This window comes from Leucobacter triazinivorans (genome assembly GCF_004208635.1).
GTDB lineage: Bacteria > Actinomycetota > Actinomycetes > Actinomycetales > Microbacteriaceae > Leucobacter > Leucobacter triazinivorans.
Genome location: NZ_CP035806.1, coordinates 3,374,602 through 3,431,287 on the forward strand (window position 1 = coordinate 3,374,602; position 56,686 = coordinate 3,431,287).

51 protein-coding genes, 1 tRNA gene and 1 pseudogene (1 of these 53 cut by a window edge) are annotated in these 56,686 nt (G+C 69.8%); 37 read left to right on the forward strand and 16 right to left on the reverse strand.

The features are described 5' to 3' along the window. Positions 1–190 precede the first annotated feature (190 nt). The gene (gene mobF, locus EVS81_RS15240) at positions 191–3,640 is read left to right on the forward strand and encodes a MobF family relaxase (protein WP_130111363.1); all 3,450 of its coding nucleotides are present in this window, start codon (positions 191–193) and stop codon (positions 3,638–3,640) included. Between the two features lie 46 nt (positions 3,641–3,686). Here mobF and EVS81_RS15245 read toward each other — a convergent pair whose 3' ends face one another. The 3 genes from EVS81_RS15245 to EVS81_RS15255 all read right to left on the reverse strand — a co-directional run bounded on the left by EVS81_RS15245 (position 3,687) and on the right by EVS81_RS15255 (position 5,034). After that, on the reverse strand, positions 3,687–4,475 hold the full coding sequence (locus EVS81_RS15245; protein WP_130110034.1) for a Fic/DOC family protein: 789 nt from the start codon (positions 4,473–4,475) through the stop codon (positions 3,687–3,689). 21 nt (positions 4,476–4,496) lie between these two features. Further along, positions 4,497–4,697, reverse strand: coding sequence for a hypothetical protein (locus EVS81_RS15250; protein ID WP_130110035.1), 201 nt, complete (start codon positions 4,695–4,697; stop codon positions 4,497–4,499). A gap of 112 nt (positions 4,698–4,809) precedes the next feature. Continuing rightward, positions 4,810–5,034 carry a helix-turn-helix domain-containing protein gene (locus EVS81_RS15255; RefSeq protein WP_130110036.1) on the reverse strand — a complete coding sequence of 75 codons (225 nt, stop codon included), beginning with the start codon at positions 5,032–5,034 and terminating at the stop codon, positions 4,810–4,812. A 98-nt stretch (positions 5,035–5,132) separates the two neighbouring features. On the opposite strand from EVS81_RS15255, the gene EVS81_RS15870 reads away from it, so the two are divergent. Then, complete coding sequence (locus EVS81_RS15870; protein WP_165384224.1) at positions 5,133–5,786, forward strand: helix-turn-helix domain-containing protein; 654 nt, start codon at positions 5,133–5,135, stop codon at positions 5,784–5,786. Then, positions 5,783–7,045 carry a tyrosine-type recombinase/integrase gene (locus tag EVS81_RS15260; RefSeq protein WP_165384225.1) on the forward strand — a complete coding sequence of 421 codons (1,263 nt, stop codon included), beginning with the start codon at positions 5,783–5,785 and terminating at the stop codon, positions 7,043–7,045. Before EVS81_RS15870 ends, EVS81_RS15260 begins: the two co-directional genes overlap by 4 nt. 20 nt (positions 7,046–7,065) lie before the next feature. Here the strand turns inward: EVS81_RS15260 and EVS81_RS15265 are convergent. The 4 genes and pseudogenes from EVS81_RS15265 to mgtE form a co-directional block, all read right to left on the reverse strand. Next, positions 7,066–7,748, reverse strand: a pseudogene (locus EVS81_RS15265) (alpha/beta fold hydrolase). 150 nt (positions 7,749–7,898) lie between these two features. Next, a tRNA-Leu gene (locus EVS81_RS15275) sits at positions 7,899–7,980 on the reverse strand. 40 nt (positions 7,981–8,020) lie between these two features. Beyond that, the gene (locus EVS81_RS15280) at positions 8,021–8,770 is read right to left on the reverse strand and encodes a TIGR00645 family protein (RefSeq protein ID WP_130111119.1); all 750 of its coding nucleotides are present in this window, start codon (positions 8,768–8,770) and stop codon (positions 8,021–8,023) included. Positions 8,771–8,867: 97 nt separating this feature from the next. Continuing rightward, complete coding sequence (gene mgtE, locus EVS81_RS15285; protein WP_130111120.1) at positions 8,868–10,226, reverse strand: magnesium transporter; 1,359 nt, start codon at positions 10,224–10,226, stop codon at positions 8,868–8,870. 417 nt (positions 10,227–10,643) lie between these two features. Here mgtE and EVS81_RS15290 point away from each other — a divergent pair, with 417 nt between their 5' ends. The 7 genes from EVS81_RS15290 to EVS81_RS15320 all read left to right on the forward strand — a co-directional run bounded on the left by EVS81_RS15290 (position 10,644) and on the right by EVS81_RS15320 (position 18,648). Further along, positions 10,644–11,696 (forward strand): TerC family protein, encoded by a 1,053-nt coding sequence (locus tag EVS81_RS15290; RefSeq protein ID WP_130111121.1) that lies wholly within the window; start codon positions 10,644–10,646, stop codon positions 11,694–11,696. 284 nt (positions 11,697–11,980) lie between these two features. Continuing rightward, the gene (gene leuC, locus EVS81_RS15295) at positions 11,981–13,537 is read left to right on the forward strand and encodes a 3-isopropylmalate dehydratase large subunit (protein WP_130111122.1); all 1,557 of its coding nucleotides are present in this window, start codon (positions 11,981–11,983) and stop codon (positions 13,535–13,537) included. A 3-nt stretch (positions 13,538–13,540) separates the two neighbouring features. Then, a complete protein-coding gene (leuD, locus tag EVS81_RS15300) occupies positions 13,541–14,143 on the forward strand; it encodes a 3-isopropylmalate dehydratase small subunit (RefSeq protein ID WP_130111123.1) in 603 nt (200 codons plus the stop codon). Between the two features lie 11 nt (positions 14,144–14,154). Continuing rightward, positions 14,155–15,576, forward strand: coding sequence for a UDP-N-acetylglucosamine 1-carboxyvinyltransferase (murA, locus tag EVS81_RS15305; RefSeq protein ID WP_130111574.1), 1,422 nt, complete (start codon positions 14,155–14,157; stop codon positions 15,574–15,576). Between the two features lie 68 nt (positions 15,577–15,644). Next, entirely contained in the window at positions 15,645–16,421 is a 777-nt protein-coding gene (locus tag EVS81_RS15310; protein ID WP_205879351.1) for a lysophospholipid acyltransferase family protein, read from the forward strand. Further along, positions 16,418–17,539, forward strand: a complete 1,122-nt coding sequence (locus tag EVS81_RS15315; RefSeq protein ID WP_130111124.1) for an NAD(P)H-dependent glycerol-3-phosphate dehydrogenase — start codon at positions 16,418–16,420, stop codon at positions 17,537–17,539. The genes EVS81_RS15310 and EVS81_RS15315 overlap by 4 nt, the downstream gene beginning before the upstream one ends. Next, on the forward strand, positions 17,536–18,648 hold the full coding sequence (locus EVS81_RS15320) for a D-alanine--D-alanine ligase family protein (RefSeq protein ID WP_130111125.1): 1,113 nt from the start codon (positions 17,536–17,538) through the stop codon (positions 18,646–18,648). Before EVS81_RS15315 ends, EVS81_RS15320 begins: the two co-directional genes overlap by 4 nt. Before the next feature lie 104 nt (positions 18,649–18,752). On the opposite strand, the gene EVS81_RS15325 is transcribed toward EVS81_RS15320, so the two are convergent. Then, positions 18,753–19,235 carry a DUF3515 family protein gene (locus EVS81_RS15325; protein WP_130111126.1) on the reverse strand — a complete coding sequence of 161 codons (483 nt, stop codon included), beginning with the start codon at positions 19,233–19,235 and terminating at the stop codon, positions 18,753–18,755. A gap of 46 nt (positions 19,236–19,281) precedes the next feature. Here EVS81_RS15325 and thiL point away from each other — a divergent pair, with 46 nt between their 5' ends. Then, positions 19,282–20,277: a thiamine-phosphate kinase gene (gene thiL, locus EVS81_RS15330; protein WP_130111576.1), complete on the forward strand. Its 996-nt coding sequence runs from the start codon at positions 19,282–19,284 to the stop codon at positions 20,275–20,277. A gap of 18 nt (positions 20,278–20,295) precedes the next feature. Here thiL and EVS81_RS15335 read toward each other — a convergent pair whose 3' ends face one another. Further along, positions 20,296–21,879, reverse strand: a complete 1,584-nt coding sequence (locus tag EVS81_RS15335; RefSeq protein ID WP_130111127.1) for a PucR family transcriptional regulator — start codon at positions 21,877–21,879, stop codon at positions 20,296–20,298. A gap of 175 nt (positions 21,880–22,054) precedes the next feature. Between EVS81_RS15335 and gabT the strand changes: the two genes are divergently transcribed. From gabT to EVS81_RS15350, 3 genes are all read left to right on the forward strand, one after another. Continuing rightward, positions 22,055–23,392: a 4-aminobutyrate--2-oxoglutarate transaminase gene (gene gabT / locus EVS81_RS15340; RefSeq protein ID WP_130111128.1), complete on the forward strand. Its 1,338-nt coding sequence runs from the start codon at positions 22,055–22,057 to the stop codon at positions 23,390–23,392. Positions 23,393–23,427: 35 nt separating this feature from the next. Then, positions 23,428–24,897: an NAD-dependent succinate-semialdehyde dehydrogenase gene (locus EVS81_RS15345; RefSeq protein ID WP_130111129.1), complete on the forward strand. Its 1,470-nt coding sequence runs from the start codon at positions 23,428–23,430 to the stop codon at positions 24,895–24,897. 285 nt (positions 24,898–25,182) lie between these two features. Beyond that, the gene (locus EVS81_RS15350) at positions 25,183–26,436 is read left to right on the forward strand and encodes a DUF4872 domain-containing protein (RefSeq protein WP_130111130.1); all 1,254 of its coding nucleotides are present in this window, start codon (positions 25,183–25,185) and stop codon (positions 26,434–26,436) included. 66 nt (positions 26,437–26,502) lie between these two features. On the opposite strand, the gene rsmD is transcribed toward EVS81_RS15350, so the two are convergent. Beyond that, a complete protein-coding gene (gene rsmD / locus EVS81_RS15355; RefSeq protein ID WP_130111131.1) occupies positions 26,503–27,105 on the reverse strand; it encodes a 16S rRNA (guanine(966)-N(2))-methyltransferase RsmD in 603 nt (200 codons plus the stop codon). Positions 27,106–27,222: 117 nt separating this feature from the next. On the opposite strand from rsmD, the gene EVS81_RS15360 reads away from it, so the two are divergent. The 13 genes from EVS81_RS15360 to EVS81_RS15420 all read left to right on the forward strand — a co-directional run bounded on the left by EVS81_RS15360 (position 27,223) and on the right by EVS81_RS15420 (position 38,187). Then, a complete protein-coding gene (locus tag EVS81_RS15360) occupies positions 27,223–29,418 on the forward strand; it encodes an ATP-dependent DNA helicase RecG (protein WP_130111132.1) in 2,196 nt (731 codons plus the stop codon). A 136-nt stretch (positions 29,419–29,554) separates the two neighbouring features. Beyond that, positions 29,555–30,460: an ABC transporter ATP-binding protein gene (locus EVS81_RS15365; RefSeq protein WP_130111133.1), complete on the forward strand. Its 906-nt coding sequence runs from the start codon at positions 29,555–29,557 to the stop codon at positions 30,458–30,460. A gap of 44 nt (positions 30,461–30,504) precedes the next feature. Then, complete coding sequence (locus tag EVS81_RS15370) at positions 30,505–31,446, forward strand: ABC transporter permease subunit (RefSeq protein WP_130111134.1); 942 nt, start codon at positions 30,505–30,507, stop codon at positions 31,444–31,446. Between the two features lie 28 nt (positions 31,447–31,474). Continuing rightward, on the forward strand, positions 31,475–32,863 hold the full coding sequence (locus EVS81_RS15375) for a sensor histidine kinase (protein WP_130111135.1): 1,389 nt from the start codon (positions 31,475–31,477) through the stop codon (positions 32,861–32,863). Beyond that, complete coding sequence (locus tag EVS81_RS15380) at positions 32,860–33,552, forward strand: response regulator (RefSeq protein ID WP_130111136.1); 693 nt, start codon at positions 32,860–32,862, stop codon at positions 33,550–33,552. The genes EVS81_RS15375 and EVS81_RS15380 overlap by 4 nt, the downstream gene beginning before the upstream one ends. Before the next feature lie 10 nt (positions 33,553–33,562). Next, the gene (coaD, locus tag EVS81_RS15385) at positions 33,563–34,057 is read left to right on the forward strand and encodes a pantetheine-phosphate adenylyltransferase (RefSeq protein ID WP_130111137.1); all 495 of its coding nucleotides are present in this window, start codon (positions 33,563–33,565) and stop codon (positions 34,055–34,057) included. Continuing rightward, on the forward strand, positions 34,057–34,641 hold the full coding sequence (locus tag EVS81_RS15390) for a YceD family protein (RefSeq protein ID WP_130111138.1): 585 nt from the start codon (positions 34,057–34,059) through the stop codon (positions 34,639–34,641). Before coaD ends, EVS81_RS15390 begins: the two co-directional genes overlap by 1 nt. A 13-nt stretch (positions 34,642–34,654) precedes the next feature. Then, positions 34,655–34,858: a 50S ribosomal protein L32 gene (gene rpmF / locus EVS81_RS15395; protein ID WP_017885009.1), complete on the forward strand. Its 204-nt coding sequence runs from the start codon at positions 34,655–34,657 to the stop codon at positions 34,856–34,858. A 61-nt stretch (positions 34,859–34,919) separates the two neighbouring features. Then, positions 34,920–35,582 carry a ribonuclease III gene (rnc, locus tag EVS81_RS15400; protein WP_130111577.1) on the forward strand — a complete coding sequence of 221 codons (663 nt, stop codon included), beginning with the start codon at positions 34,920–34,922 and terminating at the stop codon, positions 35,580–35,582. Positions 35,583–35,587: 5 nt separating this feature from the next. After that, entirely contained in the window at positions 35,588–36,592 is a 1,005-nt protein-coding gene (gene mutM, locus EVS81_RS15405; protein ID WP_130111139.1) for a bifunctional DNA-formamidopyrimidine glycosylase/DNA-(apurinic or apyrimidinic site) lyase, read from the forward strand. Positions 36,593–36,696: 104 nt separating this feature from the next. After that, entirely contained in the window at positions 36,697–37,149 is a 453-nt protein-coding gene (locus tag EVS81_RS15410) for a hypothetical protein (protein WP_130111140.1), read from the forward strand. A gap of 1 nt (position 37,150) precedes the next feature. Beyond that, entirely contained in the window at positions 37,151–37,516 is a 366-nt protein-coding gene (locus tag EVS81_RS15415; protein ID WP_130111141.1) for a helix-turn-helix domain-containing protein, read from the forward strand. Between the two features lie 95 nt (positions 37,517–37,611). Continuing rightward, positions 37,612–38,187, forward strand: a complete 576-nt coding sequence (locus EVS81_RS15420) for an AAA family ATPase (RefSeq protein ID WP_130111142.1) — start codon at positions 37,612–37,614, stop codon at positions 38,185–38,187. Between the two features lie 64 nt (positions 38,188–38,251). Here EVS81_RS15420 and EVS81_RS15425 read toward each other — a convergent pair whose 3' ends face one another. Both EVS81_RS15425 and EVS81_RS15430 read right to left on the reverse strand, forming a co-directional pair. Further along, positions 38,252–38,797, reverse strand: a complete 546-nt coding sequence (locus EVS81_RS15425) for a DUF1697 domain-containing protein (protein WP_205879352.1) — start codon at positions 38,795–38,797, stop codon at positions 38,252–38,254. Continuing rightward, positions 38,798–40,261: an HNH endonuclease signature motif containing protein gene (locus EVS81_RS15430; RefSeq protein WP_165384290.1), complete on the reverse strand. Its 1,464-nt coding sequence runs from the start codon at positions 40,259–40,261 to the stop codon at positions 38,798–38,800. It abuts the gene before it with no gap. Positions 40,262–40,493: 232 nt separating this feature from the next. Here EVS81_RS15430 and EVS81_RS15435 point away from each other — a divergent pair, with 232 nt between their 5' ends. From EVS81_RS15435 to EVS81_RS15450, 4 genes are all read left to right on the forward strand, one after another. Then, positions 40,494–40,892, forward strand: a complete 399-nt coding sequence (locus EVS81_RS15435) for a DUF4260 family protein (RefSeq protein ID WP_130111144.1) — start codon at positions 40,494–40,496, stop codon at positions 40,890–40,892. Positions 40,893–40,924: 32 nt separating this feature from the next. Continuing rightward, a complete protein-coding gene (locus EVS81_RS15440; RefSeq protein ID WP_130111145.1) occupies positions 40,925–41,440 on the forward strand; it encodes a TetR/AcrR family transcriptional regulator in 516 nt (171 codons plus the stop codon). 55 nt (positions 41,441–41,495) lie between these two features. Next, complete coding sequence (locus EVS81_RS15445; protein WP_130111146.1) at positions 41,496–45,320, forward strand: chromosome segregation SMC family protein; 3,825 nt, start codon at positions 41,496–41,498, stop codon at positions 45,318–45,320. A 152-nt stretch (positions 45,321–45,472) separates the two neighbouring features. Then, positions 45,473–46,762 (forward strand): ABC transporter substrate-binding protein, encoded by a 1,290-nt coding sequence (locus EVS81_RS15450; RefSeq protein ID WP_130111147.1) that lies wholly within the window; start codon positions 45,473–45,475, stop codon positions 46,760–46,762. Between the two features lie 91 nt (positions 46,763–46,853). On the opposite strand, the gene EVS81_RS15455 is transcribed toward EVS81_RS15450, so the two are convergent. From EVS81_RS15455 to EVS81_RS15470, 4 genes are read right to left on the reverse strand one after another with little or no spacing between them, the layout of a single operon-like run. After that, complete coding sequence (locus EVS81_RS15455) at positions 46,854–47,627, reverse strand: ABC transporter ATP-binding protein (protein ID WP_130111148.1); 774 nt, start codon at positions 47,625–47,627, stop codon at positions 46,854–46,856. Then, a complete protein-coding gene (locus EVS81_RS15460) occupies positions 47,624–48,592 on the reverse strand; it encodes an ABC transporter ATP-binding protein (protein ID WP_130111149.1) in 969 nt (322 codons plus the stop codon). Before EVS81_RS15460 ends, EVS81_RS15455 begins: the two co-directional genes overlap by 4 nt. Continuing rightward, a complete protein-coding gene (locus EVS81_RS15465) occupies positions 48,585–49,574 on the reverse strand; it encodes a branched-chain amino acid ABC transporter permease (RefSeq protein WP_130111150.1) in 990 nt (329 codons plus the stop codon). The genes EVS81_RS15460 and EVS81_RS15465 overlap by 8 nt, the downstream gene beginning before the upstream one ends. A 9-nt stretch (positions 49,575–49,583) precedes the next feature. Further along, positions 49,584–50,948 (reverse strand): branched-chain amino acid ABC transporter permease, encoded by a 1,365-nt coding sequence (locus tag EVS81_RS15470; protein WP_240739884.1) that lies wholly within the window; start codon positions 50,946–50,948, stop codon positions 49,584–49,586. A gap of 255 nt (positions 50,949–51,203) precedes the next feature. Between EVS81_RS15470 and ftsY the strand changes: the two genes are divergently transcribed. The 6 genes from ftsY to EVS81_RS15500 all read left to right on the forward strand — a co-directional run. After that, entirely contained in the window at positions 51,204–52,079 is an 876-nt protein-coding gene (gene ftsY / locus EVS81_RS15475; protein WP_130111152.1) for a signal recognition particle-docking protein FtsY, read from the forward strand. Between the two features lie 196 nt (positions 52,080–52,275). Further along, on the forward strand, positions 52,276–53,184 hold the full coding sequence (locus tag EVS81_RS15875) for a hypothetical protein (protein ID WP_165384291.1): 909 nt from the start codon (positions 52,276–52,278) through the stop codon (positions 53,182–53,184). A gap of 130 nt (positions 53,185–53,314) precedes the next feature. Beyond that, positions 53,315–54,232 (forward strand): LCP family protein, encoded by a 918-nt coding sequence (locus EVS81_RS15485; protein ID WP_165384292.1) that lies wholly within the window; start codon positions 53,315–53,317, stop codon positions 54,230–54,232. A gap of 12 nt (positions 54,233–54,244) precedes the next feature. Then, positions 54,245–55,807 (forward strand): signal recognition particle protein, encoded by a 1,563-nt coding sequence (gene ffh / locus EVS81_RS15490; RefSeq protein ID WP_130111154.1) that lies wholly within the window; start codon positions 54,245–54,247, stop codon positions 55,805–55,807. A 164-nt stretch (positions 55,808–55,971) separates the two neighbouring features. Continuing rightward, positions 55,972–56,391 carry a 30S ribosomal protein S16 gene (gene rpsP / locus EVS81_RS15495; RefSeq protein ID WP_130111155.1) on the forward strand — a complete coding sequence of 140 codons (420 nt, stop codon included), beginning with the start codon at positions 55,972–55,974 and terminating at the stop codon, positions 56,389–56,391. A 5-nt stretch (positions 56,392–56,396) separates the two neighbouring features. Continuing rightward, positions 56,397–56,686, forward strand: the 5' portion of a protein-coding gene (locus tag EVS81_RS15500; RefSeq protein ID WP_205879353.1) for an RNA-binding protein. 4 nt of this gene lie beyond the right edge of the window; 290 of the gene's 294 nt are visible here — the first part of the coding sequence; it begins with the start codon at positions 56,397–56,399; its stop codon lies beyond the right edge, outside the window.

Below are 56,686 nucleotides of genomic sequence, written 5' to 3' on the forward strand. Positions count from 1 at the left end.
GCCTCGATGACAGCGAGATGCCGAGAGCTTCAGGACAACCGGCGCCCACGTGACTGAGCCCGCCGCGTCCGAACCGCTGATCGACCTCGGCCTTAACCGCCGATCACCTCGTACTTCTATTCCGAATGAACGTATGCTACCGTGGTAGATACGTCAGTTTCTGTCGTAGAAACATCAGGTGGTGATCCTCATGCATGGCGGCGTGATCCTGTTCCGGGGAACCGGAGCCGACGCGCGCCGTTATGTCGAGGCCGATCGTTCCCGTGCCGATGACTATTACCTCGGCGCGGATGCGTCTGTGGCGGCGTTCACCGCGCTCGATAGCGCCGGGAACGTGACTGCTGCGCTCGGGCTTGACCCGGAGGCGTATGCGGCGTGGGTGGATTGGGTGAACCCGGTCACGGGCGAGTCGATGGGCACGCCCCGTCTACCGGGTGTCGGGAAACAGGGGTCGCCGCGGTTCGCGGAGATGGTGGTGAATGCCCCGAAGTCGCTCTCGATCGCCGCAGCGCTCCACCCGGAGGTCTCCGATGTTCTCGACCGGGCGCAGCAGGACGCGGTAGCGGAGATTCAGGCGTGGCTCGCCGAGCACTCCGTGACCCGTGTCGGGCCGCGCGGCAAGCAGGAGGTGGTGCCCGTCCAGCAGTTGCAGACGGTGGCGGTGTCGCACCGCACGTCGCGGGCGGGTGATCCGCACCGGCATATCCACTTTCAGGTCGGTACCCGCGTGTGGGCGGCTGGGAAGTGGCGGGCGCTGGATACGGCGGCGTTGTTCCGGCAGCAGAGCGCGATCCGCGCGCTCGGTACCGCCGTGATCGCCGCGCATCCTGAGCTTACGGAGGTGCTGGATCGGCACGGTTTGACCCTTGATCCGGTATCGGGCGAGGTGGTCGAGCTCGAGCGGTTCAACGGTGTGATGAGCAAGCGCGGCGAGCAGGTGCGCAAGCACTTAGAACGCTTCGAGGCGGAGTGGGAGGCGGCGCATCCGGGCGAGACTGTGGGGCCGGTCGTCTCGGCCCGGCTCGCGGCGCAAGCGTGGGCGTATGAGCGGCCTGCGAAGAAGCCCACCACCCTGCGCGAAGAACAGGCGTGGGTGACGGAGTTGCGCGAGGCCGGCTACGACCCGGCCACGTTGCGCCGGCCCGTGCGCCGTGCGCCGGCGTCGCTGGACGACCTCTCCGTGCAGACCGTTGCAAGCCGTGCGCTGGATCGGTGCACCGCAGGTAGTTCGGCGTGGACGCGGCACACGGTGCAGGAGCACGCGACGCGGATCATGACCGAGTACGGCGTGCAAGCGGCCCCTGACGAGGTGCGCGAGTTCGTGCGCATTGCAACGGCGTTGGCGATGGAGGATTGCTTCTCGCTTCTCCCGCCCGGCGCAGCGGCGCCGGAGCATGTGGCGCACCTCACGAGCCTGCGCGTGGTGCAGGCTGAGACGGAACTGCGCGACCTCCTGACCGCACGAGTACCGAAGCGGGAGCCAAAGCACCCCGACGTGCGCGACGCGGCAACAGCGCGGGGCCTGGACGCCGGGCAGGAGCGCGCCGCCGCCGCAGTCGCATCGCGCGATCCGCTCGTGATCGTGGAGGGTGCAGCGGGTGCGGGCAAGACCACGATGCTCGGTGTCGCTATCGAGGTCGCGGCGCAGCATGGCCGGGTGTCGCGGGTGGTTGCGCCGACGTTGCGCGCCGCGCAGGTCGCACGCGACGAACTCGACGTGCCCGCGAGCAGTGTTGCGGCGCTCGTGCACGCGCACGGGTGGCGCTGGAACAGTGACGGCGTATGGATGCGCCTCGCACCCGGCGACACCGACCCCGAGACGGGCCGCACCTACCGCGGCCCGTCCGAGGACGCGCGGCTGGCGCAGGGTGAGCGGGTGATCGTGGACGAGGCCGGGATGCTCGACCAGGACACCGCAATCGCCCTCCTGACCGTCACCGCCGAGGCGGGCGCGACGGTCGCACTGGTCGGGGATCGCGCCCAGCTCGCCGCGGTCGGTCGTGGCGGCGTGCTCGATGTGGCCGCGCAGTTCCGGGGTCACACGTTCGATATGGCCGAGGTGCACCGCTTCACCGACCCCGCCTACGCCGAGGTCACGCTACGGATGCGCGACGGTAGAAACCCCGGCGAAGTGTTTGACCAGCTCGCCGGGCTCGGTCTCATCCGTCTGCACGAGAGCGGAGACGAGGCGCGCGAGCATATTGCCCAGGAGCGGCAGGACGGCGAAGCGGTCACTGTCAGCACGAACGATGAGGCCCGCACCCTCAACGCCCGCATCCGCGAGGAACGAGTCTCCCACGGACTCGTCGACGCCCGAACCGTTTACGGCAGCGACGGCCTGCCTATCGGAGCGGGGGATGTGATTCAGACGCGGAAGAACAACTCCGATGTGGGCGTGGCGAATCGGCAGCAATGGGTCGTGCAGCACGTCGAGGACGACGGCGCTGTCTCTGTGCGCGAGGCGGGGAGCGGGCGGAAGCGGCAGCGCACAGTCAGACTCCCCGCAGACTATGTGGCCGAGCACGCGCACCTGTCGTATGCGGCGACCGCCTACGGGGTGCAGGGCGCGACCGTGCCCGCATCGCACACGCTCCTCACCGACGCGACCAGCGCCGCAGGCGTGTACGTCGGCATGACCCGCGGGCGAGAGTCGAACGTGCTGCACATCGTTGCCGAGAACGAGGCCGATGCCAGGGCGCAGTTCATCGAGGCGATGGAGCGCGACCGCGCCGACCGCGGACTTGCCGACGCCACCCGCCGTGCTGTCGAAGAAGTGGCCGGGCTGGTCGAGAACGGCCCCGTGCGGTTCGTGAACGACGAGATCGCGGCGCTCGACAAGCGTGCAGCAACGGCTGAGGCGCAGGCCGCACGCTGGCAACAGGTCAGCACCGCCCTTGCCGACCTCACCGACCGTGAGGCCGAGGTACGGGAGAGGGCGCGAGCGGCCGAGCAGACCGCACAGCAACGGGCCGAGCAGGTGCGCGCCGAGGTCGCCGCGCCGGTCGTCTCCGCGGCGAGAGGGGCACTCGCCGACTGGCAGCAGGCCGACGCTGCTGAACAGGAAGCCAGCGAGCAGGTGCGGGCGTCGTCGTGGTTCGGGAAGCGCCGCGCCCGCGACGAGCACGAGAACGCTCAAGCGCGCACCGCCGAAGCGCGCCAGCAGGTGACAATTGAGTGGGGCGAGCCGTCGAGGTTGAACGAACGCGCCGATGCGTGGGTGGAGCGAGTCACCCGGCCCCGAATCGAGAACGACCCGCGCGTGATCGACGCCAAGCAGGAACACCAGGCGGCACGCAACGCCCTGCTAAACCGGCCAGAGCGAGCGCAGACCGAACGACTCGTCGCGTTCGCGCGAGTGTTCGGCGCGGAGACCGTGATCCGCAATCAGCAGGCGTACCTCACCACCAACCCCGCGCAACAGGCCGCACGAGCCAGGAAGACTGCGAGGCAAGCACGGGAGGAAGCCGAGCTGCTGCGCTCGCTCACCCCGGCCGAAGCCGCAGAGAGGATCGAGCAGACCCGCGCAGAAGAAGCTGCCCGCAACGCCTGGCGAGCCGAGCGAGAGCGCGCCTTGTCGCGCGACTATGAGCAGCACCACCGAAGCGCGCTCCGGCGCGACGGCCCGGCACGCGGCCTATGACCCGGCGCGGTCGGCTGCCGCGGGCACATCGCGCCCTTGCCCCCGGCTACCGTCCGAGACTCGGGCCGCCCCGGTCGCTGCCAGGAGGGTAGTCGTGTCCGAACGCATCTACCTGGGGCAGGGTGCGGCGGTGTTCGCGTGCAGCGTCCAGCTCGCGGTCGAGCACGGCGGGGTCACGGACGGCCTTGCGTGTCGTGAAGCCTTGAGTGTGCTCGTTCAACAGCTCCATCAGTCGGTCGCGCTGCGCAGCGTCCTTGACGGCAACAAGGTTCGGACGGATCAGGGCATCGATCCCGGAATGGTCTTCCACGATGGCAAGGGTTCGGGCGTGGGCGAACACGTCGCCGGGAATCTGCGACCAGTCGATGATCCATCCGGCTTCGCGGGCGAGCTGGTTGAACATGATGTGCTGACTGCGCGTGTTCACGTCACGGAACGGGTGGATCGCGGTCGTCTCACCCCAGACCCACGCCAGCCCATCAGCGAACGCATCCGCATCCAGACCGCGCAGGTGGTCGCGGGCGGCGAGTGCGTCGAAGACGCGCTCGGCCTCGGGCACGATGAACTGGGGGCGGCAGTGCGCGATGCCGGTGCCGCCGGGGTGGGTGTCGGTGTCGCGAATGTCGCCACCCCAGACATACAGATCAGCGGTCAGGTGCCGGTGGATCGCTTGCAGGTGGGCGAGGTCGAAACGGCCGGGGATGGGGTGCTCGGTGAGTTCGACCATGCGCTGATGGATCGCGGCCGTCTCGACGGCTTTCCAGCGGTCGTAGTCGGTGATGCCGAGCTTGTTGATGAGAACAAGGCTGTTCGGGTAGCTGTAGCGGTCGGGCACTGGTGCTCCTGCCCGGACAGGTTACTTCTCAGGGAAACGGGTAAGCGCGACTGCGATCGCCTCGCGCACTGCCTCATCCCCGGACAGTTCCCCGCGCACCTGGCGGCGGGCAATCTCCCGATCCGCCTCGGACACGACCGCCCCGGCAGTCTCCTGCCCAGCCTCGACCTCCGCGAGCACGCGCCGGACATAGGCCTCGGATACAGAGGTCTTGAGAGCCATTCGGGGTGCCTCCTTGTGGTCGGCGTTCTCAGATCAGTCTACGTCTCGGCACCGACATTCACAGGGAAGCCGGGAGCGGGGGTGCCGAATCGGCACCCCCGGCCGTGGAGCGTCAGGGCTCGCTGTTGTTGGCCGGGGTGTCTGCGAAGAGGGCGAGGAACTTTTCGCGCGGGATCACGATGCGCCGTCCGAGCTTCACATGCGGGATCGTGCCCTCGTTGATGCTCGTGGTGATCGTGCGGGGATCGACCCCGAGGGCTTCGGCAGCTTCTTTGCGGGTGATGACCAGGCTGCGCCGCTTGCGGAGGTCGTCCATGTCGAGGGTGCTCTGCCGCATGGTCACACCATCCGTTCCGGTCGCGCGCGTGAATGTGATTCTTCCCACCGTAGAGAATCGCACTTGCGCTGTCAAGTATCGCACTGTAGATTTCTTACATGGAAAACGAGAGGGTGCGGGGCAACCCCGCAGGGATCACAAACACGCACGTCGCGCAGAACATCCGCGCCGCAAGGCAAGCGATCGGGATGGACTTGCGCACCATGTCCGACGGACTGCACGCGGCAGGGCGCAAAATGTCACCGTCGGGCATCAGCAAGCTAGAGGCCGGGGATCGCCGCGTGGACGTGGACGACCTGACCGTGATCGCCTACTTGCTGCGCACCACCCCCGCGGCACTCCTGACCCCACCGGACGAGCAGACAACCCTTACCGGAGTGCCGGACGGGTATGAGCCGGAAGAGATCGACAGGTGGATGCGCGGGGAACTCGTCCTCACCGACGAGGGGCTGTTCAACTACTGGCAGAAAGAATGGGTGATCTGCACCGACCGCATCCACCACCTCGAAACCACCCTCGACGGCATGACCACCCCCAGCAAGGACGATCCCGAGAAGACGAGCGCGCACCCGAAGACCATCGCCGCCTACCAGGAACGTCTAGAGACGGCGCGGGCACGCGCCCGCGTGATCCAGGAGCGCGGCGTGCAGCTCGACCCGGACGGGCGCGTGTTCAACGCCAAGGACTACATCGACAACTACGCAGACACCCACCGGCCCGGACAGATCACCGCGAGGAGCACACGGTCATGACCGGGAAGAAACCGCCCGCTGAGCAGAGCGGTGGGGGTGAGAAGCGGCAGCGGCGTTCGCGTTCCCGGCAGCCCGGCTCGATCCAGGCATACGACACTGACCAGGGGAAGCGGTGGCGGTTCCAAATCTACGTCTTGAAAGACCCCGAGTATCCCGAGATGGGGTCGCGCCGTCTCACCCGTTCCGGCTTCACCAGCACCGACGAGGCGAACGACGCCTTGCAGGAGGCGTTGAAGCAGCGCAAGCAGAACGAGAAGTTCGGGAACAAGGTACCCACGCTCGGCGCATACGCCGACGAATGGGCGGCAGGATTGAAGCTCGCGGCGTCCACGATCAAGGGCTACAAGAAGATCATCCGCAACCACATCCGACCCCAGCTCGGCAGCATTCGCCTCGACAAGCTCACCGCCACCCGGATCGCCCGCCACTACCGCGACCTCGAAGACCACGGACGCAACGACACCTACGGCAAGGGCAAACCGCTTTCCGCCAACTCGGTGCACAAGGTGCATGTCGTGCTCGGCGCGATCCTGGACGCCGCGATAGACGACGGGCACCTGACCGTGAACCCGGCGAAGAAGAAGCGCACCGTGAAACCCCCGAAATCCAGCGAGGTGCGGGCACAGAAACCAGAAATCGCCACCTGGACAGCCGAACAGTTGCAGACCTTCCTCGCCTGGAACCGCGACACCCTCGAAGACGAGCTGTTTCCGCTATGGCGGCTGATCGCCTACACCGGCATGCGCAGGAGCGAGGCACTGGCGCTCAGGTGGTCGGACATCAACACCAAGACCATGCGGATCAGCATCCGCCGCGCCGTCGATACCGACGACTGGACGAAGACCAAGACCACGAAAACCGGGCAAGCCCGCGTCATCGACGTGGACGCCGAGACCTTGAAGGTACTCGCTTCGTACAAGGTCGCCCGCGCCGAACTCTCGTTCGAGCTGGCGAAAGCCGACGCCTACGTGTTCGGAGACGACGACGGCAAGCTGCGCTCACCCGACGCGATGACGAGCCGATGGGATCGCCGCTTGAAGTGGGCGACCGCGAAGTTCAACACCCTGCACCGCGTCACGATCAAAGGGCTGCGTCACACCCACGCCACGCTGCTGCTTGAACTCGGGGAGCATCCCAAGGTCGTGCAAGAACGTCTAGGACACTCAACGATCACCACGACGATGAACATCTACTCCCACGTCACCCCGACCATGCAACGCTCTGCCGTAGACCGCTTCGCCGCCCACCTCGGCTCCTGAACCCCGCACATCCACGGCTATCAGCCGTTGTCTACCTCCTGTGCGCTCACGCGGGTCAGGAACTCTCCCAACAGCGTCGCGAAGGCCTCGGGTGCCTGCATGTGCGACTGATGCCCCGCACCCGGGATGATGCGTAACTCCGCACCGCGGATGCCCGTTGCGAGCGCGCGAGCCGCAGGCAGGTTCGGACGATCCTTCTCACCGCACAGCACCAGCGTCGGAGACGACACCTCATCGAGCCGATCTGAGAAGTCGGCACGGCTGACCGCTCGCAACACCGACAGCATCACGTTCTTGCGCGCGCCCTGCTTCTCCAACACCTTGGCCGGGAGCAGGCGGAACACTGCGCCCTGCACGGCCATGAGCGCACGCGGCGGCTTCACTTGCCCCGCCGCCAACGTCAGCGACCGCACCCGCGCCGGGTGATCGAGCGCGAACTGCAACGCGATCATCGCCCCAGCGACAGCCCGCACAGATGCACTCTGTCAGCCCCATGCCGCTCGATCTGCCGCAGAACTGCATCCGCCGCAGCATCGAGGCTGAACTCGGCAGCCCCACCAGACCCGTTGTCGGAACCGAAGACGTCAACAGCCAACGAGTCGAAGCCTGACGGCAACGCGGCACGCTGCGCATCCCAGGCATCCGCGCTCTCACCCAGCCCGTGCAGGAACACGACGGTCTGGGCGGCTTGCATACCCTCCATGATCCCACGGCACCAAAGACAGCGAAGCGCCGAACGAAGCCGCTCAGACGGTCGCCAGCGGAGGGGCTTAGCACTTTTTCTAGCACTTCCGATGCAAATGACCCCCAACCCGGAGAACTAAATCCCAGGTCAGGGGCCATTTCATTCGCGTGCGCGAGGGGGGACTTGAACCCCCACGTCCGAGGACACTGGAACCTAAATCCAGCGCGTCTGCCGATTCCGCCACTCGCGCGCGGTGCCCGACGAGCACCGCACCAGCCTATCGCGAGGGCTCAGTCGACGACGCGCGCACCCTCGGGGAGGGTGGTGCCGGCGGGCAGGCGCACCGTGACGTAGCCGGAATCCGCATCGGCGACCGGGGGAGCGGGATCCCTGAGCTCGCTCTCGAGCGAGCCCGCGGTGAAGCCCTCCCGCTTCGTCGCGGGGTGGTGGTGGCTCATCTTGTCGATCCACGCGAGGGCGAGCGCCGACACGATGAACGCCAGGTGGATCGCGACCTCCCACAGCACGCCCTCGGACGAGTAGATGACGTTCCCGTTGCGGTCGAGCACCACGCCGCCGTCCATGCGGCCCACCTCGATGAACGTCTTGAGCAGGTGGATCGACGAGATCGAGATGATCGAGATCGCGAGCTTGACCTTGAGCAGGTTCGCGTTGACGTGCGAGAGCCAGTCGGGTTCGTCGTGGTGGCCGGTGACCCGGATCTTCGACACGAAGGTCTCGTAGCCGCCGATGATCACCATGATCAGCAGGTTCGCGATCATCACGATGTCGATGAGCGCCAGCACGCTGAGCATGACCTCGGTCTCGCTGATGCGCCCCTCGAGGATGGAGCTCTCGACCAGGTGCCAGAGCTCGACGAAGAAGAGCACGACGTAGACGGCCTGCGCGATGATGAGGCCGAGATAGAGCGGGGCCTGCAGCCAGCGGCTCGCGAAGATGAATCCGGCGAGCGTGCGGGAGGCCGGGCCGGGCCCTCGGTCGGTGCTGCGCTCGATCGGGGCTGCTGAACGGTCGGTCACGGGCGTCCTTTCGCTTCTGGTCGGGGTCCATGTTAGCGCGCGGCCCGCTCGCGGCGGCTGTGAGGCGATTCGGCGCCGCCGCCCCGCGCGTGCCGGCCTACAGGTGCAGCACGGCCCGGGCGATGACGAAGTAGATGACGAGTCCCGAGGCGTCGACGAAGGTCGAGATGAAGGGGTTCGAGAAGACCGCTGGATCGACCCGCACCGCACGCGCGAGCAGCGGCATGCAGCCCCCGACCGCGGCGGCCACGGTGCATACAGCGAGCAGCGTGAGCCCGACCACGGCGCCGATCGCGGGGGAGTAGGCGAACCCGGCGATCGCGAAGCCGAGCGAGCCCAGCAAGAGCCCGAGCAGCGCCCCGGTGCGCAGTTCGCGCGTGAGCACGCGGACGATGTCGCCGGGGCGCACGTCGCCGAGGGCGAGGGCCCGGGTGACGGTGGTCGCGGCCTGGTTGCCGGTGTTGCCGCCGGTGCCGATGAGCAGCGGCACGAACAGCGCGAGCACGGTCACCTGATCGATCGTGGCCTCGAAGACGGAGAGCACCTGCACGGTGAGGGTGGCCCCGACCGCCAGCACGAGCAGCCACACCACCCGCGAGCGCACGAGGGACCGCACCGGCGTCGAGAGGTAGGGGCGCCGCAGCGGTTCGGTGCCGCCCTGGCGCGCGGCGTCCTCGCTCTCCTCGTGCTCGAGAATGCGCACCGCGTCGTCGATCGTGAGCATGCCGAGCAGCCGCTGCTCGCTGTCGACGATCGGCATGGCGAGCAGTGAGAGGTCGGCGCAGCGGCGTGCGACGAGCTCGGCGCCGTCGGCCGCCTCCGCGGTGCGGGCGGGCTGCATGAGGGTCTCGACGCGCGCGTCGCCCTCGGCGCCCAGCAGGTCGCGCAGGCTGACCACCCCGACGACCCGTCGGGCGTCGTCGAGCACGGGGATCGTGTAGACCGTCTCGGCGTCGCGCAGTCCGGCGCGCACCCGGTCGAGCGTCTCGTCGGCCGAGAAGCTCGCTCGCGTGGAGACGTACTCCGGTGTCATCCGCCGCCCCGCGCTGCCCTGCGGGTAGCCGAGCAGCCCGGCCGTCAGCAGCCGGTCGGCCTCGGGCAGGTCGCGCAGCAGTCGCGTGGCCAGAGCTGCGGGGACCTCCTCGAGCAGCCAGGCCCGGTCGTCGGGGTCGAGCTCGGCGAACAGGCGTGACACCTCGGCGTCCTGGAGGCCGTGCAGCAGATCGCTCTGCAGGGGCGGCGGCAGCGCGTCGAAGGCCTCGAGCGCGCGCTCCTTGGGCAGGAGCCGGAAGACGACGGCGCGCTGGCGGAGCGTCAGGCGGTCGAAGACGGGGACGAGCTCCGGAACCGGGAGCGACGCTACGGTGGCGGTGACCGCGGTGAGATCGCGGCTCGCGAGCTGCTGCTCGATGGTTCCGGTGAGGCGGTCGATGATGCGGATCTGCTGGGTGTTCATGGCGGCACTCCTTCAGGCGGAGCGCGTGCACGGTCGGCGCGCTCCGGAGACGTGTGGAGCCGGGCGCGCGCCGATCCCGCCTAGCGGGAGCTGAACGGAGAGGTGAGCGCGATGCCCGGCTGGTGACTGCGACTGTCACTGGACATTGAGAACTCACCTCGCTTTGCTGGATGACCGGTTCGCCGTGCGAACGGGACGGGGTGCGGATCGCCGGCGGACGCCGTGCCCGGTCCCGCGCACACTGTAGCACGGGGTATGATGGTGCCCGCGAAGGGGAGTATTCCGTTTCGTCCGTATCGTCAATACGCCGCGCGCCGACCGCGCGGCCGGTGCGGGCGCGGCGCCGCACGAGCGGATGCCGGGGAGAGACCTTCGGCGTTTTGCGCACCTGCGCCGGCCGAAGGAAAGTAGACCTCTGTGACACCTGTGCTCCCGCTCTGGTTCGAGATCGGATCGATGATCGTGCTGGTCGCGATCCTCATCATCGATCTCCTCCTCATCATCAAGCGCCCGCATGTGCCGAGCATGCGGGAGGCGAGCCTCTGGGTGGGGTTCTACGTGCTGCTCGCCCTGGTCTTCGCGGGCTGCATGTTCCTGCTGGGCGACGTGCAGCACGGCACCGAGTTCCTGGCGGGCTGGCTCACCGAGTACAGCCTCTCGATCGACAACCTCTTCGTCTTCGTACTCATCCTCGGCAGTTTCAAGGTGCCGCACGCGTATCAGCAGCGCGCGCTGATGATCGGCATCATCCTCGCGCTGGTCTTCCGCGGCCTCTTCATCCTCGCGGGCGCCGCGATCATCGAGCGCTTCATCGCCGTGTTCTTCCTCTTCGGCGCCTGGCTCATCTGGACGGCGTGGCAGCAGGTCAAGCCCGGCGCGCACGACGATCAGGGCGAGGGGCTCGCGGTGCGCCTCGCGAAGAAGATGTTCCCGTTCAGCGACGACTACGACGGGGGCAAGCTGCGCACGACGGTCGACGGCAAGCGCATGTTCACACCCTTCCTGCTCGTGCTGATCTCGCTCGGCGCCACCGACCTGCTCTTCGCGCTCGACTCCATCCCCGCGATCTTCGGCATCACGCAGAGCCCGTTCATCGTCTTCACCGCCAACGTCTTCGCCCTGATGGGGCTGCGGCAGCTCTACTTCCTGCTGGGCGGGCTGCTCGACCGGCTCGAGTACCTCAAGTACGGCATCGCGGCGATTCTCGCGTTCATCGGGGTGAAGCTCATCCTGCACGCGCTGCACGAGAACGAGCTGCCGTTCATCAACGGCGGCGAGCCCGTGCCCGTGCCCGTGGTCGACATCTGGCTGTCGCTCGGCTTCATCGTCGCCGCGATGGCCGTCGCCACGATCGCGAGCGTGATCAAGGTGCGCCGCGAGGCCAAGGCCACGGGCGAGCGGTTGCACCTCGGCGCCGCCGAGCCGCGAGACGATCGCGAGGATCGCGGGGCGTCGCCGCGGCACCACTGACCGGCACGGGGGCGGGCGTCGCCCCGGGCACCCGGGCTCGCGCTCTCCCGGTGGGTGCCGCGGCCGGCCGCTCAGCGGAGCGTCGAGCGGCCGAGTGGTAGACTCGTCCGCATGCGTTCGCGGCGACAGCTTCTTCACCGCCGCGGCGGGGTCTAGCCCATCGGTCACCCGCCGCGGAGTTCTCGCATGGCCGATTCACCGCGCCGGGCAACGAATATTTTCGTGCGATGCGGTGTTGAAGAGCACGTGTCACCGACACAGAGACTGAGAAGAGAAGCCATCACATGAGCGATCAGAACGCTGCCGCCACCGCGGCCGAAGCGCCGAAACGGCCCCGCACACTCGCCGAGAAGCTGTGGGACGACCACGTGGTCGTCAAGGGTGAGAACGGCGAGCCGGATCTCATCTACATCGATCTCCACCTGATCCACGAGGTCACGAGCCCGCAGGCGTTCGACGGCCTGCGCATGGCGGATCGGCCGTTGCGCCGCGTCGACCTCATGATCGCGACCGAGGATCACAACACTCCGACCGTCAACATCACGAAGCAGATCGAGGATCCGACCAGTCGCCTGCAGATCGAGACGCTGCGCAGGAATGTCGCCGAGTTCGGGGTGCGGGCGCATCCGCTGGGCGATCAGGAGCAGGGCATCGTGCACGTCGTCGGCCCGCAGCTGGGCCTCTCGATGCCCGGCATCACCGTGGTCTGCGGCGATAGCCACACCTCGACGCACGGCGCATTCGGCGCCCTGGCCTTCGGCATCGGTACGAGCGAGGTCGAGCACGTGATGGCGACGCAGACCCTGCCGCTGAAGCCTTTCAAGACCATGGCGATCAACGTCGACGGCGAACTGCGTCCCGGCGTCACCGCGAAGGACATCATTCTCGCGGTCATCGCGAAGATCGGCACGGGCGGGGGTCAGGGCTACGTGCTCGAGTACCGCGGCTCGGCGATCCGGTCGCTGAGCATGGACGGTCGTATGACCATCTGCAACATGTCGATCGAGGCGGGCGCGCGCGCGGGGATGGTGGCCCCGGACGAGACGACCTTCGCCTACGTGCAGGGCCGCCCGCACGCCCCGCAGGGCGCCGATTGGGATGCGGCGGTGGAGTACTGGAAGTCGCTGCCCACCGACGAGGGCGCCGAGTTCGACGCAGAGGTGTTCATCGACGCCAGCGAGCTGGAGCCGTTCGTGACGTGGGGCACCAACCCCGGGCAAGGGGTGCTGCTGAGCGATCGCGTGCCCGATCCCGCCGCCATCGAGGACGCAAACGCGCGTGCCGCGGCCGAGCGCGCGCTCGAGTACATGGATCTCGAGGCGGGAACTCCGATGAAGGAGATCCCGGTCGACGCCGTCTTCATGGGCTCCTGCACCAACAGCCGCCTCGACGACCTGCGCACCTTCGCCGAGCTCATCAAGGGCAAGAAGAAGGCCGACGGCGTGCGACTGATGGTGGTGCCCGGCTCGGCCCGCGTGCGCTACGAGGCCGAGATGGAGGGCATCGACCGCATCGTCGAGGAGTTCGGCGGCGAATGGCGGTTCGCGGGCTGCTCGATGTGCTTGGGCATGAACCCGGATCAGCTCGCCCCCGGCGAGCGCTGCGCTTCCACCTCGAACCGCAACTTCGAGGGCCGACAGGGCAAGGGGGGCCGCACGCACCTCGTCTCGCCGCTCGTCGCCGCGGCGACCGCGATCCGCGGCACGCTGTCGAGTCCGTGGGACCTGCAGGAGGACGAGGCGCGCGGCATCACCCACGACGCGCCGCCGCGCGCCGCCGATGAAGAGCCGGTGCGCCGGCGCCTGCCCATCATGCCCGCAGCTGAGAAGGTCGAGGCCTGAACCATGGACAAGTTCCTCACGATGACGGGGGTCGCCGCGCCGCTGAAGCGCTCGAACGTCGACACCGACCAGATCATCCCCGCGGTGTTCCTGAAGCGGGTCACGAAGACCGGCTTCGACGACGCGCTCTTCCACCACTGGCGGCAGGACGATTCCTTCGTGCTCAATCAGCCGGAGTACCGCGGCGCGAGCGTGCTCGTCGCGGGCCCCGACTTCGGCACGGGATCCTCTCGCGAGCACGCGGTGTGGGCGCTGCGCGATTTCGGCTTCAAGGTGGTCGTCTCGCCGCGCTTCGCCGACATCTTCCGCGGCAACGCCGGCAAGCAGGGACTGCTCGCCGCGCAGGTGGAGGAGCCCGATGTGGAGCGCCTGTGGGCGGCCATCGAGGCGCAGCCGGGGGTGGAGCTGACGGTGAGCCTCGAGGATCGGACGATCTCCGTGGGAGAGCTCACGGTCCCGTTCCAGATCGACGACTACACTCGCTGGCGCCTGATGGAGGGGCTCGACGACATCTCGTTGACGCTGCGCAACGCCCAGGCGATCTCGGATTTCGAGGCGCGCCGCCCCGGATGGATGCCGACGACAACCCCCGTGGAGGCCGCGTGAACGACGAGCAGATGACCCTGCAGGACACCGTGACCGACGGGAGCGGCGTGACCGACGACGGCGGAAGCGGCCTCAAGAAGGACGCGCAGAAGGCGGGCGCCCGAGTGGGGCTGACCTCGGATGAGATCATCATCAACGGCGGGCGTCCGCTCCGCGGCCGCATCGAGGTGCGCGGCGCCAAGAACCTCGCCCCGAAGGCGATGGTCGCGTCTCTGCTCGGCAAGACCCCCAGCATCCTGCGCAACGTGCCCAACGTTTCCGACATCCGAGTGGTGGCCGGACTGCTCGCACTGCACGGGGTGCTCATCACCCGGGGCGAGGATCCGGGAGAGTGGCACTTCGACCCGTCGAACGTTGAACAGGCGCATCACGCCGACATCGACGCGCACGCGGGGTCGTCGCGCATCCCGATCCTCTTCTGCGGACCGCTGCTGCACCGTCTCGGCGAGGCGTTCATCCCGGATCTCGGCGGGTGCCGCATCGGCGACCGGCCCATCGACTTCCACCTCGATGCGCTGCGCAGGTTCGGGGCGGTCGTCGAGAAGCTGCCGAGCGGGATCAGTCTGACGGCGCCCGACGGGCTCACGGGCGCCAGCATCGAGCTGCCCTACCCCTCGGTCGGCGCCACCGAGCAGGTGCTGCTCACCGCCGTGCTCGCCAAGGGGCAGACCGAGCTGCGCAACGCCGCGATCGAGCCCGAGATCATCGACCTCATCTGCATTCTCCAGAAGATGGGCGCGATCATCACGGTCGAGCCCAACCGCGTCATCTTCATCGAGGGCGTCGACGAGCTGCGCGGCTACGACCACCGCGCCATCTTCGACCGCAACGAGGCCGCCAGCTGGGCCTCGGCGGCGCTCGCGACCAGGGGCGACGTGTTCGTCGGCGGGGCGAAGCAGGAGGAGATGATGACCTTCCTCAACGTCTTCCGCAAGGTCGGCGGGGACTTCGACGTGCACGACGACGGCATCCGCTTCTGGCATCCCGGGGGTGAGCTGAAGCCCGTCACGATCGAGACCGACGTGCACCCCGGTTTCATGACGGACTGGCAGCAGCCCCTCGTCGTGGCGCTCACGCAGGCGCAGGGCGTCTCGACCATCCACGAGACGGTGTACGAGAATCGCTTCGGCTTCACCGACGCCCTCAACAAGATGGGGGCGGAGATCACCGTCTACACCGATGGTCTGCACGACGAGCACCGCCGCGTGAACCGTCGGGAGTTCGAGCAGGCCGCGGTGATCTCGGGCCCCAGCCGGCTCACCGGTGCCGAGATCGAGGTGCCCGACCTGCGCGGCGGCTTCAGCTATCTCATCGCGGGTCTCACCGCCGAGGGCCAGACCAAGGTGACCAACCTCGGTATCATCTCGCGCGGCTACGAGAACTTCATCGAGAAGCTCCGGCAGCTGGGCGCCGACTTCATCTTCGAGAGCTGACGGCTTCTCAGGCCCGCTCTCGGGGCGGCATGCCGTTCAGAGAGCGCGGCTCCGGGATAATGTTGAGTATGACTGACACGGTGAAGCTCCGAAGCCGCTCCTCGGCGGAGAAACGTCGTCCCTCCGTGTTCTGGCTGCTCGCCGCGCTGATCCTGCCCCTGTGGTCGCTCATGGTGCGCTACCGCTTCACGTCACGATCTCGGCTTCCCCGAACCGGGCCGTTCATCCTCGCGCCGAATCACTACAGCGAGATCGACCCGATCGCCATGGGCGCGGCGGTCTGGCACCTCGGACGTCTTCCCCGCTTCATGGCGAAGGCGAGTCTCTTCAAGGTCCCGGTGCTCGGGTGGTTGCTGCGCTCGTCCGGGCAGATCCCCGTGGAGCGCGAGGGGGCGAGCCGGGTGCGCCGCGCGGACGGCAGCCCGATGGGCGCGGCGAGCGCGCTCATCGAGCGCGAGGCGGGTGTGATCGTCTACCCCGAGGGTTCGCTCACCCGGGATCCCGAGCTGTGGCCGATGCGCGGCAAGAGCGGTGCGGTGCGCCTGGCGCTCGAGACGGGGATCCCGCTCATCCCGGTCGCTCACTGGGGTACGCAGCGCCTCATGCCGCGGTACGCGAAGCGGATCCACCCGATTCCGCGCAAGACCATCGAGGTCGCCGTGGGCGAACCCCTCGACCTGAGCCGCTTCGCCGGACGGCACCCGGATCAGAAGGTGATCGCCGAAGCGACGAACCTGCTTATGGACGCGATCACCGAACTCCTCGCCGAGCTGCGAGACGAACGTCCACCCGCGGAGCGGTGGGACCCCAGCAAGCATCAGCAGAATGAGACGGGACGCTTTTGAGCACGGCATCCATCCCGGTGGTCACCGGGCACCGCAGCCGGAATCGCGGGCGCAAGGTCGCGGTGATCGGGTCCGGCAGTTGGGGCACGACCTTCGCGAAGGTGCTGTGCGACGCCGGCTGCGAGGTCACCTTGTGGGCGCGGCGGCCCGAGGTGGCCAATGAGATCCAGGTGGCGAAGCGCAACAGCCAGTATCTGCCCGGGATCAATCTGCCCAAGTCGCTCAAGGCGACCAGTGAGCTGGCGGAGGCCCTCTCGGGCGCTCGACTCGTCTTCCTCGCCGTGCCGAGTCAGACGCTGCGCCAGAATCTTCTCGACATCGAGCCCTACCTCGATCGCCGCAGCGTGCTCGTCAGCCTCGTCAAGGGCGTGGAGAAGAGCACGACGATGCGGATGTCGGAGGTGATGGCCGATGCCCTCGACCTCGACCCCGCGCGCATCGCGGTCGTCTCGGGCCCGAACATCGCGCTCGAGATCGCGAAGGAGCAGCCCACCGGCGCCGTCGCATCCTGCGCCGACCTCGGGGTGGCCCAGGAGATCGCGATGGCCGCCTCCGCGCCCTACTTCCGCACCTATGTGAACACCGACGTGGTCGGCACGGAGCTGGGAGGGGTGCTGAAGAACCTCATCGCCCTCGCGATCGGCATCGTCGACGGTGTGGGCTACGGCGAGAACACCAAAGCGGCCATCATCACGCGAGGTCTCGCCGAGATGACCGAGTTCTCGGTGGTGTCGGGCGCTGACACGGCCACGCTCTCCGGCCTCGCCGGTCTCGGCGACCTCATCGCCACCTGCCAATCACCGCTCTCGCGCAACAACACCGCCGGACGTCTCATCGGCCAGGGCTACACGCAGGAGGAGACACGGGAGCAGATGCAGCAGGTGGCCGAGGGGATCACCTCCGTGCACCCCGTGCTCGAGCTCGCCCGCGAGCGCGGAATCGTCATGCCGATCGTCGAGCAGGTGCAGATGGTGCTGAACGGCACCATGGCGCCGAAGAACCTCGGCCCGCACCTCGCCACCGAGGACGCGGTGCCGCAGCCCGAGCTGAGCCTCGCCGAGCCCGGACCCGGCCGCTGGCGCCGCTTGCTCGACCGTCTGAAGGGAACCTCCGCATGAACACTCCCGCCAAGCGCACCGTGGCCCTCCTGTTCGGCGGCCGGTCGAGCGAGCACGGCATCAGCTGCGTCACCGCTGCCGGTGTGCTCCGCGCGATCGACCGCGCCAGATTCGACGTGGTGCTCGTCGGCATCACCCGCGAGGGTGCGACCGTGCTCATGCAGGAGGACGACCTCGACGAGTACCGGCTCGAAGCAGGCGGCCTGCCCGAGGTGCTCGACAACGGGACGCGGGTGCTGTGGCCGGCCTCGACTGCGACGCGCGCGCTGACGCTGATCGATCAGTCCGGATCGCTGCGCAGCCTCGGGCATGTGGACGCCGTGCTGCCGATGCTGCACGGACCGTACGGTGAGGACGGCACCGTGCAGGGGATGCTCGATCTCGTCGACCTCCCCTACGTGGGCAGCGGCGTGCTCGGATCGGCGCTGTGCATGGACAAGCACGCCGTGAAGACCGTGCTGGCCGACGCCGGCATCGCCGTGGCGCCGTGGCGCACGGTGACCCGCGAGCAGCTGGCGCGCGACCCCTACCTCGTCGAGCGTCTCGACGAGGGGCTGCGCTACCCGCTCTTCGTGAAGCCGGCTCGCGCCGGCTCCTCCGTCGGCGTGAGCCGGGTGACGGAGGCGGCGGGTCTGCCGGCCGCCCTCGACACCGCCTTCGCCGAAGACCGCACGGTGCTGATCGAGTCGGGCGTGTCGGGGCGCGAGGTGGAGATCGCCGTGCTCGAGGGACACGGCGACGAGGCTCCGCGCACCAGCTCGGTGATCGGGGAGATCGTGTTCACGGGGCGCGACTTCTACGACTTCGATGCGAAGTACCTCGGCGCGGCCGGGGTAGAGCTCGAACTGCCCGCGAAGGTCACCGACGAGCAGTACGCCGCGATCCGCGACGCCGCCGTGCTGGCGTTCGAGGTGACCCAGTGCGCGGGGCTCGCTCGCATCGACTTCTTCCTCACGGCCGACGGTCCCGTGCTGAACGAGATCAACACGCTGCCCGGCTTCACTCCGATCTCGATGTATCCGCGGCTCTGGGAGGAGTCGGGGCTCGGCTACACCGAGCTCATCACGGAGCTCGTCGAGCTGGCGATCGCGCGCGAACCCGCGTACTGAGCAGTGCATTCGAGGGAGCTACCTCGTCCTCCTGCGCGACGAAGGAGTCGCAGGATCCACACGATGGATTCTGCGACTGCGCGCAGAATGACCGGCAGCGTCCCTTACAGATCGAGCGAGTCGGTGAGGCTCGTGCACTGCCGCTGCTGCGGCAGCTCCTGCACCACGGAGCCGAGGTCGAGCACGGCCTCCGTACCGCTGACCTCCTCGGAGTCCACGAAGACCGCCAGTCCGGGCGAACGCCCATAGGCCTCGAAGCGGTAGAGCGGCGCCGCCGAGTCGTCCACGATCCAGTCGACTCCGTTGACGTTGACGCAGCTGTCGGTCGTGGGGCCGCTCGGCTCGATCCCGCACTGCAGCTGCACGGCGGCGGGCTCTCCCCAGGCGCCGGTCGACTGCGCGTTCGTGGTGCGACGGTCCATGCCGGCGACCTGGGCGGGCAGTCGCACGATCACATCGGCGCACGCGGGATCGTTCGCGTTCGCGGCGGCCTCCATCGGCACGTCGCCGGCGCAGGCGGTGAGCAGGGACGCCGCGCCGGCGAGCGCGGCGGTGGCTGCGAGGATCCGATGGGCGCGTGACTTCACGCTGCCAGCTTAGCGAGCCGCGCCTGTGCACTAGTTTGAGAGGGTGATGGAGTCGGTGGGCGAGCTGGGGGAGAGCGGCGTGCTCGGCCGCGTGCTGGCGCGGATGGGCGAGGCTCGGGCCGCGGTGGTCGGTCCCGGAGATGACTGCGCGGTGCTGCGCGTGCGCGGCGACGCCGTCGTGACGACCGACACGATGATCGAGGGGCCCGATTTTCGCCTGGCCTGGCACGACGGCTTCGAGCTGGGCTGGAAGCTGGCGGCGACGAACCTCTCGGACGTCGCCGCGATGGGAGCCGTGCCGACCGCGCTGACGCTCGCGCTGGCGGTGCCGCACGACACGCCGGTCGCCCTGCTCGAGCGCGTCGCCGAGGGGCTCGACGCGGCCTGCCGCGTGCTCGCGCCCGGCTGCGGCGTGATCGGCGGCGACCTGGGACGGGCGCCGGTGGTGACCGCGGCGGTGACGGCGATCGGGGAGCTGGAGGGGCGTGCGCCGGTGCTCCGCTCGGGGGCCCGGCCGGGAGACGTCGTCGCCTACGCCGGGGAGCTCGGCCTCGCCGGGCTGGGCCTCTCGCTGCTCTTCTCCGAGGCGGCCGACGCGGACGGGACCGCGCACGATCGCACGATCGCCGAGCTCTGGGCGCGGCACCCCGAGGTGCTCGCGGCCCAGCTCGCACCGGCCCCGCCGATCCCGCTCGGACCGATCGCGGCTCGTGCCGGTGCGTGCGCGATGATGGACGTCTCGGACTCGCTGTCGATCGACGCGGACCGTCTCGCCCGCGCGAGCGGCGTGCGGGTGCGACTCGAGACGGAGCGGCTCGAGGGGGCGTTCGGTGCGCAGCAGGGGGTGCGGGTGCCCGTCGACGCGATGCTCACGGGAGGCGAGGACCACGGCCTGCTGGCGGTCTTCCCGGCCGATGTCGAGCTGCCGGTCGGATTCGCCGCAATCGGCTCGGTGCACGAGGGCGACGGAGTGCGGCTCGACGCCGCTGCGCTCGAGCCCCGCGGCTGGGACCCGTATACGGTACGACCGCCGGGGTCGTAGGCGGTCGCGGCAGAAGCGCTACTCGGTCCGATCAGTCGTCAGTCGTAGCGCCGCCCAGAGCTCGGCCCGCGTGTCGGGGGAGTCGAGGTCGGCCTGCAGCAGGGCGGCCGCCGTCTGCACCCGCGCCTTGAGCGTGTGCCGATGGACCCCCAGCTCGGCCGCTGCCGGGCTGGTCTGGCCGTGGTGCGCGAGCCAGGTGGCGAGACTTTCCTCGATGGTGTCGTCGTGCCGCCGGTCGTGCTGCCGGATGGGGGCGAGCAGCCCCTCGGCGCGTCGCCGGCCCTCGGGGTGACTGCTCAGCAGGTGCAGCACGCCGTCGTGCAGCGCGGGCAGGTAGTCGACCGGCGCCTCAGCGCCGCTCGCGAGCGAGAAGGCGAGCGCCCGGTCGGCCTGGCTCAGCAGCTCCCCGAGCTCCTGCAGCGTGCCGCGCTCCGAGATCCCGGAGGGAACTCGGTGGGAGAGCAGCAGGCGGCGGATCGCCGGCAGGTGCCGGGTTTCGCCGATGACGATCTCGGATCCCTCGTGCGACGCCGTGATGAGTCCGGGGCTTCCCGCGTCGAGCGAGCGCAGATCCTCGAGCAGATCGGCACTCTCCGCCTCCGGGTAGCGAGCGACGACGACCGGTCCGCGCGGCAGTCGCGACAGCGCCCCGCGGCCGAGGATTTCGGCGAGAGCGAAGTCTTTCGCCAGGAGCAGCTGCACGATCGCCATTCGCAGCGCCGACTGCGCGTCGTCGATGCCGCTGCGGTGCTCGAGCTGAACGGTCGCGATCGCTGCGATGAGGCCGATGAGGGTGCGCTCGGCGGTATCGGGCGCCCCGCGATCCTCGACCACGAGCACGCCGAGCACCTGTCCCTGGCGGCCGAGCGCCTGCATCTGGATGCCCGAGCCCCCCGCGGTACCGATGCGGCCCGCGCTGACCCCGCGCTCGATCAGGCGCCTCGTCTCGCGTCGGATCCACTCTGGCTGCACCTCGCCGCGCTCGGCCTGCGGCGCGAACTCGATGATGCGACCCGAGCGGTCCGTCACGCAGACCCGGCGGCCGAGTCGCGCGGCCGCCTCTCGGACCGCCGCTCCGAGCCCGTCGCGGTGCAGGGAGGCGGCGGCGACCGCGCGCTGCGATTCGAGCGCCCACAGGTCTCGCTCGCGCGCCCGGGCGTCGAGCAGCCGGGCCGCCGTCTGCACGATCTCGATGAACGCGGTGTCGTAGGGGACGCGGAAGAGCGGCAGGCCGAGCCGGTCGCACGCGGAGACGATGCGGGCCGGCACGCGATCGAAGTGCAGCCCGACGGCGACTCCGAGCGCTGTGACACCGGCAGTGATCAGCCGCTGCACGTAGGCCTCCGCCTCCGCCTGGTCGTCGACCGTGGAGAAGCGCGCTCCCGTGGTGAGCAGCACCGTGCGCGGCGGGAGGAACGGTGTCGGATCCTCGAGCTCGCTGACGTGCACCCACTGCACGGTTCCGTCGTGCGCCTGCTCCGAGGAGCCGGCGATGAGCACGAGGCTCAGCTGATACTGATGCAGCAGCTCTCCGAGCGCGATGGTGGGCTGCGGCACCGTCGCGCCTTCGAGCGCGTCCGGTCGAACGGCTGCCCGTGCCATGATCCCCCCGCATCCGTTGCTGCCACACTGTCGAAAGTGTCGGTGTATTTCCACCATTCTGTCACATCTGCGCAGGTGCGGCGCGAGCTAGGCTGATCCCGAATCATCCGAAGCCGTGCCGCACAGGCGCGGCGTCTCTTCGAGTCTCGGGGCACTGCCCAGAAGGAGAATCATCATGGTCGATGTCATCGGCGGACCCTCGCTCCCGCAGGAGCGCAAGCTCGTCACCAGCATCCCCGGCCCCAAGTCGCAGGAGATGCTGGCGCGCAAGAACGCCGCGGTCGCCGCGGGCGTCGGCGTGGCGCTTCCCGTCTCGATCGTCGCCGCGGGCGGTGGCGTGATGGTCGACGTCGACGGCAACTCGCTGATCGACCTCGGCTCCGGCATCGCCGTGACCGGCGTCGGCAACTCGGCTCCGGCCGTCGTCGCGGCCGTGACCGAGCAGGTGCAGCAGTTCACGCACACCTGCTTCACCGTCACCCCCTACGACGGCTACGTGCGGGTGGCGGAGAAGCTCAACGAGCTCACCCCCGGTGATCACGAGAAGCGCTCGGCGCTCTTCAACTCCGGTGCCGAGGCCGTCGAGAACGCGATCAAGATCTCCCGCCACTACACCAAGAAGAACGCCGTCGTCGTCTTCGATCACGCCTACCACGGCCGCACCAACCTCACCATGGGGATGACGGCGAAGAACATCCCCTACAAGGACGGCTTCGGCCCCTTCGCTCCCGAGGTCTACCGCGTGCCCACGTCGTACCCGTTCCGCGACGGGCTCAGCGGTGCCGAGGCGGCCCAGGTGGCACTGACGCAGATCGAGAAGCAGGTCGGCGCGTCGAACCTCGCCGCGATCATCATCGAGCCCATTCAGGGCGAGGGCGGATTCATCGCTCCGGCCGAGGGCTTCCTCCCCGCGCTGCAGGAGTGGGCGACGGCGAACGGCGTCGTCTTCATCCTCGACGAGGTGCAGACCGGCTTCGCCCGCACCGGAGACCTCTTCGCCGCGAACCACGAGGGCGTCGTTCCGGATCTGGTGACGACCGCCAAGGGCATTGCGGGCGGCCTGCCGCTCTCCGCGGTCACCGGTCGCGCCGAGATCATGGACTCCGCCCACGCGGGCGGCCTGGGCGGCACCTACGCCGGCAGCCCGATCGCCTGCGCCGCGGCGCTCGCCACGATCGAGACCTACCAGCAGGAGAACCTCACCGAGCGCGCTCGCGAGATCGGCGCCATCATCGAGGAGTTCTTCGGCGAGCTGGCCAAGAGCGACGATCGCATCGGCGACATCCGCGGCCGCGGTGCGATGCAGGCGATCGAGCTCGTGGAGTCCGGCTCCCAGAAGCCGAACGCGGCGCTCACCGGCGCGATCTCGAAGCACGCGGGCGAGCAGGGGGTCATCCTCCTGACCTGCGGCACCTACGGCAACGTGATCCGCTTCCTCCCGCCGCTGGCGATCTCCGACGAGCTGCTGCGCGAGGGCCTGCAGGTCGTCGCCGACGCCCTGGCCGCCAACTGACCGACGCAGTCGGTCGTCACGAAAGGACACCAGACATGGCACTCAAGCCCAACGAGCAGGAACTGCTCGACCGCGTCGAGAGCGGTCTCGCGATCGGCGGCACGTGGGAGGCATCGACCTCTGGAGCGACCTTCGACGTGCAGGATCCCGCCACCGGCGAGGTCATCAAGACGATCGCCGACGCGACCGTCGAAGACGCGGTGCGTGCGCTCGACGCCGCGGTGGAGGCGCAGGAGGAGTGGGCGAACACTCCCAGCCGGGTGCGTTCGAACATCCTGCGCCGCGCGTTCGATCTGCTGATGGAGCGCAAGGAGGAATTCGCGCTGCTGATGGCGATGGAGATGGGCAAGCCCATCGCCGAGGCCCGCGGCGAGGTCGTCTACGGCGGCGAGTTCCTGCGGTGGTTCTCGGAGGAGGCCGTGCGGGTGCAGGGCGACTACCGCCAGAACCCGGAGGGCACCGGCAACATGGTGGTCTCGCACCTTCCTGTCGGTCCCTGCTACTTCGTCACGCCGTGGAACTTCCCGCTCGCGATGGCGACCCGCAAGATCGCTCCGGCACTGGCCGCGGGCTGCACCTCGGTGATCAAGCCCCCGGCACTGACCCCGCTCACCACGATCTACTTCGTGCAGCTGCTCGAAGAGGCGGGCCTGCCGGCGGGTGTGGTCAACGTGGTGCCGACCTCGAAGTCGAGCGCGCAGTCGAGCGCGCTGCTGTCGGATCCGCGCCTGCGCAAGCTGTCGTTCACCGGTTCCACGCCGGTGGGCGTCAAGCTGATGGAGCTCGCGGCTCAGAACGTGCTGCGCACCTCGATGGAGCTGGGCGGCAATGCGCCGTTCGTCGTCTTCGAGGACGCGGATCTCGATAAGGCCGTCGAAGGAGCGCTGCTGGCGAAGTTCCGCAACATCGGCCAGGCCTGCACCGCGGCGAACCGCATCATCGTGCACGAGTCGGTTGCCGACGAGTTCGCGCGCCGCGTGGGCGAGCGGGTCGCGGCCATGTCGATCGGCCGCGGCGCCGACGAGGGCAACGACATCGGTGCGCTGGTCGAGGAGAAGGCCGTGGCCAACACGGCCCGCCTCGTCGCCGACGCGGTGGAGACCGGCGGCACCATCGTCACCGGCGGCGAGGTCGTCGACGGCCCCGGCCACTTCTTCCAGCCGACGGTGATCGATAACATCAGCCCGCAGGCCGCGATCATGCGCGAGGAGATCTTCGGGCCCGTGCTCGGGATCATCCGCTTCTCGACCGAGGAGGAGGCGGTCGAGATCGCCAACAACACCGAGTACGGTCTCGTGAGCTACGTGTTCACCGAGAACCTGGCTCGCGGCCACCGCATGATTGAGAAGCTCGAGACCGGCATGATGGGCCTGAACACGGGCCTCGTGTCGAACGCGGCGGCGCCGTTCGGCGGTGTGAAGCAGTCGGGCGTCGGCCGCGAGGGCGGCTTCGACGGGATCCACGAGTTCCTGTCGACGAAGTACACCCTGATCCCGCGCTCGTAGGCGCCGGCATCACGACGGGCCCGGGGTCTCCTGCGAGGGAGATCCCGGGCCCGTTTCGACCTCTCCGCGCCCTGCGCGGCATTTCGGGCGGACACCTGCGAGGAGCGCGGAGTACTATGGGTGCTGGCGCGGCCCAGCGCCCAACCCCGCCTGCGGCGCCCACGCCACCGGACGATCGGGGCAAAGGAGGTCCAGCCTCCGGGTCTTCCGCTGAACGACACCTCCTTTGGTGGGCGTGGTCATGGTGCGTGGGGCCGGGACTCCGCCCGCTCGGAAGGAACCGTGATGGTTCGGAACAAGCACTTCAAGGCTCGTGTCCGTGAGCGCATGCAGAAGACGGGTGAGCGCTACACGGCGGCCCGCCGGCAGGTGCTGATGTCACTACCCGCACCGTCGGACGAACGCGGTACGCTCCCCGGCTATCAGCGCGTGCCGGTCGGAGGGACCGCCTCGGCGGGTCAGTACGACGCGGCCCTGTGGCAGCGGGTGCTCGCGCAGGCGGGAGCGACGAACCCGGCGACCGGCGAGCTGTACACCACCGCCATGCTCGCGGGACTCGCCGGTGGGATCGGTTTCATGTTCGCCACCTTCGAGTATCGGGAGATCACCACGGCGACGGTCGTGCTCCACAGCCACCCCGAGCCCTACACCGAGCGGCTGCTCGATCGATCCGGAATCAGGCTCGAACGAACCGTCACCGCAAGCGCGAAGGCAGCGGCGGCGCAACTGGACGAGGCCATGGACGCGCAGCGCGTGCCGGTCGTGCGCGTCACGCACGGGGCGCTGCCCTGGATCTCGTCCGACGCCCCCGAGCATCAGGATTCCATAGACGTCGCCGTTGTCGGACTCGATGGGGATTCCCTCCTGATCGACGGCGGCGGGTGGAGTCCCGGTGAGGACGCGGCTGAACCGTTGCATCGGGCGACCCGCGCCGAACTCGCCGCAGCGAGGAGCAGGCGCAGGTCGGACAAGCACTGGGCCGTGCGCGTGGCCGCGGACCCGGGGGGTCACGACACCCCTCGACTCGCCGCCAGTGCGCGCGCGTCGATCCTCGAGACCGCCGGCCGGATGCTCGGCACGCTTCCCCTGACCGGCGTGCCGGCGTCGTGGCTGCCGAAGTTCGGGATCCAGGGCATGCGCAGCTGGGCAGCGCTGTTGCGCGATGGGACGACGCGACGAGGGTGGCCCGCGCTGTTCTCGGACGAGGAGCGCCTGCGAACGGGGTTCCAGCTGCTGCAGAGCATCGCGGGCGGAGCGAGATGGGGCGGAACCGGAGGGCAGCGCGGGCTCTACGCCGACTTCCTCTCGGATGCGGCCGCTCTGCCGGGTCTGGGTGTGCTGGAGGATGCGGCTCCTGCGTATCGATCGCTCGCACCGCTCTGGGATGAGCTCATCGACGCGCTCGATCCCGAGGCCGCGGTGGGCGACCGCATCACGTGGTTCGGCGGCATCGCCGACCGTCTGGACGCGCTTGCAGCGCTCGAGGAGCAGGCGGCGCGAAGGCTCGGCGCGATGGTGGGCTCCGCAGAGGCGTCGTGAACCGTTCGCGAGCGCTGGGCAGCCCGCCTGCCGGCGGCGGAGTGTGCGCCGCGCGGTGCGTCGTCTCTACGCCGTTTCCGCCCACCACAGCGCGGTCTCGCCGTAGCGCTTCTCGCGCAGCCGGGCGAGGCCCGCGGGCCAGGCAGGTTCGGGGGAGCGGCTGCTGCGCTCCACGAGCACGGCGGCGTCGGGCGCGAGCAGCGGCACGAGCGCGCTGAGGTTGGCTGCGAGCTCGGCCTCCCCGAGATCGTAGGGAGGATCGAGCAGCACGGCGTCCCACCGCTGGTCGGAGCCTCCGGACTCGGCGCCCGCGTCGTCGAGGTAGCTCTGCACCGACCGCCGAACGACCTCGATGCGGGGCGCAGGCCCCGCAGCGGTTCCGGCGCGATCGAACGCGCCGAGTACCGTGCGCGCGTTGCGTCCGGCGACCTGCGCTGCGGCGGGGTGCTTCTCCACGAGCACGACCTCCGCAGCACCGCGGCTCGCCGCTTCGAGCCCCAATGCTCCCGATCCCGCGTAGAGGTCGAGCAGCCGGCAGCCCCGGATGAGGCCCCAGGACTCCAGAGCCGAAAAGATCGCCTCGCGCACGCGGTCGCTCGTGGGGCGCGTTCCCGACTTCGGCACCTCGAGGCGCAGGGATCCGGCGATCCCGGAGATTACTCTGGTCACCCCACGAGGGTAGCGCGCCCGGGCGCCTGCAGCGCGCGCACCCGCGCGTGCCCGAGCGCACGCGCGCCTACCGGTACGCGTGCGCGGGGCGTCGGGGGCCGCCGCTACGCTGGAGGCATGACCCGTGCCACCCTCGACACCCCCCTCGACGGGGTCGTGGGCGCGCGCACGGCGAAGCCGCTCGATCGGGCGTTCGGCCTGCGCACGGTCGGCGACCTGCTGCTCCACTTCCCGCGCCGCTACTCCCGCCGGGGTGAGCTGACGCCGCTGCGCGGCCTGCCGCTGGGCGAGCAGATCACGGTGGTCGCGCAGGTGCTCGATGTGCGCGAGCGCCGCATGCAGCGCCGCAACGGCAGCCTGCTCGAGGCGCGGATCACCGACGGCACGGGCACGCTCACGCTCACGTTCTTCAACCAGCAGTGGCGCGTGCGCGACCTCGTGGCGGGGCGGCGGGGCATCTTCGCGGGCAAGGTGAGCGAGTACCGCGGGCAACTGCAACTGCAGCATCCCGAGTACGAGCTGTTCGAGCACCGCGACGAGGCGCCGGGCGGGGAGCAGCTCGACGAGGCCGCGGCGAAGGCCTGGGCCGAGACCCCCGTGCCCATCTACCCGGCTACGGCGCAGCTGCCGAGCTGGACGCTGCAGCGCGCCGTCGAGCTCGCCCTCGATGCGCTCGGACCGGTGGACGACCCGCTGCCCCCGACGCTGCGCGAGGCCGAGAACGTCGTCGAGCTCGGTCGCGCCCTCGAGCTGATCCACCGCCCGCAGCGCGATGCGGACTGGCGCTCGGCGCGGCACAGCATGCTCTTCCGCGAGGCGTTCGAGCTGCAGCTCGCGCTGCTCGACCGGCGGCGGCGCGCCGGCCTCGAGGCGAGCACGCCGCGCCCGCTCGTCTCAGGCGATGCTGCGGCGCGCAGCCCGCTCGCCCGATTCGACGCGGCACTGCCGTTCGAGCTCACGGGCGACCAGCGACGCGCGGGCGAGACCATCGCGGAGGAGCTCGCGGCGCCGCATCCGATGCACCGGTTGCTGCAGGGCGAGGTGGGATCGGGCAAGACCCTCGTGGCGCTCCGGGCCATGCTGCAGGTGGCCGGCACGGGCGGCCAGAGCGCTCTGCTCGCTCCCACGGAGGTGCTGGCCGCGCAGCACTTCCGCTCCATCACGGAGGCGCTGGGCTCCGAACTCGCCGCCGAGCTGAATCCGGTGCTGCTGACCGGTCGCATGCCCGCGGGCGAGCGCAAGCGCGCCCTGCTCTCGCTCGCCTCGGGCACGGCTCGAATCGCGGTCGGCACCCACGCGCTCCTCGGCGAGGGGGTCGCGTTCTACGATCTGGGCTGCATCGTGGTCGACGAGCAGCACCGCTTCGGTGTCGAGCAGCGCGAGGCGCTGCGCCGCAAGGGCAGCCAGCCGCACGTGCTCGCCATGACCGCCACCCCCATCCCGCGAACGGTCGCGCTCACCGCATTCGGCGACCTCGAGGTGCTCACGATCCGGGAGCTGCCGCGCGGTCGGCAGGGCATCGAGACGTTCACGGTGCCCGAGCTCGAGATGCCGGGGCGAGCCGCCCGCGTCTGGGCCCGCGCGGCCGAGGACATCGCAGCGGGTCGGCAGGTCTACGTCGTCTGCCCCGCGATCTCGGCCGGCAACGCCGATCCCGAGTTGGAGGAGGATCCCGAGGGCCCGGAGGTCGCAGGCCGGCCGCTCGCCAATGTCGAGGACACGGTCGCGGAGCTGCGGCGGCGCCCCGAGTTCGCCGAGGTGGAGATCGCGGGGCTCGACGGCGGGATGAGCTCGGCGGACAAGGACCGTGTGATGCGGGCGTTCGCGGCGGGCGAGATCGGGATCCTCGTCGCCACGACCGTCATCGAGGTCGGCGTGAACGTGCCCAACGCCTCGATCATGATCGTGCGCGACGCCGACCGCTTCGGCATCTCGCAGCTGCACCAGCTGCGCGGACGCGTGGGCCGGGGCGCGCACGCCGGCCTCTGCCTGCTCATGACCACCGCCGAGCAGGGCACGGTCGCCCGCGAGCGCATCGAGTCGGTCGCGAGCACCTCGGACGGCTTCGCGCTGGCCGAGATCGACCTCGAGCTGCGCCGCGAGGGAGACATCCTCGGCACCGCCCAGTCCGGGGGTCGCTCGACCCTGCGCCTGCTGCGAGTGGCCGAGCACGGCGAGCTCATCATCCGCGCGCGGGAGCTCGCGGCCGAGATGCTCGCGCGGGATCCGGAACTACGCGACGCGCCGGGGCTGGCTGCGCTCATCGCCCGCGAGCACGAGGCCGGCCACCTCGACAACCTCGCCAAGTCCTGACCGGAGCGATCCTCGGCGCGCACGGTACCCAGGTACCACTCCGAACGGGACCCGAGGGGGATCCGCCGGCCGCCCTCCCGCTCCTAGCGTGGAAGCATCGCCGAAACCCGGCGAGTGCGAACGCGAGGAGAGACCCATGATCGAGGCACGCGGCCTGAGCAAGCGCTACGGACAGAAGGTGGCGGTCGACGACCTCAGCTTCACCATCCGGCCCGGTCAGGTCACCGGATTCCTCGGCCCGAACGGCGCCGGCAAGTCGACCACGATGCGCCTCACCGTGGGCCTCGACCGCCCGAGTGCCGGAACGGTGACGGTGAACGGCCACCGCTACCGCGACGCCGCGGCGCCGCTGTCCGAGGTCGGCGCGCTGCTCGACGCGAAGGGCGTGCACCCCGGGCGCAGCGCTCGCAGTCACCTGAGCGCGCTTGCCGCGACGCACGGGATCTCCGACCGCCGAGTGCACGAGGTGCTCGAGCAGACCGGTCTCGCGGCGGTCGCGAACAAGCGCGTGGGCGGGTTCTCACTGGGCATGGGGCAGCGGCTCGGGATCGCGGCGGCGCTCCTCGGCGATCCGCAGGTGCTCATCCTCGACGAGCCGGTCAACGGCCTCGACCCGGACGGCGTGCTCTGGGTGCGCCGCCTGCTGCGCCACCTGGCGGGAGAGGGCCGCACGGTGCTGCTCTCGAGCCACCTGATGAGCGAGATGGCCCAGACGGCCGATCACGTGATCGTGCTGGGCAGGGGCCGCGTGGTGGCCGACGCGCCGATCGCCGAGATCCTCACCCGCGGCGGTGCGGAGCGGGTCGCGGTGCGCAGCCCGGAGGCCGCGCGCCTCGCCGCGGCGCTCCTGGACGCTGACGGCGTCGAGCTCGAGCCCGAGGGCGATGAGCGCTTCACCGCGAGCGGCCTCTCCGCCGCCGAGATCGGCCGGGTCGCGGCGCGGCTCGGCGTCGAGCTGCACGAACTCAGCCCGGTCGCCTCGAGCCTGGAAGACGCCTACCTGGCCCTCACCCGCGAGCAGGTCGAATACCAGGCCGCCTGACTCGCGCCCCGCACCGAACCGAATCCTCAGCAAAGGAACGCACCATGAACTCCACCATCATCATCGACGCGAGCCGCGCACCCGAACCCGAGACGCCGACGAACTCACGGCCCTCGGCCCGCGAAGCGCGTTCCGCTCCGCGCCCTCGCCTGAGCTTCGCGGGCGTGGTCCGCTCGGAGCGGATCAAGCTCACCTCGCTGCGCAGCATCAGGCTCACGCTGCTCATCACCGTGCTGTTCGGCCTGGGCCTGAGCGCGATGATCGCGCTGCTCTGGAGCCGGGACATCGGCGGCGCGGGCGCCATGGTCAGCTCAGATCCCGCCGGGCTCCAGACCTACCTGCTCATCGTCTCGACCTTCACCGCGCCCTTCCTGGCGCTCGTCTTCGGCGTGCTCGGCGTGTTCGCCATCTCGAGCGAGTACTCGAGCGGCATGATCCTCTCGACGCTCACCGCGGTGCCGCGCCGCTCGCCCGTGTTCGCCGCGAAGGCGCTGGTGACGGCCTCGATCGCCGCGATCACGGCGCTGCTCCTGGTGCTCGGGGGCCTCGGGATCGCCGTGGCCTTCCTGCCCGAGGCGGCGGGGGAGATCGCGTCGACGGCCGTGATCTCCGGTGCGCTCGGCACGGTCGCCTATCTCGTGCTCATCGCCCTGCTCGCCTTCGGGATCGCGGGCCTGCTGCGTTCGACCGCCGGCGGCATCGCGGTGGTCGCGGGCCTCACCTTCGTGCTCCCGATCGCGTTCCAGCTGCTGATGCTCACCGGGTGGGAGTGGGTGCCGACCGTCTCGGCCTATCTGCCGGCCGAGCTCGGCAGCACCCTCTCGCAGGGCATCGCCGAGTCCGTGCCCGCCGAGGTCGCCGCGATCGAGGGCGGCGGCGGTGCGGCCGGCCCGGGATACTGGGTGGCGCTCGCCTCGATGGTCGGCTGGGCGGCGATCGCCGCGGTCCCCGCAGCCCTCGCGTTCCAGCGGCGCGACGCCCGCTGAGGCGGCCCCCCGAGGATAGGCTGAAAGGGTGACCCAGCAGCCGAACGAGGGGGAGGTGCGCCTCCCGCGCCCGCCGGGGGTCCTCCGGCGGGCGCTCGCCGCGCATCCGCTCGCGGTCGACGTCTTCATCGTCGTCTGGTTCTTCCTCGGCTGCCTGCTCGGGCTGTTCCTCGATGTCGTGGGCGCCGCGGCTCCGCTCGACGGCAACGGCCCGTGGTTCGCGGTGCCCTTCTCGCTCGAATGGCCGGTGTGGCCGCTCACGCTGCTGCGCATCCTCGCGGTCGCCGCCGCGCTACTCTTCCGGCGCCGCTTCCCCCTCGCGGGGCTCGTCGTCACGGCGCTCGCGACGCTCGGAGAGCAGAGCGCTGTGGGCCTCGCCACGGGAATCGCGCTGCTGTTCATGCTCTACGCGGTGCCCGTCTACCGCAGCGTCGCGGCGGGGTGGCTGGGATTCGGGATCGCGTTGACCGCGAGTCTCGCGAGCTCCGGAGCGGCATCGCTCGTGGGCGGGGCGGGCGTCGGCGACGCGGCTCCGGGGAGCGTCGTGTTCGCCGAGACCGGCCGTGCTGCGAGCGTGGGCGAGTTCGTCGGGATGAGCATCATGACGGCGATCTGGTATCTCGCGATCGTGATGCTGGGCATCAACCTGGGGAATCGGCGCCGGTACCTGCAGGCGATCATCGATCGGGCGCACCAGCTCGCGCGGGAGCGGGACCAGCTGGCTCGGCTGGCCGTGGCTGAGGAGCGCTCCCGCATCGCGCGGGAGATGCACGACATCGTCGCCCACTCCGTCTCGGTGATGATCGCCCTCTCGGAGGGTGCGGCCCGCGTGACGTCGGTGGCGCCGGACGAGGCCGCGGACGCGATGCGGCGCAGCGCCGAGGCGGGGCGCACGGCGCTCGCCGAGATGCGGCGCCTGCTGGGCGCACTCGACGCGCCCGAGGGGCAGGCAGAACTCGTGCCGCAGCCGGGCGTGCACGACCTGCCCGAGCTGGTGCGCGGCTTCGTCGACGCGGGGGTGGCGGTGTCGCTCGAGGTCTCGGGCGAGGCGAGCGGCGACCGCGGACAGGATCTGGCCGTGTACCGGGTGGTGCAGGAGGGGCTCACGAACGTGCTCCGGTACGCGGGTACGGGTGCCAGGGCGAAGGTCGCGGTGCTGCGCCACCCCGATCGCACGATCGTGCAGGTGCGCGACTACGGCAGTCCGCCGGGGGCGCCCGCGCCCGTCTCGGGTGTCGGCTCCGGCCGGGGGCTCGCGGGTCTCGCCGAGCGGGCGCGGGTGTTCGGCGGCAGGATCGAGTCGGGGCCCGTGCCCGCGTCCTCCGGCGGGGGCTGGCGGCTGTGGGCTGTGCTGCCCGTGAGCGCCGACGCGCGTGAGATGAACGACGCCAAGACAGAGAGCGAGGATCGCCGATGAGCGATGAGCAGATCAGAGTGATGCTGGTCGACGACCAGGAGCTGATCCGCACCGGTTTCCGGCTGGTGCTGCTGGGTGAGCCGGGTATCGACGTGGTGGCCGAGGCTGCGGACGGCGAGGCCGCGCTGGCGCAGCTCGCCCGTCTGCGCGACGCGGGATCCGGATGCGACATCGTGCTCATGGACGTGCGCATGCCCGGGATGAACGGGATCGATGCCACGGCGGGCATCGTGGCCGCGTACCCCGAGACCCGGGTCGTGGTGCTGACCACGTTCGATCTCGACGAGTACGCCACCGGTGCCATCCGGGCGGGAGCGAGCGGGTTTCTGCTCAAGGACGCGCGGCCGACGGAGCTCGTCGACGCGATCCGGCGCGTGGCCGCGGGCGACGCCACTATGGCGCCGAGCGTGACGAAGCGGCTGCTCGAGCAGATCAAGGCCGGGGGAGCGCCGGGCATCGGACCCGCCGCCGGGGCCGATCCCTCGCCGCACGAGGAGCTGGGCGTGCTCACGGAGCGCGAGCTCGATGTGCTGCGTCTCATCGCGGAGGGCAAGAACAACGCCGAGATCAGCGCCGGCCTCTTCCTCTCCGAGTCGACGGTCAAGACGCACGTGGGGCGCGTCCTGGCCAAGCTGCAGCTGCGCGACCGTGTACACGCGGTGATCTTCGCCAAGCAGCACGGCCTGTAGGCTAGAACGCATGAGCAAGATCGCCGTCGTTCCCGGGTCCTTCGACCCGGTCACCCTGGGGCACCTCGACGTCATCCGTCGCGCGGCGGCGGTGTTCGACGAGGTCCATGTTCTCGTCGTGCACAATCCGGGCAAGGATGCGATGCTCCCGATCAGCGAGCGCGTCGGACTGATCCAGAAGTCGCTCGACGAGGATCCCGAGATGCCCGGCAACATCCTCGTCGCCTCGTGGTCGGTCGGCCTGCTGGTCGACTACTGCACGGAGGTGGGCGCGTCGGTGCTCGTCAAGGGCATTCGCTCGCAGATCGACGTCGCCTACGAGACGCCCATGGTGCTCATGAATCGCAGCCTCGCAGGTGTCGAGACGGTGTTCATGCTGCCGGATCCGGGGCACGCCCACGTGTCGAGCACCCTCGTGCGGCAGGTGGCCTCGCTCGGCGGCGATGTGAGCCCGTACGTGCCGCCCGCCGTCGGCCGATTCCTCGACAAGACGAGGCCCGTCTGATGCCGGAGATGCGAGCATTCCGGGAGAGCGTGCGGGATCTGCTGCATCGCCCGGGCGAGATGCGGGAGCGTTCGCACGAGGTGCCGGCGCCCGAGAAGCTCGGCGAGGGCCTCGCGTGGGTTCCGGAGGGCGAGCCGCTCAGTCTCGATGTGCGCCTCGAATCGGTGCACGAGGGGATCCTGGTCACCGCAGATGTGCGCACCACCGTGCACGCGGAGTGCGGGCGGTGCCTGACGGTCTTCACCACGCCGTTTCAAGTCGAGTTTCAGGAGCTTTTCGCGTATACTCCTACGGAGGCCGACGAGTACGGGGTTCACGGTGATCACGTGGATCTTGAACCCCCGCTCCGAGACGCGGTAGTGCTTGCACTACCGTTTCAGCCTGTGTGTCGCCCGGACTGTCCGGGGCTCGATCCCGAGTCCGGTGAGCTGCGCGAGGCCGAGGCTGCGGTGCAGCCCGACGTGGAGATCGATCCGCGATGGGCGGCGCTGGCCGGTTTCGAGGCGAGCAGCGCCGAGAATGCTCCGGTAGAGGCTGACGAAGAATCCGACTCGGGTGAGACTCCCGGGTCCGCAAGCAAGTAGGAAAGAGAGCATCATGGCTGTTCCCAAGCGCAAGATGTCGCGTTCGAACACCCGTCACCGTCGTTCGGCGTGGAAGGCCGAGGCCCCCAAGCTGGTGAAGACCGTCGAGAACGGCCGCACCGTCTACAGCCTCCCGCACCGCGCCCGCGTGGTCGAGGACTCGCAGGGCAACGCCCTGTTCCTCGAGTACAAGGGCCGCAAGGTCGCCGACGCGTAAGTTGGCGTCGAACTCTCGAGAGCCGTCGGGAACGCCGCAGGGCGAACCCGGCGGCTTTCTCGTGCCCTTCGGGCTCTCCGTCGATCCCGAGCTGCTGCAGCTCGCGCTGACGCACCGCTCCTGGGCCTACGAACACGGCGGGGCGCCGCACAACGAGCGCCTCGAGTTCTTGGGCGACTCCATCCTGGGGCAGGCCGTCACGGTCATGCTGTACCGCGATTCTCCCGAGCTGAGCGAGGGCGAGCTCGCCAAGCGCCGCGCGGCGCTCGTGTCGACGGTGGCGCTCGCCGAGATCGCGCGGGGCCTCGGGCTCGGTGCATCGTTGCGGCTCGGGCGCGGCGAGGAGCTCACCGGAGGACGGGACAAGGATTCGATCCTCGCCGATGCCGTCGAGGCGACGATCGGAGCCGTCTTCCTGTCGCTGGGCCCCGAGATCGCCGACCGCTTCGTGCTCGACCTCATCGCGCCGCTGCTCGCCGACCCCGATCGCTTCACGGCGTCGCTCGATCCCAAGACCGCACTGCAGCAGGAGGCCGCGCGACGCGGTCTGCCGCACCCGCCCTACGAGACGCGGGGCAGCGGACCCGACCATGATCGCCGGTACACCTCGCGCGTCACGCTCGACGGCGCGTCGGGCGTCGGTCGCGGCACGAGCAAGAAGGTGGCCGAGCTGGCGGCCGCGCGAGACGCGGTCGCGCAGCTGCGGGGCCGCAGCGCGGGCTAGCCCCGATGCCGGAACTGCCCGAAGTCGAGGTGGTGCGCGCCGGGCTCGCCCCTGCCGTCGACGGCGCACGGGTGCTCGGGGCGGAAGTGCGCGACCCGCGCGCGCTCAAGCGCCACGTGCCGCTCGGCCTCGACGGGCTGCCGGGCGACGACGGGCTCGGCGGTCACGGCGTCACCTTGACCGCAGCCGCCGGCGCGAGCCGTGCCGCCGACTTCGAGCGGCGCGTCACCGGGCTGCGTCTCGCGGCGCCGCAGCGGCGCGGCAAGTTCCTGTGGATCCCGGTGGTCCCGCCTGTTCCTCAGGCCCCGCCGGTTGAGCGCAGCGCAGCGGAGTCGACACCCGGTCCCGCTTCCTCGCAGGCCCTTCTCGCGCACCTCGGCATGAGCGGACAGCTGCTCCTGCGCGCGCTCGATGCGCCCGACGATCGTCACGTGCGCATCCGCCTGTGGATCGAGCACCGGGTGCACGGCGAGCTGAGGCTCGACTTCGCCGACCAGCGGCTCTTCGGCTCGCTCGCCCTCGACGGACTCGTCCCGGCCGCGGGCGGGGGATCCGTGCCCGAGCAGGCCGTGCACATCGCGCGCGACCCGCTCGACCCGCGCTTCGACGACGCTGCGTTCGTCGCCGCGCTGCGCGCCCGCGCCTCCGGCGTGAAGAAGCTGCTGCTCGATCAGGGTCTCGTGAGCGGTGTCGGCAACATCTACGCCGACGAGGCGCTGTGGCGTGCGCGGGTGCACCCGGAGACGCCAGGCCGTGCCCTCGGGCCGCGCACGGCGCGCGAGCTGCTGCAGCGCCTGCGGGACGTCTTCGCGCAGGCGCTGGCCGAGGGCGGCACGAGCTTCGACGAGCAGTACGTCAACGTCAACGGGCAGGCGGGGTACTTCGCGCACTCGCTGAATGCGTACGGGCGTGCTGGGGAGCCGTGTCCGCGGTGCGGCAGGGCGATCCGGCGCATCGTGATCGGCGGCCGTTCGTCGCACTTCTGCCCGCGCTGCCAGCGGCGACGGTGACGGGCAGCTGACGCGGCGCGGAGTCGGGCGACGGACAAAGGAGGTTCGAGTGTCGAGGCGTGATCGTTGTATCTCAGGTACTGTACCTGTGGTACAGTTCGCGCATGGATACTCGATCAAGCTCTCTGGCACGCGTCAATACGCGGGCCCTCCTGCTGCCCTATGCTCTTGCCCTCATCGTCTCGGTTTCCGTGCTTCAGGCGGTGATCGCGGTGACCGGCGGCGAGATCACGTTGCTCTCGGGCGTGCTCGTTGCTGCGATAGCGCTCGCTCTGGGGGTCTGGTTCTGGCTGAATCGCCGAGCTCTGAGGCGTATTCGTTTCGGCGGGGCGATCGCGCACTCGGTCGCGTTCGTGACGATCACCACCTCGATGAACCTGCACGTCGTTCTTCGCACCGTCTCTCTTGCGGGAGGCGACGACGGTTTCGCCGCCGCAGCGCATCTCCTCCTCGCCACTCCCTGGTTCGGGGCGACGCTGATCATGAGCGTGGCGTGGGGTCTCGGGCTGCTCATCCACCTGATCGGAGCGATCCTCGGTCGCGGCTGGGAGGACTGAGATGAGCGAGACGTCGCACCAGAGCGAGGTCGACGAATGGCTGAGCGCTCGGCTCGCCTCCTGGGTGGAGACCTACAAGAAGGCGATGCTCGCGCCGGTCCTCCTTCGGCTGGTCGAGCTGCACCAACCCGTGGGCGTCGCGTCTCTGGCGCAGCACCTGCTCTCCTCGACCGGCTGGCGGATCACCGAGAGAGGCTTGTACCGCACCATCAGGCGTCTCCAGGACGAGGGCTTCCTCACCATCGCCGAGGTTGACGCTCCGCGCACGGGCGCAAAACGCAAGGACCTCGCGCTGTCCGAGCTGGGAGCGCGGTTTCTTGCGGGTGTCGAGGGGGCTGCAGTCGACTGGCCCGTTCGCGACAGATAGCGGTTCCCCTGCTCCTGGGCGGTCGTTGCTGAAGTGGGAGACGGGTGCCCGACTATCATGAAGCAGGCACGTTCTACGGGAGTGGGGAGTCGGTCGTGCGAGTCGTGGTATCCGGGACGCATGGGAGCGGCAAGAGCACGCTGATCAGCGACTTCACCATGAACCACCGGGCGTGGCGGATGCTGCCGGATCCGTACGAGGAGGTCGATCTCGCGAACGACGTACCCGGCGCCGCGACCTTTTTCGCGCAGCTGCGGTATTCGGCCCTCAGGCTGCTCGAACCGCAGGCTGCGCCGGTGATCGCCGAGCGCGGTCCGCTCGACTTTCTCGCCTACCTGCACGCGAGCGCGGAGCTGGGTCGGCCGGGGGAGCACGCGGCCGGGTTCGAACGCGGTATCGCGCTGACGCGGCGTGCGATGGAGACGGTCGACCTCCTCGTGCTCCTTCCCCTGAACCAGCAGGACACGATTGACATCCCCGCGGATGAGGACCTGGAGCTGCGCGCCGCGATGGACCAGTCGTTGTTGGAGCTCGCGGAGGACACGGAGCTCACCGCGGGTGCGGAGGTCGTCGAGCTCGTCGGGAGTCGGGAGGAACGGCGCGCGTCGCTCGAGGCGATCGTCGAGCGCTGGGAGCGCGGTGCGCAGCACGCGGCGAGGGCGACGCGGTGACCGACGCGGTGACCGACGCGGTGACCGGTTCGGTGACCGGTTCGGCGGCCGGTTCGGCGGCCGGTCAGATCGTTTCGCCCGCGAGCTCCATGAGCCTGCGCACCGTGTTGAGATTGCGCGAGGTGCCGGTCGTGCCGAGCGTGCGCATGAGCTGTGGCTCGTTCAGCTGCGACCGCCCCGCCCCGTCTGCGTAGCGCAGGTGCAGCTCCCGGCCGATGAGGTGCCAGCGATCCGCACCGGTCTCGAGGCGTCGGGCCGCTTCGACGCCCGCCGCCGACGGCGTCTCCACGAGGAAGGAGATGTAGGAGAACTTCGGATCGGCGACCTCGAACGGGTGCGCTGCGAGCGCGGAGACGAGCTCGTCGCGGGTACGGCTGATCACCTCGCGGAAGAAGCCGAAGCGCACCTCGACCGCCGCCTCGAGCGCGCGGTCGAACGCTGCCGGGTCGCCGTCGATCGTGCACACCAGATTGCCTGACGCGATGTAGGTTGAGACGTCGCGCGCGCCGAGCGACTGCGCGAGGGCTCGCCACTCGGCCATCGGCAGCTTGGCCGTGCCGCCGACGTTCACCGCGCGCACCAGCAGGATGCGGCGTACGGGGGTCATCATTCACTCAGGGTAGCGCGCCACGGGTGCTCGGGCCGGCGGCGCGACCGGCGCGACTGGCGCGACTGGCGCGACTGGCGCGATCGGCGCGAAGCGCACGGTGCTGCTCGGGGTGTCGATGTAGCTGCGGCCGGTCGGGCTGCGCCACTCGAGCGCCCCGCCGCTCCGCTGTCTGGGACGCCAGCCGGATCCCGCGAGGAACTCGAAGTGCTTGAGGGTGTGGTGCCTGCGGCACAGGTGCGCCAGGTTCGCGACACTTGTGGGGCCCCCGCGCGCGGCGGGGACCGTGTGGTCGATGTCGCAGTGATCGAGGCGCCGTGTGCAGCCCGGAAACCGGCAGTGCTGATCGCGAGCTTCGAGCAGGCGCTTGAGATCCCCGCCGGGACGGTAGCGATCGACCGCCAGCACGGACCCGGTGCTGGGGTGGGTGAGCACCCGATCCCAGCCCGTGGCACGACCCGCGAGGCGGCGGGCGGTGTGCGCGTCGATCGGTCCGTATCCCGCGAGCTCGGCGGGGCCGAGATGCGGCGCGGTCTCGGGGGATCGCGGGATCCCGGCGAGCGTGAGGGCGGGTACCGAGACCTGCACCCGGCCCGCGATCGCGCTGAGTGCGTCGCCGGTGCCGAGATCACCGGTGCGGGTGCCACCGGTGCCGAGATCACCGGTGCTGAGATTCGCGGGACCGAGATCGCCGGTGCCGATCGGTGGGCGGGCTCCGGTGAGCAGCAGCTCGGCGAGTACGTCGGCCTGGATCTGCGCGGAGGTGCGGGGATCCGCGTCGTCGGTCGCTCTGGAGGAGCCGTCCGCGGACGCTGTGCGGTCGCGGCCCCGGACGAAGTGGGCGATCCGAGCCAGTCGGTCCTTGATCGCGTGGGCCTCGACCGCTCCCACGGTGGCGACGAGCTGCGCCATGCCGTCGTCGAGATCCACAACGCGTACGCACCTTCGCTCGCGCGCCTCCCGGTGCCGCTCGTCGATGCTGCGCTCGGCGAAGTGCTCGGCGATGCGGCGCGCGTGGGCTCGCAGCTCGCGCGCAGTCGACGAGGCGGCTAGGGGCACGACCTTCGACTCGTAGGCGCTGCGGGCCTCCGACCCGGTGAGGATCTGCCCGGCTTCGACGATCGCCTCGGTATGCCGAAGCGAGAGGCGCCCGGTTGCGAACGCCGCGGCCACCGCCGGATAGTCCGTGAGCAGGCGATCTGCGTGGCCCATGCGATGAGCCGTCTCCATCTGCCCGGTGCGGGTGGCGACCGCCACCTCGGCCTCGACGGCTCGGTGGACCAGTTCGCCGCGATCCGCGTGCTTCCCGTCGCGCGCGATCCGCGATGCGAGCCGCGTGAGTGAGGCGAGCTGGGCCACCTTGAGGTATTCCAACTGGTGGATCATCGCGTCGATGCGCTCGACCGCCGCGATCCCCGCTGCCAGCGCGGCGCGCTGCACGTCGGCTTGGAGGATGGAAGAATGCATGCTCGCAGTCAACACACGACCACTGACACTGACGGAACCTGCGGAGACGCTGACGATCCAAAGATTCTCACCGATCTTTGGTAAGGAGCCGACAACGGGAAATCGGTGGCAGCGAGCTGCCTGCGCTCGTCGCCGGAGCATCGCCGGCGCTCGAGCTCGCGTTCACGCTCTGCCGGTACCCGACTCTCCGTGTCAGTGGCGCTCGCTGCCACAAGCTAATAGCATTAGCCACATGAACTTCATGCGTGTGAGCTGGGGAATGAGCGCCCTCGTCTGGTTCGCGGTCCTCGTGATCTGCTGCATCTTCTGGGGGTGGCCCGCAACCCTCGTCGCGGTGCTCTTCGGCCTGCTGCCCGATGTCGCGCTCGTCGGGGCCTTCGCCGGTGAGGGGCGCCTCAAGCCGAGCCGCGTGCGACTGTACAACACTCTGCACACCATGATCGTCCCCATCGTGCTCCTGGTCGTGGGCGTGGTCGTCTTCGCGCTCACCGGTGCCCTCGATGGCGGCTTCTGGCCGATCGCGATTGCGGGCATCGCCTGGTTCGTGCACATCGCGGCGGATCGCGCCCTGGGCTTCGGGCTGCGCGCGCCCGACGGCAGCATCATCCCGGTCGGCTTCCAGCTGAGCTGACGGCCGCGGATCCGCACTCCGGGGCGCCCGAGATGACCGCGCGACGAGAGCACCTGCTCGACCTCGCCGAGCTGGTGCTCGAACGAGAAGGGCTCGACGGGTTCGGCGTGCATGCGCTCGCGCGCGCGGCGGGGATCAAACCGCCGAGCATCTACAAGCACTTCGCGGGGGCGGCCGACCTCCAGCACGCACTGATCTCGCGCTGGTTCCGGCGCCTCGCGGCCGCGCTCGACGCGGCCGAGTCGTCCATCGCGTCCTTCGCAGCGGCGTACCGCGCGATCGCACTCGCGGCTCCGCAGCTCTACCGTCTGGCGACGTACGGGCCGCTCGATCGCGCACTGCTCGATCCGGGTGCCGAGCGCGCGGCACTGGCGGCGGCGCTGCGCCTCTTCGGCGAAGAGGAGGCATCCGACGAGGATCATCCCCGTGCACGCCTCGCCTGGGCGGCGGCGCACGGGCTCGTCTCGCTGGAGATCGCGGACCGCTTCCCGCCCGGAACCGATCTCGACGCGGCCTGGCGCGCGCTCGCCGCAGCCCTCTCCGGGTAAGGTCTAAGGGATCACAGGCGGGGATCCTGTCCCGGGCAGACGGAAAGGCGGCGGCGTGCATCTCAAGAGCTTGACGCTCAAGGGCTTCAAGTCCTTTGCGCAGCCGACCACCTTCCAGTTCGAGCCGGGGGTGACCGCGATCGTGGGCCCCAACGGCTCCGGCAAGTCGAACGTCGTGGACGCGCTGGCGTGGGTGATGGGGGAGCAAGGCGCGAAGACGCTGCGCGGCGGCAAGATGGAGGACGTCATCTTCGCGGGCACCTCCACCCGGGGCCCCCTCGGCCGCGCCGAGGTGCGGCTGACCATCGACAACAGCGACGGTGCGCTGCCCATCGAGTACTCCGAAGTGACGATCAGCCGCACGCTCTTCCGCAACGGCTCGAGCGAGTACGCGATCAACGGCGAGGCGTGCCGACTGCTCGATGTGCAGGAGCTGCTGAGCGATTCGGGCCTGGGGCGCGAGATGCACGTGATCGTCGGCCAGGGCCAGCTCGACGCGGTGCTGCGCGCGACCGCCGAGGACCGACGCGGCTTCATCGAAGAGGCCGCCGGCATCCTGAAGCACCGCCGCCGCAAGGAGCGCACGCTCCGCAAGCTCGAGGCGATGGAGACCAATCTCACCCGACTCCAGGATCTCGCCGGCGAGATCCGTAGACAGCTGAAGCCGCTCGGGCGTCAGGCCGCGGTCGCGAAGCAGGCGCAGGGGATCGCCGCCGAAGTGCGCGATGCGAAGGCGCGCCTGCTCGCGGACGACGTGTTCCGGCTGCGCCGGGAGCTCGACGACCTCGCCAAGGACGAGGCCGAGCAGCACTCCGAGCGCATCGTGCTGCAGGAGCAGGTGGAGCAGAAGCACCTGCGCATCGAACGGCTCGAGCACGATCAGCAGAGCGACGAGCTCGATGCGGCGCGCCGCGTCACGATGGGGCTCGAAGCGGTGCAGTCGAAGCTGCGGGGGCTCTACGCCCAGACGCAGCAGCGGCTCACCTTCCTCGCGACCCAGGCGGAGGCGCCCGAGCAGCTGAATCGCATCAGCAGCGGCGCCGTCGACGAGGCCGCGGCCGATGCGGCGCGGCTCGAGGCCCTGATCCCCGAAGCCGAGACCCGCTGGCAGCGGGCCGGCACCGCGACCCGGCAGGCGCAGAGCGCGCTCGACGCGATCGACGAGCACATCGCCGCGCAGAGCGAACTGGTGTCGAAGCACGACCTGCAGCTCTCGCAGCTGCGCGGGCGTGCGGAGGCGGCCGAGCAGAAGCGCGCCACTGTGGCCCAGGAGGTGGCGCGCCGCGAGCAGGCGGTCGAGCAGGCGGAATCCCGGGCCGAGGAGGCCCGGCGGCAGCTCGCGGACTTCGAGGAGCGGGAGGATCTCGGGGAGAGCCCGGAGTCCGGTCTCGACGACGCGTACCGCGAGGCGCAGGAGCGCCAGAGCGCGAGCGAGCAGCGGCGCGACGAGGCGCGGGACCGGCTGCACGCGCTGGAGCAGGAACGGGCCGGGCTGGAGGCCCGGGTGAGCGCGCTCACCCGCTCCTTGGACCAGCGGGACGCCTCGGGCGCGCTGCTCGCGGAGGGGCTGGGCGGCATCGGCGAGCGGATCTCCGATCGGGTGCGCGTGCGCGAGGGGTACGAGGCCGCAGTCGGCGCCGCGCTCGGCGTGTTCGCCGACGCGCTGCTGGCCGAGACCGCGGGCGCCGCCGAGACCGCGGTGGCCGTGGCGCGGGATCGGGATCTCGGCCGCATGCGCGCGATCATCGCGCGCACCGGTTCGACCCCCGACGACGGCCCCGAGGTAGCGGGGCTCACCCGCGTCGCCGACGTGCTGCTCGACGCCCCCGACGGCGTGCGCGGCGTGCTCGCGCGCAGCTACATCGTTGACGAGCTGCCCGCCGCGGTAGCGGCGGCCGACGAGCTGCGGACACGGCTGCCCGACGCGGGGTTCACGATCGTCACCGCGCACGGCGACGTGCTCACCGAGCACACGCTGAGCGGAGGATCGGGGCTCGCCCCCTCCCGCATCGAGCTCACCGCCGAGCTCGAGCAGGCGGAGCAGCGCCGCAGCGCGGTTGCCGAGCGCATCGCCGAGACCGAGGCCGAGCTCGCCGAGCTGCGCTCCGCGGCCGCCCGGGCGAAGGAGGACGCGCAGCGCGCCTATGCCGAGCTGCGCGCGGCAGACGCTCGTCTGGCAGAACTGTCGAGGGAGCGTAATCGCCTGGCGGCGCGCGCCGAGGCGGCGCAGGCCGAGGCGGAGCGCGCCAGGCAGGCGATCGCGGCCGTGGTCGAGTCGGCCGCCGAGGCGGCCAAGGAGGCGGAGCGCGCCGCCCAGGCCCACGCCGAGGCCGAGGCAGAACCCCGGCCGATCCTCGACGCGAGCCAGCGCGACGAGCTCGTCGCCGAGCTGGAACGGGCTCGCGCCGCCGAGATGGAGGCGCGCCTCGCCCTCGAGACCGCTCGCGAGCGATCGCGCGCGGGGGCAGCGCATCGCGAGACCCTCGCCGAGCAGTTCGAGGCCGAGCGCCGCGCCGCAGAGGAGTCCGCACGGCGCGCCGCGCTGCGGTCCCGCCAGGTGCGGCAAGCCGAGCGCGTGGCCGGCCTGCTGCCCGCGATCCTGGACGCGTGCGACCGATCGCTCGCCGAGGCGCGCCTCGCGCAGCAGCACGCGGAGCAGGAGCGCGCGAAGCACAGCCAGGAGCTCACCCTCCTGCGCTCCGAGGAGTCGGGCCTGCGGCAGAAGCTGCAGGCGCTCACGGAGCGCGTGCACGGGGCCGAGCTCAAGAGCTACGAGCGCAAGCTGCAGCTCTCCGCCCTGCTCGAACGCTCGGGCAACGAACTCGGCCTCGTCGAGGACGTGCTCGTCGCGGAGTACGGTCCGCACGTTCCGATCCCGGTCGCCCCCGCGCCGGTCGAGCCCGGCGAGGCCCCGGATCCCGCTGAGGCTCCGGATCCCGCTGAGGCCCCGGATCCCGCTGAGGCTCCGGATCCCGCTGAGGCTCCGGATCCCGCGCCGCAGTACGCGAACGCACTCGAAGCGGAGCTCGCGGCCGAGCTGGGGCTCGATGCTGCGGGAGATCGGGGGGTGGATCCTGCGACTCCGCTTCGCTCCGCGCAGGATGACGGCGGGGGGTCTCGCTCCGCGCAGGATGACGGCGGGGGGTCTCGCTCCGCGCAGGATGACGGCGGGGGGTCTCGCTCCGCGCAGGATGACGGCGGTTCCGGGACCATCCCGTTCGTGCGCGCGGAGCAGGAGCAGCGACTCGCCAAGGCCGAGCGCCGGCTGACCCGTCTCGGGCGCATCAACCCGCTGGCGCTCGAGGAGTTCGCGGCGCTGGAGCAGCGCCATCGCTTCCTCGCCGATCAGCTCGCCGACCTCGCGAAGACGCGCGCCGACCTGCTCGCGATCATCGAGGAGCTCGACCAGAAGATGCAGGGGATCTTCGCGGCGGCGTTCGAGGACACGCGGGCAGCGTTCGCCGAGGTGTTCCCCATCCTGTTCCCGGGCGGCTCGGGTGAGATCGCGCTGAGCGATCCCGACGATCTGCTGAACACCGGCATCGACATGGCGGTGAAGCCTGCGGGCAAGAAGGTCGAGCGGCTCTCGCTGCTCTCGGGCGGGGAGCGATCCCTCGCGGCCGTCGCCTGGCTCATCGCGATCTTCCAGGCCCGCCCGAGCCCGTTCTACATCATGGACGAGGTCGAGGCCGCGCTCGACGACGCCAACCTCGGGCGACTTCTGCAGGTCTTCGAGCGGCTGCGCGAGAACTCGCAGCTGATCGTCATCACCCACCAGAAGCGCACGATGGAGATCGCCGACGCGCTCTACGGGGTGTCGATGCGGCAGGACGGCATCTCGGCCGTCGTCGGGCAGCGCATCGTCCGCGACGACGCCTGAGATTGTCGATTGCCCACGGCGCCGGGGCAGAGTTTTCTAACAACTTTGTTGCGCCGGTGCCCTCGAGTGCACCCCGCGCGAACGGGACGGATAGTCTCTGTTCTAGCGCTCCAGCGTTGGAGCGTCTGTCATACGTGAGAAAGGCGTAGCCAATGAAGGTGTACACCAAGAAGACGGCGGGCGCGCTCGCACTGCTCGCGAGCGCCGCACTCGTCCTGTCGGGGTGCTCGTCCAGCGGCGGAGACGAGGCGGCCCCCGCCGACGGCGGCGAGCAGAGCACCGACGCTCTGAAGATCGCGACGCTCCTGCCCCAGACGGGATCGCTCGGCTTCCTGATGCCTCCGGTTCAGGCCGGCATCGCGCAGGCGCTGGCCGACATCGACGCCGCCGGCGGAGTGCTCGGCCAGCCGGTGGAGGTCGTCGCCGAGGGCAACGAGGGCGACGCGACCGATCTGACCGTCGTCGAGAAGGGCGCCGACGACGTCATCGCCGCCGATCCGGCCTTCGTGCTCGGTGCGATGGGCTCGGGCCGCAGCGCCCACGTCGTCGACCGCATCGCCGAGGCCGGGATCCTGCAGGGCTCGCCCTCCAATACGGCCGCCGACCTGAGCGGGATCAGCCCGAACTACTTCCGCACGGCACCGCCGGACACCGTGCAGGGCGACGCGCTCGGCAACCAGATCCTCGCCGACGGCAAGACGACGGTTGCGTTCCTCACCTTCAACGACCCCTACGGGCTGGGACTGCGCGATGTGATCCAGGAGACCGTCGAGGCCGGCGGTGCCGAGGTCGTTTACGGTGGCAAGGGCGACGGCAACGAGTTCCCGACCGAGCAGACGTCGTTCTCGTCCGAGATCACGGCGGTGCAGGATTCGGGTGCCGAGGCGATCGTGGTCGTCACCTACGATCAGTTCAAGCAGATCGTGCCCGAGGCGGTCAACCAGGGCATCGACACCTCGTCGTTCTACCTGGTCGACGGCAACGCGAACGGCTACGGCGAGGAGTTCCCCGAGGGCACGCTCGAGGGAGCGCAGGGATCGATCCCCGGCGCGCAGTCGAACGAGGAGTTCCAGACGCAGCTCACCGAGATCTACACCTCGGAGTTCGGCGGTGAGCTGGAGAGCTTCACCTACGCGCCCGAGGCCTACGACCTCGTGATGCTCGTGGCGCTCGCCGCGGAGAAGGCGGGTGCGACCGACGCCGATTCGATCCGCGAGCAGCTGCACGCCGTGTCCGGCGCCGACGGCGGCGAGGAGTGCACCACCTTCGCCGACTGCAAGGCCCTCGTCGAAGACGGTCAGGAGATCAACTACGTCGGCAAGGCGGGCACCGGTCCGCTGAACGACAACAACGATCCCTCCTCGGCGTTCATCGGCATCTACAAGTACGACTCCTCGAACAACCCCGTCTTCCAGAAGGCGGTCGAGGGCGAGACCAAGTAGCTCCCGCGCACAGTGAGAAGGCCGGTCCGAACGGACCGGCCTTCTTCTGCGTCAGGGCGGGGACATCACCGCAGCGGCGTCCCCGTGAACGCTACTGCGCGTCCTCAGGGCGGCTCGAGGTGGAGGCCGCCTCGACGTCGCTCGCGAGGGTCCCGAGGTAGAGCTCGATCACCTTCGGATCGTTCGCCAGCTCGCGTCCCGGGCCGTCGTAGGCGTTGCGCCCCTGATCGAGCACGTAGGCGCGATCGCAGATCTGCAGGCACCGGCGCGCGTTCTGCTCGACCATGATGATCGTGACCCCGGTCTTGTTGATCTGACGCGTGCGGATGAAGGTCTCGTCCTGGCGCACGGGGGAGAGCCCGGCGCTCGGCTCGTCGAGGAGCAGCACCTTGGGATCCATCATCAGTGCGCGCGCCATCGCCACCGATTGCCGCTCTCCGCCGGAGAGGGATCCCGCCCGCTGCTTGCGCCGGTCGGCCAGCATCGGGAAGAGGTCCCACATCTCGGCGGCGCGCGAAGAGAACTCCTTGGGCTTCAGGAAGAGGCCCATCTGCAGGTTCTCCTCGATGCTGAGGGAGGGGAAGACGTTGTTGGTCTGCGGCACGAATCCCACGCCCTTGCGCACCAGCTGATTGGTCGCGGTGTTCGTGATGTCCTCGCCGTCGAGCGTCACGCTGCCGGATCGGATGTCGACGAGACCGAACAGCGCTTTCAGCAGGGTCGACTTCCCGGCGCCGTTCGGGCCGATGATGCCGATGAGCTCGCCTCGGAACGCCTCGAGGGTGCACCCGTTGAGGATGTTGATCCCCGGCAGATACCCGGCGACGAGATCGTCGGCGCGCACCACCAGATTCGAGTCGGTCATCGCGTCTCCTCCCCGGCCTCTGCGGCCGCCTCCGTGGCGATGGCGCGCACGACGCCGGTCGTGAGCGCGTCGTCGTCGCCGAGATCCTTGTCATGATGCGCCCCGAGGTAGGCGTCGACCACCGCGGCGCTGTGCATCACGTCCTCGGGGAGGCCCTCGGCGATGATCTCGCCCTGCGCCATCACCACGACCCAGTCGCTGATGTGCCGCACCATGTGCATGTCGTGCTCGACGAAGAGCACCGTGGTGCCCTCGTCGCGCAGCGCCTGGATGTGATCGAGCAGGCTCTGCGTCAGTGCGGGGTTCACGCCCGCCATCGGCTCGTCCAGCATCACCATGGCCGGATCCGACATGAGCGCGCGCGCCATCTCCAGGAGTTTCTTCTGCCCGCCGGACAGGTCGCCCGCCATGTCGTTCTTCTTCGCGTCGAGTTTGAAGCGGGAGAGCAGCTCTTCCGCCCGCTCGATGTTCTCGCGTTCCCGCGCCGCCCAGAGCGGCTTGATGAGCCCCACGAACAGGTTCTCACCGGGCTGGTTGGCGGCGCCGATGAGCATGTTCTCGAGCACCGTCATGCGGCTGAGGGCCTTCGTCAGCTGGAAGGTGCGCACCATGCCGGCGCGCGCGGCGTGGGACGCGCTGGTGCGGCGCAGGTCCCGCCCGTTGAATGACCAGCGCGCGTCGCCGCCGCCGAAGAGCTTCTGCGCGTTCGACGGCTGATCGAAGCCGGTGATGAGGTTGAAGAACGTGGTCTTGCCCGCCCCGTTCGGTCCGATCAGCGCGGTGATCGCTCCGCGCTGCACTTCGAGGTGGTCGACGCTCACCGCGGTCATGCCGCCGAACCGCCGTTCGACATCGTGCACCGTGAGGATGGGATCGGGCTTCGCGACACCGGGAGTCTGCTCGATCGTGCGCAGCGTCGCGCGGAGCGCTTCCCTGTCGTAGGGGTAGTTCGGGTCTCTAGACATTGAACGACAACTCCTTCTTGTTCCCGAGTATGCCTTGTGGTCTGAACACGACCAGCAGGATCAGCGAGATGCCGATCAGCACCCAGGCCAGCTGCTCCGTCTGCTGCGAGCTCAGGAGCGAGCCGGGGATGAACTCTCCCGCGAGGCTGGTGAGCAGCAGCCGGACCACGAAGAAGAGGATGCTGCCGAGCAGCGGACCGAAGATCGTCGCCGCGCCGCCGAGCAGCATGATCATCCACAGGTTGAACGTCGTGGGCCGGCCCATCGAATCGGGTTGCATGGCCGCGGGGAGCGCCATCACGATGCCGCCGAAGGCTCCCATCACGCCGCCGAGCATCAGCGCCTGCATCTTGTAGGCATAGGCGCTCTTGCCCAGGCTGCGCACGGCGTCCTCGTCTTCGCGGATGCCCTTGAGCACCCGGCCCCACGGGCTGCGCATCAGCAGCCAGGTGATGAGCAGGAAGAAGGCCACGAGCCCCCACGCGAAGAGCCTCGTCCACCAGTCGTCGACGCCGGTGTTCGCGTACTCGAGACCGAGGATGGTGGTCCGCCCCTCGGGAAGCGGCGACAGTTCGGTGAAGACCGGCCGATACTGCTGGCCGGGGATGCCGCTGGGGCCGCCCGTGACGTCCTGCAGCACCGCGAGCTTCACCGTCATGCGGATGATCTCCGCAGCCGAGATCGTGACGATCGCGAGATAGTCCCCGCGGAGTTTGAGCGTGGGGATGCCGAGGATCAGCGCGAACACGAGCGCCGCGGCGATCGCGATGCCGAGCGCGGGCCAGAAGCCGAGTCCGAAGAAGGAGACGGAGACGCCGAAGCCGTACGCGCCGATGAGCATGAAGCCCGCCTGGCCCATGTTCATGAGCCCGGTGAAGCCGAAGTGGACGTTGAGCCCGATCGCCGCGAGCACGAATGCCGCAGTCGTGGGGGAGAGCGCGGTCTGCAGGATGCTCTGCAGCAGGTCGATCCAGAAATTCATGATGCGCTCCTAGCCGATCCGCTCTTTACGTCCGAAGATGCCCTGCGGCCGCACCAGCAGGATGAGGATGAGTAGAAGCAGCGCGGTGGCGTACTTCAGGTCGCCCGGCAGCCAGATGTTCGTGAGCTCGACCATCATCCCGATGATCATCGAACCGACGAAGGCGCCGAACGCGGTGCCGAGTCCGCCGAGCGTCACCGCCGCGAAGAACATCAGGAGCATGGTGCCGCCGGTGAACCAGTTGAGGCCGTTGAAGACGAGTCCGAAGAAGACGCCCGCAAGACCCGCGAGGCCGCCGCTGACGATCCACACGATGTTGATCACGCGGTCGACGTCGATTCCCGACGCCCGCGCGAGGGCCGGATTGTCCGAGATCGCCCGGGTCGCCCGCCCGAAACGCGTGTACATGAGGCCGAGGCCGACGGCGATGATCGCGAGCAGCGAGACGCCCATGGCGATGTAGGACTGCACGGTGAGCGTCACCCCCGCGATGGTGATCGTCTCGGCGGTGCTGCGATCGATGCGCACCACGCCGGATCCGAAGAAGAACTGGAAGGCGTACTGCAGGGTGATGGAGAGGCCGATCGATACGATCATGAGCTGCATCAGGCTCAGGCGTCGTTTGCGCAGCGGTTTCCAGAGCACCTTGTCCTGAGCCCACCCGAAGCCCGCCGAGGCGAGCACCGCGAGCAGCCCCGCGAGCCAGAGGTTGCCGGTGAGACCGGCGAAGAGAGCGGCGAGCAGGCCGCCCATCGTCACCATCTCGCCCTGCGCGAAGTTGCTGAGGCCGGTGGTGCCGAAGACGAGGGAGAGGCCGAGCGAGGCGAGCGAGATGAGCAGGCCCATGCGGATGCCGGAGACGAACTGCTGCCAGAATCTCGACCACGAGAACGAGCTCGCGGACGACTGCGAGGACTCGGCCTGCTGCGCGTCGTCGTCTGCGGCGGGCGCCTGCACCGCATCGGGGTCGTCGGTGAGGGGGAACAGCGCGCTCGCCTGGTTGTTGAGCTGCACGTCGACGTCGCGAGCGGCCGCGCTCCGGAGGAACTCGCCCTCCGGGAGCGACGCCTCGTCGACGGCGACGGTGTAGGTGCCCGCCTCGGTCACGCTGAAGGCCCACTGGCCGTTGGCATCGGTCTCCGTCTGCTGCGACTCGGAGGCGCCGTCGAGCGAGACCGCGAGCCCCGCGGCGGGGTCGCCGCTGCTCAGCTTGATCACGCCCTGCACGCAGCCGGTCGAGGCGTCCGGAGTGCACTCGGCGGCGAAAGCCGGTGAGGCGAGCCCGCCGACCCCGAGTACCGACAGGAGCCCGGCGATCAGGAGGAGGAGCAGTCCCCTCGTGGCGGATCGTCTCCGTTGGGACTTCTGATTCACTGGACCTCCATTGGTCAATGAATTTGAGGACGGCGCGACCGTCCGTCCGGCAAAGGTGTCGCCCAAATATATACCGGCGCCCCCGCCCTCGCACGAACCGGGCCGCGGGCGTGGCGGCATCGTTGTCGATACGAGACATGAACTCCATCGCTGAGGCGTCGCACGTTGGAGGACATCGAGCACCGGTGCGTCTCGGTGTCCCGCGGGCGGTCCGCCCGCGCTCCGGCGCGCTCCTGCGCCGAGTAGGATCGAGGCATGGCTGAACGATCCTGGTCCTTCTCGAAAGCCTTCCGCGGCATCTTCAGCGGTCCCGAGCTCATCACCGAGGAGACGTGGGACGATCTGGAGACGGCCCTCATCACCGCCGACTTCGGCCCCGAGATCACCGAGTCGATCCTGGGACAGCTGCGCAGCGACGTCGAGCGGCATCGCGTGACCGAGGTGAAGCAGATGCGCGGCATGCTGCGCGACGCGATCGAGGAGCGCCTCGCCGCCTACGACCCGACGCTGCATCTCTCGGAGCGGCCCTCCGTGATCCTGGTGGTCGGCGTGAACGGCGTCGGCAAGACCACCACGATCGGCAAGTTCGCCAACTACCTCACGGCATTCGACAAGCGGATTCTCGTGGGGGCGGCGGACACCTTCCGCGCCGCCGCGGTCGAGCAGCTGGGCACCTGGGCGGAGCGGGCGGGCGTCGATATCGTCACACCCCAGCAGCAGGGCCAGGATCCCGCCTCCGTCGCATTCCAGACCGTCGAGCGCGCGAAGAACGACGCGTACGACATCGCGATCATCGACACCGCGGGTCGGCTGCAGACGAAGGGCGGGCTCATGGACGAGCTCGGGAAGGTGCGCCGCGTGATCGAGAAGCAGGCGCCCGTCGCCGAGGTGCTGCTGGTGCTCGACGCCACGACCGGGCAGAACGGGCTCGCGCAGGCCCAGGCGTTCATCGAGCACGCCGGGGTGACCGGCCTCGTGCTGACGAAGCTCGACGGCTCGGCGAAGGGCGGATTCGTGCTCTCGGTGCAGCAGAAGACCGGGCTCCCCATCAAGCTCGTGGGCCAGGGCGAGGGCATCGGCGATCTCACCGGCTTCACCCCGCACGTCTTCGCTCAGCAACTCGTCGGCTAGCGATCCCGTCGCGGCCCGCGGGTACTCAGCCGCCTCGCCTCCAGTACCTACTTCGTCGCAGGACTACTGCATTCTGTGCGGCTGCTGCTCGAATCCTGGGAACGTCTCCGTCCGTCCGTCGCAGCAGTGGAACGGTGTACGGAGCACGCGTGCGTCGTGCGCCCGTTGCTGCAACGTGACTGATAGAGGAAACTGAATGACTGCGAAGAAGAAGCTTGTCGCCGCCACCGCTGCAGGTGTCCTGGCCGTGATGTCGCTCGGGGCGTCTGCCGCGAGCGCGGCCGGTCCCGACATCGAGGTCTCGCCGGATCCGGCCTTCCCGGGCACCACCGTCCAGGTGAGCGGCGCGGACTGCGTCGACGGCGACGGGAACGAGGGTAGCGTCACCGTAGAGGTCGACGGCGAGGTCACCTCGGCCACGGTCGATCCCGACGGCAGCTGGCGGGCGTGGATCGCCGCACCCTGGGCCGTCGGCACGTACGACGTCTCGGCGAGCTGCGACGCCTACTACGGCGCGCCCATCGTCTACAACGCCTCGACGCTGACCGTGGAGGACTACGACACGGGCTACGAGTGGCTCGAGCTCGAGCTCTCCCACGCCTCGGTGCCGGCCGGAGCTGAACAGGGCGTGCGCGTCGAGGGCTTCGCCCCGGGGGCTGAGGTCATCGTGCGACTGGGGCTGCCGACCGATGACGATGACCTGGCGCCCGCCGCGGCCGCAGCTGTCGAGGGCACCTTCAACAGCGCCATCGGCAACTGGGAGTTCGGCACCTTCACCGCCGATGCGCACGGGGTGCTCGAGACCACGCTGCGGGTGCCGGCCGAGCTCGAGCCGCGCGAGTACGCGATCGGCGCCTTCGGCGCCGACGCCGGTGCGGTCGGCACCTTCACCGTGACCGCCGGCGACGCCTCCGACGGGGGCGGCACCGGCAAGATCACCGGCACCGGCAGCACGACCGGCACCACCACCGGCAACGGCGGCAAGCTCGCCACGACCGGTGGCGAGGGCATGCTCAACTTCGCGCTGCTCGCCGGCGCCGCCGTGGCCCTCACGGCCGGTGTCACGCTCGTCGTGGCTCGCCGTCGCGGCACGGCAGCCGAGTAGCCCGCTGAGCGACTCGGCGAGCGGTATCGCAGCCGCGCACGCCGGCGGCCGAGAGGGTTCCACACACTCCCGGCCGCCGGCGTCTCGGCGTGCCCGGAGATGGGGGCTGAGGATCGGGGTCGGGGCGCTCGTGCTGACCCTGCTCTCGGGGCTCGGTGCGTGGGCGGTGCTCGCGCGGGTCGACTGGATCGAGCTCGCGCCGCGCGATCTCGATCCCGATACCGTCTATCTCTTCGTCGGCGCCGATGCGGGAATCGCGCGAGACCCGTCCGACGTCCAGTACACGGAGGATGCGGACGCTCCTGCACGAGCGGACGTGCTGCTGCTCGTGCGCCTCGGCGCCTCGGGCGAGGCGAGCGCGGTGTCGGTTCCGCGGGATGTCGTCGCGACCGGGATCGGTCGGCCCATCCGGCTCGCGCTGACGCTGCTCGACGGCCCGCAGCTGCTCGTCGACGGCGTGTGCGGAGGGCTCGGCGTCGAGGTCGACCGCGTCGTCGTCATCGACGGGCGCGGCTTCGCCGAGCTCGTCGACGCGGTCGGCGGGATCGAGGTCGACGTATCCGCACCCCTCCGCGATCCCGCGGCCGAGCTGCGCCTGGACGAGGCGGGACTCCAGCGCCTCGATGGCGCCACCGCCCTGGCGCTCGTCCGGTCCCGCCACGCCGAGACCCTCGTCGACGGGACTTGGGTGGCGCAGGACGAGGCGGGCGGCGCGGTGGACCGGGCCGCGTGGGCCGGGCTGGTCCTGGATCGCGTTCGCGCGGCCATCGGCGACGCCGCCCCGTGGACGCTCGCGCGTGCCGCCTGGGCCGCGAGCAGCGGCGTCACGATCGGCGGCGGCCTGCACCCCGTGGAGCTGCTGCGACTCGCGAGCGCGGACGTGGCTCCGAGCGTGCTCCCCACGCGCACGATCGGGGGCGGCCTGCCCCGTGTGCCCGGCGACGAGGGCGAAGCCGTGCTGCGCGAGGCTGGATTCGACACCGGGTGCCGGGTCGGCGCCGCCGGGGCGACAGGGCGCGCGCATCCTTCGCACGCTCCGACCGGGTAGAATCTGGCTATCATGGCTACTTTCGGAAACCTCTCGCAGCGGCTCACCGACACCTTCAAGAACCTGCGCGCGAAGGGCAAGCTCTCGGCCTCCGACGTCGACAGCACGGTGCGTGAGATCCGCCGCGCTCTGCTCGAGGCCGACGTTGCCCTCGACGTCGTGAAGGCCTTCACCGCCACGGTGCGCGAGCGCGCCCTGGGCGATGAGGTGAATCAGGCGCTCAACCCGGCGCAGCAGGTCGTGCAGATCGTCAACGAGGAGCTCGTCGGCATTCTGGGCGGCGAGCAGCGCAGGCTGCAGTTCGCGAAGAATCCGCCGACCGTCATCATGCTCGCCGGGCTGCAGGGCGCCGGCAAGACGACGCTCGCGGGCAAGCTCGCGAAGTGGCTGAAGGATCAGGGCCACACGCCTCTGCTCGTGGCCTGCGACCTGCAGCGCCCCAACGCCGTCACCCAGTTGGGCGTCGTCGCCGAGCAGGCGGGGGTCTCCGTTTTTGCGCCCGAGCCCGGGAACGGGGTCGGCGACCCGGTGCGGGTGGCCACGGACGGCGTGGCCGAAGCGCGTCGTGCGCACTACGACTTCGTGATCATCGACACCGCCGGCCGCCTCGGTGTCGATGCCGAGCTCATGCAGCAGGCCTCCGACATCCGCAGGGCCACAGACCCCGACGAGGTGCTCTTCGTCATCGATGCCATGATCGGGCAGGACGCCGTGGCGACGGCGCAGGCCTTCCAGGAGGGCGTCGACTTCACCGGCGTCGTGCTCACCAAGCTCGACGGCGATGCGCGGGGCGGTGCGGCGCTCTCGATTCGGAGCCTCACGGGGCGCCCGATCCTCTTCGCGTCGACCGGGGAGGGGCTCGGGGACTTCGAGCCGTTCCACCCGGATCGCATGGCGAGCCGCATTCTCGACCTCGGCGACATTCTCACGCTCATCGAACAGGCGCAGCAGACCTTCGACGAGGAGGAGGCCCGCAAGGTCGCGGAGAAGATCGCCTCGGACGCCTTCACGCTCGACGACTTCCTCGGCCAGATGCAGCAGCTGCGCAAGGCGGGGTCCATCAAGAAGATGATGGGGATGCTGCCCGGAATGGGCAAGATGAAGGAGCAGCTCGACGGCTTCGACGAGCGCGAGATCGTGCGCACCGAGGCCATCATCCAGTCGATGACCCGCGAGGAGCGCGCGAATCCGAAGATCCTCAACGGCTCCCGGCGCCTGCGCATCGCGAAGGGGTCCGGCATGACGGTGACCGACGTGAACCAGCTGGTGCAGCGCTTCGAGCAGGCCGCGAAGATGATGAAGACCGTGGCGCGCGGCGGCGTGCCGCAGATCCCGGGCATGGGCGCCGTGCCGGGCATGGGCGGTCACGGGGGCAAGAAGAAGCCGCAGGGCAAGGGCAAGGGCGCGAAGCGCTCGGGTAATCCCGCGAAGCGGGCGCAGGAAGCGGCGGGCATCGCGGCGAAGCCCGCTCAGGCCGGCGGTTCGGGCTTCGGGCTCGGAGCCGGTGCCGGCGCGCAGCCCAGCGAGGAGGACCTCGCCAAACTGCAGCAGATGCTCGGCAAGGGGCTGCGATAGCGAGGGTAAAATCCCTGATCCTGACAAAAATTGATTTTCTACTCTCAGTGTGGCAGTATTGACGGGTTCGCGCAGCTGCGCGCCCAGGCTTTCGCTCGGCTGATTCCCGCCGGGCGGCGTCGTTCCACTCGATTCTCGAATCGACCAACTCAAGGAGTCATCGCATGGCTGTCAAGATCCGTCTGAAGCGCCTCGGCAAGATCCGCGCGCCCTACTACCGCATCGTCGTCGCCGATTCGCGCACCAAGCGCGACGGCCGCGTGATCGAGGAGATCGGCAAGTACCACCCGACCGAGAACCCCTCGTTCATCGAGGTCGACTCGGATCGCGCGCAGTACTGGCTCGGTGTCGGCGCGCAGCCGACCGAGCAGGTGGCCGCGATCCTCAAGCTCACCGGCGACTGGGGCAAGTTCTCGGGCGAGGGCAGCACCGAGTCGCAGGTGCAGCCGGTCGAGCCCAAGGCGGTCTTCGAGGCCGACGCCTCCAAGAAGACCGTGCTGCGCCCGAAGGCCGACAAGCCCGCTGCGGCTCCGGCTGCCGAGGCTCCGGCCGAAGAGGCCGCTGCCGAGACCAGCGAGGACTAATCCTCTTGGCTGAGCAGGCGCTGGCCGAGGCGCTCGACCATCTCGTCCGCGGCATCGTGGACCACCCGGACCACGTGCGCGTCGACGCGCGCGAGACCGGTCGCGGCGAGGTGCTCGAGGTGCGGGTGCACCCGAGCGATCTCGGTCGCGTGATCGGGCGCGGCGGTCGCACCGCCTCGTCGCTGCGCACCCTCGCCTCGGCGCTCGCCGAGAACGGTCGCGTGCGCGTCGACGTGGTCGACACCGACGCGACCAGCACCGACCCGACCAGCACCGACGCACCCGTGGGCGCCGC

Excerpts from the sequence above, each read along its gene's own strand:
- mobF (WP_130111363.1), top strand. The coding sequence starts at position 191 with ATGCATGGCGGCGTGATCCTGTTCCGGGGAACCGGAGCCGACGCGCGC.
- EVS81_RS15250 (WP_130110035.1), bottom strand. The coding sequence starts at position 4,697 with ATGGCTCTCAAGACCTCTGTATCCGAGGCCTATGTCCGGCGCGTGCTC.
- EVS81_RS15255 (WP_130110036.1), bottom strand. The coding sequence starts at position 5,034 with ATGCGGCAGAGCACCCTCGACATGGACGACCTCCGCAAGCGGCGCAGC.
- EVS81_RS15870 (WP_165384224.1), top strand. The coding sequence starts at position 5,133 with ATGGAAAACGAGAGGGTGCGGGGCAACCCCGCAGGGATCACAAACACG.
- EVS81_RS15260 (WP_165384225.1), top strand. The coding sequence starts at position 5,783 with ATGACCGGGAAGAAACCGCCCGCTGAGCAGAGCGGTGGGGGTGAGAAG.
- mgtE (WP_130111120.1), bottom strand. The coding sequence starts at position 10,226 with ATGAACACCCAGCAGATCCGCATCATCGACCGCCTCACCGGAACCATC.
- leuC (WP_130111122.1), top strand. The coding sequence starts at position 11,981 with ATGAGCGATCAGAACGCTGCCGCCACCGCGGCCGAAGCGCCGAAACGG.
- leuD (WP_130111123.1), top strand. The coding sequence starts at position 13,541 with ATGGACAAGTTCCTCACGATGACGGGGGTCGCCGCGCCGCTGAAGCGC.
- murA (WP_130111574.1), top strand. The coding sequence starts at position 14,155 with ATGACCCTGCAGGACACCGTGACCGACGGGAGCGGCGTGACCGACGAC.
- EVS81_RS15310 (WP_205879351.1), top strand. The coding sequence starts at position 15,645 with ATGACTGACACGGTGAAGCTCCGAAGCCGCTCCTCGGCGGAGAAACGT.
- EVS81_RS15320 (WP_130111125.1), top strand. The coding sequence starts at position 17,536 with ATGAACACTCCCGCCAAGCGCACCGTGGCCCTCCTGTTCGGCGGCCGG.
- thiL (WP_130111576.1), top strand. The coding sequence starts at position 19,282 with ATGGAGTCGGTGGGCGAGCTGGGGGAGAGCGGCGTGCTCGGCCGCGTG.
- EVS81_RS15335 (WP_130111127.1), bottom strand. The coding sequence starts at position 21,879 with ATGGCACGGGCAGCCGTTCGACCGGACGCGCTCGAAGGCGCGACGGTG.
- gabT (WP_130111128.1), top strand. The coding sequence starts at position 22,055 with ATGGTCGATGTCATCGGCGGACCCTCGCTCCCGCAGGAGCGCAAGCTC.
- EVS81_RS15345 (WP_130111129.1), top strand. The coding sequence starts at position 23,428 with ATGGCACTCAAGCCCAACGAGCAGGAACTGCTCGACCGCGTCGAGAGC.
- EVS81_RS15350 (WP_130111130.1), top strand. The coding sequence starts at position 25,183 with ATGGTTCGGAACAAGCACTTCAAGGCTCGTGTCCGTGAGCGCATGCAG.
- EVS81_RS15360 (WP_130111132.1), top strand. The coding sequence starts at position 27,223 with ATGACCCGTGCCACCCTCGACACCCCCCTCGACGGGGTCGTGGGCGCG.
- EVS81_RS15365 (WP_130111133.1), top strand. The coding sequence starts at position 29,555 with ATGATCGAGGCACGCGGCCTGAGCAAGCGCTACGGACAGAAGGTGGCG.
- EVS81_RS15370 (WP_130111134.1), top strand. The coding sequence starts at position 30,505 with ATGAACTCCACCATCATCATCGACGCGAGCCGCGCACCCGAACCCGAG.
- EVS81_RS15380 (WP_130111136.1), top strand. The coding sequence starts at position 32,860 with ATGAGCGATGAGCAGATCAGAGTGATGCTGGTCGACGACCAGGAGCTG.
- coaD (WP_130111137.1), top strand. The coding sequence starts at position 33,563 with ATGAGCAAGATCGCCGTCGTTCCCGGGTCCTTCGACCCGGTCACCCTG.
- EVS81_RS15390 (WP_130111138.1), top strand. The coding sequence starts at position 34,057 with ATGCCGGAGATGCGAGCATTCCGGGAGAGCGTGCGGGATCTGCTGCAT.
- rpmF (WP_017885009.1), top strand. The coding sequence starts at position 34,655 with ATGGCTGTTCCCAAGCGCAAGATGTCGCGTTCGAACACCCGTCACCGT.
- mutM (WP_130111139.1), top strand. The coding sequence starts at position 35,588 with ATGCCGGAACTGCCCGAAGTCGAGGTGGTGCGCGCCGGGCTCGCCCCT.
- EVS81_RS15410 (WP_130111140.1), top strand. The coding sequence starts at position 36,697 with ATGGATACTCGATCAAGCTCTCTGGCACGCGTCAATACGCGGGCCCTC.
- EVS81_RS15415 (WP_130111141.1), top strand. The coding sequence starts at position 37,151 with ATGAGCGAGACGTCGCACCAGAGCGAGGTCGACGAATGGCTGAGCGCT.
- EVS81_RS15425 (WP_205879352.1), bottom strand. The coding sequence starts at position 38,797 with ATGATGACCCCCGTACGCCGCATCCTGCTGGTGCGCGCGGTGAACGTC.
- EVS81_RS15430 (WP_165384290.1), bottom strand. The coding sequence starts at position 40,261 with ATGCATTCTTCCATCCTCCAAGCCGACGTGCAGCGCGCCGCGCTGGCA.
- EVS81_RS15435 (WP_130111144.1), top strand. The coding sequence starts at position 40,494 with ATGAACTTCATGCGTGTGAGCTGGGGAATGAGCGCCCTCGTCTGGTTC.
- EVS81_RS15440 (WP_130111145.1), top strand. The coding sequence starts at position 40,925 with ATGACCGCGCGACGAGAGCACCTGCTCGACCTCGCCGAGCTGGTGCTC.
- EVS81_RS15450 (WP_130111147.1), top strand. The coding sequence starts at position 45,473 with ATGAAGGTGTACACCAAGAAGACGGCGGGCGCGCTCGCACTGCTCGCG.
- EVS81_RS15455 (WP_130111148.1), bottom strand. The coding sequence starts at position 47,627 with ATGACCGACTCGAATCTGGTGGTGCGCGCCGACGATCTCGTCGCCGGG.
- EVS81_RS15460 (WP_130111149.1), bottom strand. The coding sequence starts at position 48,592 with ATGTCTAGAGACCCGAACTACCCCTACGACAGGGAAGCGCTCCGCGCG.
- EVS81_RS15465 (WP_130111150.1), bottom strand. The coding sequence starts at position 49,574 with ATGAATTTCTGGATCGACCTGCTGCAGAGCATCCTGCAGACCGCGCTC.
- ftsY (WP_130111152.1), top strand. The coding sequence starts at position 51,204 with ATGGCTGAACGATCCTGGTCCTTCTCGAAAGCCTTCCGCGGCATCTTC.
- EVS81_RS15875 (WP_165384291.1), top strand. The coding sequence starts at position 52,276 with ATGACTGCGAAGAAGAAGCTTGTCGCCGCCACCGCTGCAGGTGTCCTG.
- ffh (WP_130111154.1), top strand. The coding sequence starts at position 54,245 with ATGGCTACTTTCGGAAACCTCTCGCAGCGGCTCACCGACACCTTCAAG.
- rpsP (WP_130111155.1), top strand. The coding sequence starts at position 55,972 with ATGGCTGTCAAGATCCGTCTGAAGCGCCTCGGCAAGATCCGCGCGCCC.